At 73.0% G+C, this 55,226-nt stretch carries 55 protein-coding genes, 3 tRNA genes, 4 pseudogenes and 1 other annotated feature (1 of these 63 running past the window's edge); of the genes and pseudogenes, 25 read left to right on the top strand and 37 right to left on the bottom strand.

All coding sequences use genetic code 11. The annotated features are described in order from the left end of the window. The 3 genes from cysS to IFY26_RS16090 all read right to left on the bottom strand — a co-directional run. A protein-coding gene (gene cysS / locus IFY26_RS16100) for a cysteine--tRNA ligase (protein ID WP_416046588.1) crosses the window boundary here: on the bottom strand, window positions 1-640 show its 5' end (the start). The gene continues 806 nt to the left of window position 1, outside the view; the window shows 640 of its 1,446 coding nt (coding positions 1-640); its start codon is at window positions 638-640; its stop codon lies beyond the left edge, outside the window. Between the two features lie 164 nt (window positions 641-804). Further along, the gene (locus IFY26_RS16095; RefSeq protein WP_416046587.1) at window positions 805-2,184 is read right to left on the bottom strand and encodes a DUF4032 domain-containing protein; all 1,380 of its coding nucleotides are present in this window, start codon (window positions 2,182-2,184) and stop codon (window positions 805-807) included. Between the two features lie 109 nt (window positions 2,185-2,293). Continuing rightward, a complete protein-coding gene (locus tag IFY26_RS16090) occupies window positions 2,294-3,391 on the bottom strand; it encodes an ABC transporter ATP-binding protein (protein WP_232550017.1) in 1,098 nt (365 codons plus the stop codon). A gap of 187 nt (window positions 3,392-3,578) precedes the next feature. Between IFY26_RS16090 and IFY26_RS16085 the strand changes: the two genes are divergently transcribed. From IFY26_RS16085 to IFY26_RS16070, 4 genes and pseudogenes are all read left to right on the top strand, one after another. Continuing rightward, window positions 3,579-4,361 (top strand): DedA family protein, encoded by a 783-nt coding sequence (locus tag IFY26_RS16085; RefSeq protein WP_232550016.1) that lies wholly within the window; start codon window positions 3,579-3,581, stop codon window positions 4,359-4,361. Between the two features lie 89 nt (window positions 4,362-4,450). Then, window positions 4,451-5,725: a sensor histidine kinase gene (locus IFY26_RS16080; protein WP_232550015.1), complete on the top strand. Its 1,275-nt coding sequence runs from the start codon at window positions 4,451-4,453 to the stop codon at window positions 5,723-5,725. A gap of 21 nt (window positions 5,726-5,746) precedes the next feature. After that, window positions 5,747-6,409, top strand: coding sequence for a response regulator transcription factor (locus IFY26_RS16075; protein WP_232550014.1), 663 nt, complete (start codon window positions 5,747-5,749; stop codon window positions 6,407-6,409). Window positions 6,410-6,539: 130 nt separating this feature from the next. Continuing rightward, window positions 6,540-6,644, top strand: a pseudogene (locus IFY26_RS16070) (PQ-loop domain-containing transporter); the annotation flags it as partial. Window positions 6,645-7,132: 488 nt separating this feature from the next. Here IFY26_RS16070 and IFY26_RS16065 read toward each other — a convergent pair. The 5 genes from IFY26_RS16065 to manA all read right to left on the bottom strand — a co-directional run bounded on the left by IFY26_RS16065 (window position 7,133) and on the right by manA (window position 10,807). Beyond that, window positions 7,133-7,831 carry a class I SAM-dependent methyltransferase gene (locus tag IFY26_RS16065; protein WP_232550013.1) on the bottom strand — a complete coding sequence of 233 codons (699 nt, stop codon included), beginning with the start codon at window positions 7,829-7,831 and terminating at the stop codon, window positions 7,133-7,135. Between the two features lies 1 nt (window position 7,832). Beyond that, window positions 7,833-7,905 (bottom strand) — tRNA-Thr (locus tag IFY26_RS16060). After that, the gene (locus tag IFY26_RS16055) at window positions 7,896-8,456 is read right to left on the bottom strand and encodes a nucleoside/nucleotide kinase family protein (RefSeq protein WP_232550012.1); all 561 of its coding nucleotides are present in this window, start codon (window positions 8,454-8,456) and stop codon (window positions 7,896-7,898) included. The genes IFY26_RS16060 and IFY26_RS16055 overlap by 10 nt, the downstream gene beginning before the upstream one ends. Next, window positions 8,453-9,559, bottom strand: coding sequence for a DUF808 domain-containing protein (locus IFY26_RS16050; RefSeq protein ID WP_232550011.1), 1,107 nt, complete (start codon window positions 9,557-9,559; stop codon window positions 8,453-8,455). Before IFY26_RS16050 ends, IFY26_RS16055 begins: the two co-directional genes overlap by 4 nt. Window positions 9,560-9,601: 42 nt before the next feature. After that, window positions 9,602-10,807, bottom strand: coding sequence for a mannose-6-phosphate isomerase, class I (gene manA / locus IFY26_RS16045; protein WP_232550010.1), 1,206 nt, complete (start codon window positions 10,805-10,807; stop codon window positions 9,602-9,604). A gap of 167 nt (window positions 10,808-10,974) precedes the next feature. On the opposite strand from manA, the gene IFY26_RS16040 reads away from it, so the two are divergent. After that, entirely contained in the window at window positions 10,975-11,265 is a 291-nt protein-coding gene (locus tag IFY26_RS16040) for a DUF3263 domain-containing protein (protein ID WP_232550009.1), read from the top strand. Here IFY26_RS16040 and IFY26_RS16035 read toward each other — a convergent pair. Further along, window positions 11,243-11,710 carry a hypothetical protein gene (locus IFY26_RS16035; RefSeq protein ID WP_232550008.1) on the bottom strand — a complete coding sequence of 156 codons (468 nt, stop codon included), beginning with the start codon at window positions 11,708-11,710 and terminating at the stop codon, window positions 11,243-11,245. The genes IFY26_RS16040 and IFY26_RS16035 overlap by 23 nt on opposite strands. Before the next feature lie 199 nt (window positions 11,711-11,909). On the opposite strand from IFY26_RS16035, the gene groL reads away from it, so the two are divergent. Beyond that, window positions 11,910-13,538: a chaperonin GroEL gene (groL, locus tag IFY26_RS16030; RefSeq protein ID WP_232550007.1), complete on the top strand. Its 1,629-nt coding sequence runs from the start codon at window positions 11,910-11,912 to the stop codon at window positions 13,536-13,538. A gap of 409 nt (window positions 13,539-13,947) precedes the next feature. After that, complete coding sequence (locus tag IFY26_RS16025; protein WP_232550006.1) at window positions 13,948-14,649, top strand: copper homeostasis protein CutC; 702 nt, start codon at window positions 13,948-13,950, stop codon at window positions 14,647-14,649. Window positions 14,650-14,651: 2 nt separating this feature from the next. Here the strand turns inward: IFY26_RS16025 and IFY26_RS16020 are convergent, their stop codons facing one another. The 3 genes from IFY26_RS16020 to IFY26_RS16010 all read right to left on the bottom strand — a co-directional run bounded on the left by IFY26_RS16020 (window position 14,652) and on the right by IFY26_RS16010 (window position 17,204). Further along, window positions 14,652-15,614, bottom strand: a complete 963-nt coding sequence (locus IFY26_RS16020) for a cation diffusion facilitator family transporter (RefSeq protein WP_232550005.1) — start codon at window positions 15,612-15,614, stop codon at window positions 14,652-14,654. 79 nt (window positions 15,615-15,693) lie between these two features. Further along, window positions 15,694-16,257: an NUDIX hydrolase gene (locus IFY26_RS16015; RefSeq protein WP_332836210.1), complete on the bottom strand. Its 564-nt coding sequence runs from the start codon at window positions 16,255-16,257 to the stop codon at window positions 15,694-15,696. After that, complete coding sequence (locus IFY26_RS16010; protein WP_232550004.1) at window positions 16,254-17,204, bottom strand: hypothetical protein; 951 nt, start codon at window positions 17,202-17,204, stop codon at window positions 16,254-16,256. Before IFY26_RS16010 ends, IFY26_RS16015 begins: the two co-directional genes overlap by 4 nt. Window positions 17,205-17,265: 61 nt before the next feature. Between IFY26_RS16010 and IFY26_RS18025 the strand changes: the two genes are divergently transcribed. The 3 genes from IFY26_RS18025 to IFY26_RS15995 all read left to right on the top strand — a co-directional run bounded on the left by IFY26_RS18025 (window position 17,266) and on the right by IFY26_RS15995 (window position 20,021). Further along, the gene (locus IFY26_RS18025; RefSeq protein WP_269779653.1) at window positions 17,266-17,652 is read left to right on the top strand and encodes a cold-shock protein; all 387 of its coding nucleotides are present in this window, start codon (window positions 17,266-17,268) and stop codon (window positions 17,650-17,652) included. Window positions 17,653-17,655: 3 nt separating this feature from the next. Beyond that, window positions 17,656-18,429, top strand: coding sequence for a DUF3027 domain-containing protein (locus IFY26_RS16000; RefSeq protein ID WP_232550003.1), 774 nt, complete (start codon window positions 17,656-17,658; stop codon window positions 18,427-18,429). A 92-nt stretch (window positions 18,430-18,521) separates the two neighbouring features. Further along, window positions 18,522-20,021 carry an NCS2 family permease gene (locus IFY26_RS15995; RefSeq protein WP_232550002.1) on the top strand — a complete coding sequence of 500 codons (1,500 nt, stop codon included), beginning with the start codon at window positions 18,522-18,524 and terminating at the stop codon, window positions 20,019-20,021. Here the strand turns inward: IFY26_RS15995 and IFY26_RS15990 are convergent. Continuing rightward, a complete protein-coding gene (locus IFY26_RS15990; protein ID WP_232550001.1) occupies window positions 20,002-20,472 on the bottom strand; it encodes a hypothetical protein in 471 nt (156 codons plus the stop codon). The two genes, IFY26_RS15995 and IFY26_RS15990, sit on opposite strands and share 20 nt — an antisense overlap. A gap of 177 nt (window positions 20,473-20,649) precedes the next feature. Between IFY26_RS15990 and IFY26_RS15985 the strand changes: the two genes are divergently transcribed. From IFY26_RS15985 to treS, 5 genes are all read left to right on the top strand, one after another. After that, entirely contained in the window at window positions 20,650-21,636 is a 987-nt protein-coding gene (locus IFY26_RS15985) for a hypothetical protein (RefSeq protein ID WP_232550000.1), read from the top strand. An 86-nt stretch (window positions 21,637-21,722) separates the two neighbouring features. Further along, entirely contained in the window at window positions 21,723-22,403 is a 681-nt protein-coding gene (locus IFY26_RS15980; RefSeq protein ID WP_332836209.1) for a metal-dependent transcriptional regulator, read from the top strand. Further along, window positions 22,403-23,209: a class I SAM-dependent methyltransferase gene (locus tag IFY26_RS15975; protein ID WP_232549999.1), complete on the top strand. Its 807-nt coding sequence runs from the start codon at window positions 22,403-22,405 to the stop codon at window positions 23,207-23,209. Before IFY26_RS15980 ends, IFY26_RS15975 begins: the two co-directional genes overlap by 1 nt. A gap of 79 nt (window positions 23,210-23,288) precedes the next feature. Further along, window positions 23,289-23,666, top strand: coding sequence for a thioredoxin (gene trxA, locus IFY26_RS15970; protein ID WP_232549998.1), 378 nt, complete (start codon window positions 23,289-23,291; stop codon window positions 23,664-23,666). A 475-nt stretch (window positions 23,667-24,141) separates the two neighbouring features. Beyond that, entirely contained in the window at window positions 24,142-26,388 is a 2,247-nt protein-coding gene (gene treS, locus IFY26_RS15965) for a maltose alpha-D-glucosyltransferase (protein ID WP_232549997.1), read from the top strand. Window positions 26,389-26,392: 4 nt separating this feature from the next. Here the strand turns inward: treS and IFY26_RS15960 are convergent, their stop codons facing one another. Next, entirely contained in the window at window positions 26,393-27,220 is an 828-nt protein-coding gene (locus IFY26_RS15960; RefSeq protein WP_232549996.1) for an HAD family hydrolase, read from the bottom strand. Window positions 27,221-27,321: 101 nt separating this feature from the next. Between IFY26_RS15960 and IFY26_RS15955 the strand changes: the two genes are divergently transcribed. Genes IFY26_RS15955 through moaA form a run of 3 tightly spaced genes read left to right on the top strand, consistent with a single transcriptional unit; the run spans window position 27,322 to window position 29,284 of the window. Next, window positions 27,322-27,816: a MogA/MoaB family molybdenum cofactor biosynthesis protein gene (locus tag IFY26_RS15955; RefSeq protein WP_232549995.1), complete on the top strand. Its 495-nt coding sequence runs from the start codon at window positions 27,322-27,324 to the stop codon at window positions 27,814-27,816. Further along, window positions 27,816-28,262, top strand: a complete 447-nt coding sequence (locus IFY26_RS15950; protein WP_232549994.1) for a molybdenum cofactor biosynthesis protein MoaE — start codon at window positions 27,816-27,818, stop codon at window positions 28,260-28,262. Before IFY26_RS15955 ends, IFY26_RS15950 begins: the two co-directional genes overlap by 1 nt. Continuing rightward, window positions 28,259-29,284, top strand: coding sequence for a GTP 3',8-cyclase MoaA (gene moaA / locus IFY26_RS15945; protein ID WP_332836208.1), 1,026 nt, complete (start codon window positions 28,259-28,261; stop codon window positions 29,282-29,284). Before IFY26_RS15950 ends, moaA begins: the two co-directional genes overlap by 4 nt. A 25-nt stretch (window positions 29,285-29,309) precedes the next feature. Here moaA and IFY26_RS15940 read toward each other — a convergent pair whose 3' ends face one another. The 10 genes from IFY26_RS15940 to IFY26_RS15895 form a co-directional block, all read right to left on the bottom strand. Then, complete coding sequence (locus IFY26_RS15940; RefSeq protein ID WP_232549993.1) at window positions 29,310-30,443, bottom strand: TOBE-like domain-containing protein; 1,134 nt, start codon at window positions 30,441-30,443, stop codon at window positions 29,310-29,312. Then, window positions 30,440-31,225 carry an ABC transporter permease gene (locus tag IFY26_RS15935; protein ID WP_232549992.1) on the bottom strand — a complete coding sequence of 262 codons (786 nt, stop codon included), beginning with the start codon at window positions 31,223-31,225 and terminating at the stop codon, window positions 30,440-30,442. Before IFY26_RS15935 ends, IFY26_RS15940 begins: the two co-directional genes overlap by 4 nt. Continuing rightward, window positions 31,222-32,001, bottom strand: coding sequence for a molybdate ABC transporter substrate-binding protein (gene modA / locus IFY26_RS15930; protein WP_232549991.1), 780 nt, complete (start codon window positions 31,999-32,001; stop codon window positions 31,222-31,224). Before modA ends, IFY26_RS15935 begins: the two co-directional genes overlap by 4 nt. Then, window positions 31,998-32,237 carry a MoaD/ThiS family protein gene (locus tag IFY26_RS15925; RefSeq protein ID WP_232549990.1) on the bottom strand — a complete coding sequence of 80 codons (240 nt, stop codon included), beginning with the start codon at window positions 32,235-32,237 and terminating at the stop codon, window positions 31,998-32,000. Before IFY26_RS15925 ends, modA begins: the two co-directional genes overlap by 4 nt. Further along, the gene (locus tag IFY26_RS15920) at window positions 32,237-33,067 is read right to left on the bottom strand and encodes an NTP transferase domain-containing protein (protein WP_232549989.1); all 831 of its coding nucleotides are present in this window, start codon (window positions 33,065-33,067) and stop codon (window positions 32,237-32,239) included. The genes IFY26_RS15925 and IFY26_RS15920 overlap by 1 nt, the downstream gene beginning before the upstream one ends. Then, on the bottom strand, window positions 33,064-33,546 hold the full coding sequence (moaC, locus tag IFY26_RS15915) for a cyclic pyranopterin monophosphate synthase MoaC (protein ID WP_332836207.1): 483 nt from the start codon (window positions 33,544-33,546) through the stop codon (window positions 33,064-33,066). Before moaC ends, IFY26_RS15920 begins: the two co-directional genes overlap by 4 nt. After that, on the bottom strand, window positions 33,543-34,772 hold the full coding sequence (locus tag IFY26_RS15910) for a molybdopterin molybdotransferase MoeA (protein ID WP_232549988.1): 1,230 nt from the start codon (window positions 34,770-34,772) through the stop codon (window positions 33,543-33,545). The genes moaC and IFY26_RS15910 overlap by 4 nt, the downstream gene beginning before the upstream one ends. A 34-nt stretch (window positions 34,773-34,806) precedes the next feature. After that, the gene (locus tag IFY26_RS15905) at window positions 34,807-35,937 is read right to left on the bottom strand and encodes a ThiF family adenylyltransferase (RefSeq protein ID WP_269779658.1); all 1,131 of its coding nucleotides are present in this window, start codon (window positions 35,935-35,937) and stop codon (window positions 34,807-34,809) included. A gap of 95 nt (window positions 35,938-36,032) precedes the next feature. After that, complete coding sequence (locus IFY26_RS15900; RefSeq protein ID WP_232549986.1) at window positions 36,033-36,293, bottom strand: DUF6457 domain-containing protein; 261 nt, start codon at window positions 36,291-36,293, stop codon at window positions 36,033-36,035. Window positions 36,294-36,376: 83 nt separating this feature from the next. Next, window positions 36,377-36,452 (bottom strand) — tRNA-Arg (locus tag IFY26_RS15895). Window positions 36,453-36,796: 344 nt separating this feature from the next. Between IFY26_RS15895 and IFY26_RS15890 the strand changes: the two genes are divergently transcribed. After that, complete coding sequence (locus IFY26_RS15890; RefSeq protein ID WP_232549985.1) at window positions 36,797-38,173, top strand: UTP--glucose-1-phosphate uridylyltransferase; 1,377 nt, start codon at window positions 36,797-36,799, stop codon at window positions 38,171-38,173. 4 nt (window positions 38,174-38,177) lie between these two features. Beyond that, window positions 38,178-38,528: a hypothetical protein gene (locus IFY26_RS15885; RefSeq protein ID WP_232549984.1), complete on the top strand. Its 351-nt coding sequence runs from the start codon at window positions 38,178-38,180 to the stop codon at window positions 38,526-38,528. A gap of 645 nt (window positions 38,529-39,173) precedes the next feature. On the opposite strand, the gene mscL is transcribed toward IFY26_RS15885, so the two are convergent. From mscL to IFY26_RS15865, 4 genes are all read right to left on the bottom strand, one after another. Next, window positions 39,174-39,554 (bottom strand): large conductance mechanosensitive channel protein MscL, encoded by a 381-nt coding sequence (mscL, locus tag IFY26_RS15880; protein ID WP_232549983.1) that lies wholly within the window; start codon window positions 39,552-39,554, stop codon window positions 39,174-39,176. A 200-nt stretch (window positions 39,555-39,754) separates the two neighbouring features. Beyond that, on the bottom strand, window positions 39,755-40,378 hold the full coding sequence (locus IFY26_RS15875; RefSeq protein ID WP_232549982.1) for an SAF domain-containing protein: 624 nt from the start codon (window positions 40,376-40,378) through the stop codon (window positions 39,755-39,757). Between the two features lie 74 nt (window positions 40,379-40,452). Further along, window positions 40,453-40,827, bottom strand: a complete 375-nt coding sequence (locus IFY26_RS15870) for an FmdB family zinc ribbon protein (RefSeq protein WP_232549981.1) — start codon at window positions 40,825-40,827, stop codon at window positions 40,453-40,455. An 88-nt stretch (window positions 40,828-40,915) separates the two neighbouring features. Next, complete coding sequence (locus IFY26_RS15865) at window positions 40,916-41,554, bottom strand: 5-formyltetrahydrofolate cyclo-ligase (protein WP_232549980.1); 639 nt, start codon at window positions 41,552-41,554, stop codon at window positions 40,916-40,918. 122 nt (window positions 41,555-41,676) lie between these two features. On the opposite strand from IFY26_RS15865, the gene IFY26_RS15860 reads away from it, so the two are divergent. The 3 genes from IFY26_RS15860 (at window position 41,677) to IFY26_RS15850 (ending at window position 44,466) form a co-directional block, all read left to right on the top strand. Beyond that, window positions 41,677-42,996 (top strand): molybdopterin molybdotransferase MoeA, encoded by a 1,320-nt coding sequence (locus IFY26_RS15860; RefSeq protein ID WP_232549979.1) that lies wholly within the window; start codon window positions 41,677-41,679, stop codon window positions 42,994-42,996. Next, complete coding sequence (locus IFY26_RS15855; protein WP_232549978.1) at window positions 42,993-43,613, top strand: GNAT family N-acetyltransferase; 621 nt, start codon at window positions 42,993-42,995, stop codon at window positions 43,611-43,613. The genes IFY26_RS15860 and IFY26_RS15855 overlap by 4 nt, the downstream gene beginning before the upstream one ends. A gap of 103 nt (window positions 43,614-43,716) precedes the next feature. Continuing rightward, window positions 43,717-44,466, top strand: coding sequence for a GumC domain-containing protein (locus tag IFY26_RS15850; protein ID WP_232549977.1), 750 nt, complete (start codon window positions 43,717-43,719; stop codon window positions 44,464-44,466). Between the two features lie 10 nt (window positions 44,467-44,476). Here the strand turns inward: IFY26_RS15850 and IFY26_RS15845 are convergent, their stop codons facing one another. Genes IFY26_RS15845 through IFY26_RS15830 form a run of 4 tightly spaced genes read right to left on the bottom strand, consistent with a single transcriptional unit; the run spans window position 44,477 to window position 49,507 of the window. Beyond that, window positions 44,477-46,897 (bottom strand): CHAT domain-containing protein, encoded by a 2,421-nt coding sequence (locus tag IFY26_RS15845; protein WP_232549976.1) that lies wholly within the window; start codon window positions 46,895-46,897, stop codon window positions 44,477-44,479. A gap of 4 nt (window positions 46,898-46,901) precedes the next feature. After that, a complete protein-coding gene (locus IFY26_RS15840) occupies window positions 46,902-48,431 on the bottom strand; it encodes a S8 family peptidase (protein ID WP_232549975.1) in 1,530 nt (509 codons plus the stop codon). A gap of 6 nt (window positions 48,432-48,437) precedes the next feature. Further along, on the bottom strand, window positions 48,438-48,926 hold the full coding sequence (locus IFY26_RS15835) for a hypothetical protein (protein ID WP_232549974.1): 489 nt from the start codon (window positions 48,924-48,926) through the stop codon (window positions 48,438-48,440). Then, window positions 48,923-49,507 (bottom strand): RNA polymerase sigma factor, encoded by a 585-nt coding sequence (locus tag IFY26_RS15830; protein WP_232549973.1) that lies wholly within the window; start codon window positions 49,505-49,507, stop codon window positions 48,923-48,925. Before IFY26_RS15830 ends, IFY26_RS15835 begins: the two co-directional genes overlap by 4 nt. 147 nt (window positions 49,508-49,654) lie before the next feature. Here IFY26_RS15830 and IFY26_RS15825 point away from each other — a divergent pair. Beyond that, a tRNA-Ala gene (locus IFY26_RS15825) sits at window positions 49,655-49,727 on the top strand. Window positions 49,728-50,322: 595 nt separating this feature from the next. On the opposite strand, the pseudogene IFY26_RS18420 reads toward IFY26_RS15825, so the two are convergent. Next, window positions 50,323-51,360, bottom strand: a pseudogene (locus tag IFY26_RS18420) (recombinase family protein); the annotation flags it as partial. A 379-nt stretch (window positions 51,361-51,739) separates the two neighbouring features. Between IFY26_RS18420 and IFY26_RS15815 the strand changes: the two are divergent. Beyond that, window positions 51,740-52,378 carry a hypothetical protein gene (locus IFY26_RS15815; RefSeq protein WP_232549971.1) on the top strand — a complete coding sequence of 213 codons (639 nt, stop codon included), beginning with the start codon at window positions 51,740-51,742 and terminating at the stop codon, window positions 52,376-52,378. Here IFY26_RS15815 and IFY26_RS15810 read toward each other — a convergent pair. The 4 genes and pseudogenes from IFY26_RS15810 to IFY26_RS18415 all read right to left on the bottom strand — a co-directional run. Beyond that, window positions 52,318-52,641 (bottom strand): annotated as a pseudogene (locus IFY26_RS15810) (integrase core domain-containing protein); the annotation flags it as partial. The gene IFY26_RS15815 and the pseudogene IFY26_RS15810 overlap by 61 nt on opposite strands. A gap of 7 nt (window positions 52,642-52,648) precedes the next feature. Next, window positions 52,649-54,000 (bottom strand): annotated as a pseudogene (locus IFY26_RS15805) (IS30 family transposase). Continuing rightward, window positions 53,940-54,788, bottom strand: coding sequence for an IS3 family transposase (locus tag IFY26_RS15800; protein WP_232549970.1), 849 nt, complete (start codon window positions 54,786-54,788; stop codon window positions 53,940-53,942). The pseudogene IFY26_RS15805 and the gene IFY26_RS15800 overlap by 61 nt, the downstream one beginning before the upstream one ends. Then, window positions 54,699-54,826 (bottom strand) — a sequence feature (AL1L pseudoknot). (Overlaps the previous gene by 90 nt.) Next, the gene (locus IFY26_RS18415; protein WP_416046586.1) at window positions 54,721-55,116 is read right to left on the bottom strand and encodes a transposase; all 396 of its coding nucleotides are present in this window, start codon (window positions 55,114-55,116) and stop codon (window positions 54,721-54,723) included. Its footprint overlaps the feature before it by 106 nt. Before IFY26_RS18415 ends, IFY26_RS15800 begins: the two co-directional genes overlap by 68 nt. Window positions 55,117-55,226 lie beyond the last annotated feature (110 nt).

Raw genomic sequence — 55,226 nt, 5'->3', positions numbered from 1 at the left:
ACTCGATGTGCCAGCCCGGACGCCCCCGCCCCCACGGCGCGTCCCAGATCGCGGTCTCGGGCTCGCCGGGCTTGGCGCCCTTCCAGAGCGCGAAGTCGCGCGGATCCCTCTTGCCGCGGACGTCCACGTCGGCGTCCGGCTCCATCTCGGACGCCTTCTGACCCGACAGCGAGCCGTACGCCGGCCAGCTCGCCACGTCGAAGTAGACGTCGCCGGAACCGTCGGCGGGCGCGTAGGCGTGGCCCGCCTCGATGAGCTCGCCGATGAGGGCGATCATCTCGGGGATGTGCCCGGTGGCGCGCGGCTGGTAGGTGGCCGGGGCGTTGCCGAGCGCGGCCATCGCGGCGTGGAACTCGGCCTCGACGCGGTGCCCCAGCGCCCACCAGGGCTCACCGGCCTCCTCGGCGACGGCCAGGATCTTGTCGTCGATGTCGGTGACGTTCGCGACGAACGTCACGGCGTAGCCGGACGCCGTCAACCACCGGCGCAGGACGTCAAAGTTGACCTCCTTGCGCACGTGACCGAGGTGGGGGGCCTTCTGCACGGTCGGGCCACACGCGTAGATCGAGACCTCGCCCGGCACCAGGGGCCGGAACTCCGTCTTCGTCCGCGTGCGACTGTCGTACAGGTGGAAGCTCACGGCCCCATCGTATCGGTGCCCCGGAGACCCGTGTTTCACCCCACCACCGACCCCCCGCCGCGCATTTGGACCCGAGGAAATGGCGCCATGGCGCCATTTCCTCGGGTCCAAATGCCAGTCAGGGGGCGCCGCCGCCAGCCGTCGCGCCCCACGGGCGGGTGGGATCAGCCCTTCAGTTTGCGCAGCGCGTCGATGTCGAACACGGCGGGCAGGCTCTCGAAGTCCGGGTCGGACGCCGCGGCCTCCCACGGGTCGAACGGGGCCTCCTCCTCCTCCTCGTCGTCGGCGAACCCCTGGGACGGGTCGTAGGGGTTGAGCAGCGTCCGGGAGCCCGCGCCGACGAACTCGTTCGAGATCACCTCGTCGGGCAACACGGCGAGCACGTCGTGGATGTAGCCGTGCACCGCCTCCGTGAGCGGCACCTCACGCTGGGCGCGCTGGCTGGCGTACCACCGGTAGTCCAGCACCTCGTGGAAGATCTGGGCCTGCTCCCGCTTGCCCGTCAGCTCGGGCGGCACGGCGTGGACGACCGGCTGGAACGACTCGGTGAGCCAGCGGTGGGCGACGACCGACTCCTCGACGTGCCCCAGGCCGTAGCGCGCCCGATAGGTGTCCAGGTCGTTGAGCAGCCGCTGGGCCTGGTGCTCCTCGGTGTCGAGGCCGGTGAGCCGCAGCAGGCGTCGGCTGTGGTGGCCCGCGTCCACCACCTTGGGCTGGATCGTCACGCTCGAGCCGTCGCGGGCCGTGCGGATGTCCAGCTCCGCCACATCGAAGCCCAGCTGGTTGAGCCGGCGCACGCGCGACTCGATGCGAAACAACTCGTCGCCGGAGAACTCCTCGACACCCGTCAGCTCCCGCCACAGGGCGTGGTAGCGGCTCTCGATCTGCTGCACCAGCTCCAGCGGGTCGAGGCTCTCGTCGAGCAGCTTGCCGGCCTCCAGGTCGGAGAACTCGCCGAACAGGTTCACGATGGCGATGTCGAGGTCGTGGGCGCGCTGGCCGGTGGTGAGGACGTCGTGCATCTCTGCCGTTTCGGCGTCCACGAGGTAGGCGGCGAACTCACCCGCGTCGCGCCGGAACAAGATGTTGGACAGCGACACGTCCCCCCACAGGAAGCCGATCAGGTGCAGCCGGGCCAGGAGCACCACCATCGCGTCCAGCAGGCGCGACACCGTCTCGGGGCGGACCCCTGTGGAGAACAGCGACCGGTAGGGGAGCGAGAACTGCAGGTGCCGGGTGAGCAGGATCGGGTCGAGCGGCTGGCCGTCCGGACCCACCCGGTCCGTCACCACCGCCACGGGTTCGACGGCCGGCGCGCCCACCCGGTGCAGCTCCTGCAGGGTGCGGTACTCGTGCACCGCAGGGCTCTCCAGCACCTCCTTGGCGGCCAGCACACCGTCCCCCACCTGGATGAACCGCACCACGTGCCGCGAGATGCCGCGCGGCAGGGCGACGAGGTGCTCGGTCGGCCACGCCGCCAGGGGCACACTCCACGGCAGGGGGATGAGGCGGGCGTCCGGCTGGGCCGACAGGAAGCGAGGCACCTCCCCATTGTCGCACCGTGACCCGCGGCGAGGCATCAGCCTCAGGTGGCCACAACGAGCGGGGCCCGCGGCATGCGCCGCGGGCCCCGACCCGGTCAACGGGAGCGACTCAGGTGAGGCGATCGCCGGTGGCGTTGCTGAACACGTGCATCCGGTCGTAGTCCGGCTGCAGGCGCACGGTGTCGCGCTTGGTCAGCGGGTGGCGCGACTCCAGACGGGCGACGATCTGCGTCGCGATGAGCTTCTCGTCCTCCGCCAGGCCGGCGAGCGTGCCGTACAGGTACGAGTCCGCACCCAGCTCCTCGACCACGGCGACGTCGACGCCGATGCCCTGGCCGTCCTCACCGGTGGTGAAGTGCTCTGGGCGGATGCCGAGGGTCAGGTCGGTCTCCCCCTTGGCCTTGGCCAGCACCTCGCGGCGCACGGGCACCACGTAGTCGCCCACCTGGACGCCGTCGGCGGTCGCCCGGCCCGTGATCAGGTTCATGGCCGGGGAGCCGATGAAGCCCGCCACGAACAGGTTGTTCGGCGAGTCGTACAGGTTCAGCGGGCTGTCGACCTGCTGCAGGACGCCGTCCTTCATGACCGCCACGCGGTCACCCATCGTCATGGCCTCGACCTGGTCGTGGGTCACGTAGACGGTGGTGACGCCGAGGCGGCTCTGGAGAGCCGCGATCTGCGTGCGGGTGGAGACGCGCAGCTTGGCGTCCAGGTTGGACAGCGGCTCGTCCATGAGGAACACCGAGGGGTGACGCACGATGGCGCGGCCCATGGCGACGCGCTGACGCTGACCACCCGAGAGGGCCTTCGGCTTGCGGGAGAGGAAGGACTCCAGACCCAGCAGCTTGGCGGCCTCCATGACGCGCTGCTCGCGCTCGGCCTTCGGCACGTTCTGCATCTTCAGGGCGAAGCCCATGTTGTCGGCCACCGTCATGTGCGGGTAGAGCGCGTAGTTCTGGAACACCATCGCGATGTCCCGGTCCTTCGGCGGCAGGTCCGTGACGTCACGGTCCCCGATGAAGATGTTGCCGGCGTTGACCTCCTCCAGGCCCGCGAGCATGCGGAGCGAGGTCGACTTGCCACAACCCGACGGGCCGACGAGCACCATGAACTCGCCGTCGCCGATCTCCAGGTTGAGCTTGTTGACGGCCGGATGCTCCGACCCCGGGTAGACGCGCGTGGCGTCCCGGAATGAAACTGTGGCCATAGGGGCCACCCCCCTTTCCACGGGCAGGTACGTGCCCGACGATCCGTAGTGGAAGGGCCGCAACCGTTGCGACCCGCTTCCATTGAACCACCCTGTGCCGATTTGCGCACTGCTTCGCCACGGGTTGTCCGCGCCGAACCCTCCTGGCGCGGCGGTCCCACGGTGGCCCGCAGGTAGGCTCGCGGCCGTGACCCAGCCCGATCCCGACCGCGTCGACCGCGACCGCGTCCCCCCCGACCTCGCCGCCCCCGGTGGCGGCCCGGGCGAGGGCGACGGCGACGGCGAGCAGGAGTGGTGGGCCGACCCGTCGATGCCGTGGCAGACCAAGCCGACCCGCGCCGACCTCGCCTGCCTCGTGGCGATGAGCGTGCTGGGGCTGTACTCCCTGGCGATGATTCCGCTGCGGCCCGTGCTGCTCACGTCCGCGCCCTTCCTGCTGGCCGGCCTCGGCTATGGCGCCGGGCTGGCCTACGTGGGAGCGCTGGCCGCGACGGGCAGCCCGTGGTGGCCGCTGGTCTGGGTCACGGGGACGCTCTTCTCGCTCGCGATCGCGTCGGTCTACTACTGGGCCGGGCGGCTGTGGGGCCGGCGCATCGTGGACGTGTGGTCATCAGCCAAGTCGCCGCGCACCCAGCGCCGGTGGGACAGGGCGTGGGACGTCACGCACCGGTTCGCCATCCCGGCCACCCTCGTGTCGTTCCTGCCGCTGCCCCTCCCCATGAACATCATCCTCGTCGCGGTCGGCGCGGCCGGCGTCCGGTTTCGGACGTTCGCGCCGGTGGCGGCCTTCGGCGCGCTGGCCGTGAAGGGAGGCTGGCTCGCGCTGGGGTACTGGATCGGTGAGCCCGCCGTCACCGTCGTCGAGACCTACGCCTGGGTGCTGTGGATCATCTCGGTGGTGCTGCTGGTCGCCATGCTCGTCAGCTACTTCTGGCGGCAGCGCACCCAGGGGGCCGGGCCGGCCTCCTGACCCGCGCACCACGCGTTCTCGACCAAAGTCGCGCCCGCCGCGACCTGCGGCGGCGGACGCCGGCGCCGCGGCTCCCTAGGCTGGTCGGCGTGACCCCCGCCGCCGCCCGCACGCCCGCCCGCCGGGCCCGCGCGACGTGGCTGGCGATGTTCGAGCCCGAGCGGTACCCGCCCCCGCGCCTGTCGGGGGCGTCGTTGGCGTGGCGGTACCTGCTCTGCCTGGCGTGGTTCGCGCTGACCGCGCTGGCCTACGCGCTCGCCCATCAGGTGGGCACGGGCACCGGGGATGCGGCCGCCCCGATCCCGGCCGAGGGTGAGCTGGCCGACCTGCGCCTCCCGGCGGTCGTCATGGCGCTCGACGGCGTCCTCGGCGTCGTCAGCCTGGCCATCATCCACCTGCGGCGCCGCTTCCCCCTCGCGATCTGCCTCGTCATCCACGGGTTCATGCTGATCTCCGCCACCAGCGCCCCGGTGGGCGGGTGGGCGCTCATCTCCCTCGCCTCACGGCGCCAACTGCCGCGCACGCTGATCGCCCTCGGCGTCGGACTGGCGGTCGCGTTGGGCTCGTACCTGTGGCCGTGGTCGGCCGCCCTCAGCGCGCCGGTGATCGTGGCGGCGTTCGTCGGTCAGGCCCTGTTCGCGCTGCTCGGCGCGTACCTCGGCGTCCGCCGCGACCGGCAGGCGTCCTTCCACGCACGGGTCGAACAGGCCGACCGCGACCGCGAGTTCGCCGTCCTCGCCGAGCGCAACCGCATCGCCCGCGAGATGCACGACGTGCTCGCCCACCGCATCTCGCTGGTCTCCATGCACGCGGGCGCCCTCGCCTACCGCACCGATCTGCCGCCCGAACAGACCCAGGAGATCGCCCGGGTCATCCAGGAGAACGCCCACGCCTCGCTCACCGAGCTGCGCAGCGTGCTCTCGACGCTGCGCGAGGGGCCGAGCCTGCCCGGCGACGCGGCCCAGCCGGTCGCCCCCCAGCCCACCCTGGGCGACCTGCCCGGCCTGCTGGCGGACGCCCGCGCCCTCGGCCAGGTCGTCGACCTGCGGGGCACGCTCGCTCCCGGCCTGCCGCTCGTGCAGCAGCGCCACCTGTTCCGCATCGCGCAGGAGGCGCTCACCAACGCCCGCAAGCACGCCCCCCGGGCGCGCGTCGCGATGCTGCTGGAGGGCGCCCCGGCCAGCGGCGTCCACCTCCGGGTCACCAACGACGTGACCCAGGTGGGCGGTGGCGTCCCGGGGGCCGCCCTGGGGCTCGTGGGCGTCACGGAGCGGGTGCAGATGCTGGGCGGACGCGTCGACGCCGGCGTCCACGAAGGACGGTTCGTGCTCGACGCATGGCTGCCCTGGGACCATCGACGCTGAGACACCACACCAGGAGGAACCGTGACCGACACCATCCGCATCGTGCTCGTCGACGACGACCCGCTCGTCCGCGCCGGGCTCCGGCTGATCCTGGGGGGCGCGCCGTCGCTCAGCGTCGTCGAGGAGGCCAGTGACGGCCAGGCAGCCCTGGAAGTGGTGGCCCGGCAGCGGCCCGACGTCGTCCTCATGGACATCCGGATGCCGCGTCTGGACGGCCTAGCCGCCACCGCCGAGATCCTCGCGCGCCCGGATGCGCCCCGCGTCATCGTGCTGACGACGTTCGACTCCGACGACATGGTGTTGCGGGCCCTGCAGGCCGGCGCGTCCGGGTTCCTGCTGAAGGACACTCCGCCGGACCAGATGGTCGCGGCCATCGTCGCGGTGGACGCCGGCGAGACGATCCTGTCGCCGAGCGTGGTCGCCCAGGTCGTCGCCGTCGCCACCCGGGCGGCGGGGGACACCCGGGGTGACGAGGCCCGCGCCCAGCTCGCCCAGCTGACCGAACGGGAGCGGGAGGTGGCCGTCGCGATCGGCCAGGGCAAGGCGAACGCCGACATCGCCGCCGAGCTGTACATGAGCGTGGCGACGGTGAAGGCGTACGTGACGCGCATCTTCTACAAGCTCGGTGTGGACAACCGCGTCCAGGTCGCGATCCGCGTCCACGACGCCGGCCTGGCCCAGTGAAGACCCACCGGTGAGGCCCCGCCCGGCACGGGTTTCCGTGGCAGCGGAAGGCAACCGGTTGGTGTGCACCGCGCGGGGGCCTCACACTGGGAGATGACCCCTCCCGCCCCTTCTTCGAAGCGAGTCACGCATGGACTGGACCCTCCTCGTCGGCTGGATCGCCACCGTCACCGGCGTGATCCTCGGCATCCCCCAGGCGTGGCGCATCGGGCGCACCCGCGAGGTGGAGGGCGTCTCGGTGTGGACGTGGCAGACCATCCTCGGCATCAACCTGGCGTGGGGCATCCACGGCCTCCGGACGGGTCAGGCGAACCTCATTGTGGTGAACGTCCTCAGCATCGCGGTCACGCTCACCATCCTGGTCCTGCTGGCCCGGGGCAACCGGCGCTCGGTCGCGGCGGTGCTGGCGCCCGGCCTGGCGATGGGTCTCGCGATGGTGGCCGTCGCCGTGCTGCTGGGCAGCGAGGCGTTCGGGCTGGTCGCGATCATCCCGGGCGTGTGGGGCCTGGTGACCCAGGGCATGGAGCTCGTGCGGGCCCCCAGCGTGGAGGGCGTCTCGGGGTTCTTCCTGGTGCTGGCCAGCGTCAACTTCGCCCTGTGGGGCACCTGGGGCTTCCTGGTCGGCGATCCGGCTCCCGTCATCACCAACGGTGTCGTGACGGTGGTCTCGCTGGTGAACCTGGCGCTCTACCTGAGCCGTGTGGTGCGTGAGCGCGGTGCGGCTCAGCCGGCGTCCGCCCCCGCGGGTGCGGTGGCCGGCGCCGACGCGGTCAGCACCGCCACGAGGAACTCCGACGAGGCCGAGAAGGGTCGCAGGTCCCACGTGGACCAGCGCTGCTCGACGGCGAGCCCCGCTGCCGCGGCGTCCGCCTCGAAGTCTGCCTGCGCGTAGCCCCGCGCGAGGCCGAAACCGACGACGGCGCGACCGCCCTCGGCCAGCCAGCCGGCGAAGCGGGCCAGCACCGGGCGGCGCGTGCCGGGGTGGAGGAACGTCAGGACGTTCCCCGCGCACAGGATGAGGTCGAACCGCTGCGGCCCCTCGGCCGGCAGCTCGACGGCGGCGAGGTCGCCCACCACGTAGGTCGGGCCGGGGTCGTCGGCCTCGGCGGCCTCGAGGAGGATCGGGTCGAGGTCGACGCCCACCACCGTGTGCCCCGCGCGGTGGAGGTGGCCGGCGTGACGGCCGGGTCCGCAGCCGGCGTCCAGGATGGTGGCCCCGCGCGGCGCCATGGCGTCGACGAGGCGGGCCTCGCCCACCAGGTCGGCGCCGGACGCCGCCAGCGCCCGGAAGCGCTCGACGTACCAGCGCGAGTGGTCGGGGTTGGCCGCGGTGGCGTCGGCCCAGCGGCTGCGCAGCCCGCCCGCGACGGCGGCGGCGGCGCGGACGCCGAGGGAGGTCGGGGCGATTGAGCGTGGATCCACGAGCCTCCGACAGGATTCGAACCCGCGACCATCCGCTTACAAGGCGGGCGCTCTACCAACTGAGCTACGGAGGCGTGACCCGGAAGGGTCCGCGGACCATTGTGTCACGGGTGCAGATCCAGTCCGCCAGCGCGCGGGGCCGGTGCTCGCGCCAGTGGGCGCGCTCCTGGGCGGCCCAGATCGCCCAGTGGGCCGCGAAGGTCTCGCCGTCCCGGCCGAGGGCGCGGGCGCGCCGCAGCGCCGGGGGCGCGCTGACCCACAGCCCGCCGGTGGCCAGCGCCCGGTTGGCCGGGGTGAGGGTGCCACAGCCCTCGACGATCAGGGCCTCCGCCGGGTCGAGGTCGACCCAGCCGGCAGCCCGGCCCCGCTCCCAGTCCCACCGCTCGAAGCCCGGACGCCGCGGGTGCAGGATGTCGCGCGCCACGGCGTCCGAGCCGGCGCGCAGACCCTCCCAGCCCGGGTAGATGTCGTCGAGACTGACGAGCCGTACCGGGCCGGGCCAGTCGTCGGCGAGCGCGCGGGCGAGGCTCGTCTTGCCGGCGCCCGAACCCCCGTCGATGAGCACGACCGGGCGCGCGGGCGCCGCAAGGGCGTCCCGGACGCGGGCCCAGCCGGCGGGTCTCACGGGTGCCCGGTACCGTCGGGATGCGCCGCGCCGTTGGGGTGGCCCGCGCCGTCGGCCAGGTCGGACGCCGTGGGGTGCGGGTCGGCGGCGTGCGTGCCGCCCCGGCGGGGGATGAGGTGCATCACGGCGACGATGACGGCACCCACCGCGAGGCCGGCGAGGAACGAGAAGAAGGTGTTGGTGAGCCAGCCGAGGAAGCCGCCCAGGGCGCCGGTCGCGTGCGCGACCTGCTCCTCGAGGTGGTGCACGAAGCCGTACGGGGCATGCCAGCCGAGCTCGTCGACGCCCACGAGCAGGATGTGACCGCCCACCCAGAGCATGGCGATCATGCCGATCCAGGACAGCGCGGTCAGCACGATCGGCATCCCCTTCACGAGGCCGTCACCGAGGCGTCGCCCGAAGCCACGGCCGTTCTCGATGAGGTGCAGGCCGATGTCGTCCATCTTCACGATGAGCGCCACGACGCCGTAGACGCCGATGGTGATCGCGATGCCGACGACGACGAGGATGATGAGTCGGGACCAGAAGGTCTCGTCGGCGACCTCGTTGAGGGCGATCACCATGATCTCGGCCGACAGGATGAAGTCGGTGCGGATGGCGGAGGCCACCATCGTCTTCTCGTGGTCGCCACCCTGGAGGGGGGCCGGCGTCACGGGGGCGTGCTTGTCGTGCCCGGAGACCTTCTCCCACAACTTCTCGGCGCCCTCGAAGCAGAGGTAGGTGCCACCCACCATGAGCAGCGGGGTGAGCACCCAGGGAGCCCACTGGCTGAGCGCGAGGGCGAGGGGGAGGATGAACAGCAGCTTGTTGCGCAGCGATCCTACGGCGATCTTCTGGATCATCGGCAGCTCGCGGGCGGGGTTGAAACCGGTCACGTAGCGCGGCGTCACGGCGGCGTCGTCGACCACCACTCCTGCGGCCTTGGCGCTGGCGCGGCCCGCTGCGGCGGCCACATCGTCCACGGACGCCGCGGCCAGGCGCGCCATCGCGGCGATGTCGTCCAGAAGGGCTGCCAGTCCGCCGGCCATCGGTGTCCCCGTTTCGTCCGTGCCCCCGCCGGGGCTCACTCCGCCGACGTCGTCGGCCCGCAGGTAGTCTGCCACGCCCGGCTCCGAGGGGCCGTGACCCACCCGGCGCCCGGGGCGTCAGCTCGCGGGACGCGCCGTGGCCAGACCGGGAGCGGAGAGGAACACCTGGGCGTCCCCGCGGAGCGTCACGTCGGCGTCCGCCGCGCCGAGGAAGGCCGCCTCGCCGCGGGCCAGGGTGAGGTCGCCGGCGGCGGAGGAGAGGTGGGCGTCCCCCCGCGTGACCAACGCGATGCGCGCGTGACCGTCGGCCGGGACGCGCAGCGAACGCCCGGAGGTCGCCTCGAGGCGCCACACGTCGAACTCGTCACAGTGCGTGGGGTAGTCGAAGACGCCGGGGGCGGTCTCGTCGCCGTGGAGCACCTCGGGGGTGCACCAGGCGAAGTCCACCACGCGCACGAGCTCGTCGACGGCGATGTGCTTGCTCGTGAGCCCGCCGCGCAAGACGTTGTCGGACGACGCCATGACCTCGATGCCCGTGCCGGCCAGGTGGGCGTGCATCACGCCGGCGGGCACGTACACCGCTTCGCCCGGTGCCAGGATCAGCCGGTTCATCAACAGGGCGGCGAGGATGCCGCGGTCGGTGCCGAAGACGGCCTCCAGCTCCACGGCGGTGCGGGCGAGATCACCCACGGGGCCCTCGTCGCGGGCGTGTTCGCGGGCGCAGGCCAGCACGTCGGTGACGATGCCCATGCGGTCACCCTCGATCGTGAGGACGTCGAGGAAGACCTCCTGCAGCGCCGCCTCGCCGCCGCGCGCGTTGAGCGGGCCGAGCAGCCGCAGGGTGTCGGCGCCGACGCCGAGCTGGTGGAACAGGTGCCAGGTGAGCAGCGGGCTGCGGAAGCCGAACAGGGTGTGGAACGGCTCCAGCGCCACGAGGATCTCCGGCTTGGGCCAGTCGTCGCGGTAGGTCCGGTGGGGGTCGTCCCGGGCGATGCCGGCGGCCTCCTCGGCGGCGAAGCCGCGCTCGGCCTCGTCGCGCGACGGGTGCGCCTGCAGCGAGAGGGCGTGGCGCGCCGAGAGGATCTTCATGAGGAACGGCAGCTGCGGTCCGAACGCGGCCTGCGAGGCCTCGCCGAGCGCGGACGGGTCGGCTGCCAGGGCGGCGTCCAACGTCGTGTCGCCCAGCCGCGCCGGAGCCGAGGGGTGGGCGCCGAGCCACAGCTCGGCCAGCGGCTGGCCGTCGGGCTCCTTCCCCAGGATGCCGGCGATGGCGTCGTAGGTGCCCCAGGGGTAGCGGATGAGCGTGCCCTCCAGGAACTGCATGCTGCCTCCGGCGTTGGATGGGGTGACGGACCCACCCATTGAACCTGCGGAGCCCCACGCGGGCAACCGCCCGCGCGGGTGACTCGGCGCCTTCGGTGAGGCGTCAACCGATCGATGGGGGAGAGCCAGTGAATGACAGCCGTGTGATTCGCCGGTACGCTGACGCCATGTCCGATGCCTTGCAGAGCAGCCCCACCGCTGGCGGCCTCACCAAGCTGGAGGCCGGCATCCTCGACTTCGAGGACGCCTGGTGGGCGGCCGACGGCACCAAGGACGCCGAGATCCACGCACGGTTCGGGCTCACCCCGCCGCGCTACTACCAGATCCTCAACGCGCTGCTCGATCGAGAGGACGCGCTGGCCCACAAGCCCCTGCTGGTGCGCCGCCTGGCCCGCCTGCGGGCGTCCCGGCAGCAGAGCCGCTCGGCGCGGCACCTCACGGTGCGCGTCGGCGGCTGAACTTCCGGGCGCGGACGCGTCCCGTCGGCTGGCCCGTGACCGGGTGGACGTAGCCGCCGGCCACCAGGCCCGCATGGCGCTCCAGCGGGTTGCGCAGCGCCGGGTTGCCTGTCCGCAGCCACGACCAGCCGGACGCCAGCGCGTAGGTCGGGAAGAACCAGACCCCGCCCACCGCGTACTGCCACGCGTGGCGTCCCTCGTGGCCCCACGTGCCGGGCACGCGCGCCTCCAGGGTCGCGATGTCGGACGCCGTGGCCACCACGTTGCCCACCGTGAAGGCCCCGGCCAGCGGGTACCGCAGCCGGTAGCCCTCGGCGACGATGATGCCCTCGGGCCCGCGACGCAGCCGGGCGCGGCCCGTGAGCGCCACCGCGAGCCCGAGCGGCGTGGTGAGGTTGAGCCAGTTCGCCGCGGCGCGGACGCGGTGGGTGGCGGTCATGGGCATGGGCCCATGGTGGGGGATGGGTCCGGATCGCTCAAGCAGCGGTCGGATCGTTTGCACTCGCCTGCATCGAGTGCTAAACATGGATTGGCACTCGACTGTGTTGAGTGCTACCCGTCCGGTGCGGTGAGACCTGCCGATCAGGTCGTCCGTCGCGGGCACCGATCCGGGCGAACCCAGACATCCGAAAGGATTGCCGACAGTGGCAAAGCTGATTGAATTCAACGTGGACGCGCGCCGCGGCCTCGAGCGGGGCATGAACACCCTCGCCGACGCGGTCAAGGTCACGCTCGGCCCCAAGGGCCGCAACGTCGTGCTTGAGAAGAAGTGGGGCGCCCCCACCATCACCAACGACGGCGTGTCGATCGCCAAGGAGATCGAGCTCGAGGATCCCTTCGAGAAGATCGGTGCCGAGCTCGTCAAGGAGGTCGCCAAGAAGACCGACGACGTCGCGGGCGACGGCACCACCACCGCCACGGTCATCGCCCAGGCGATGGTGCGTGAGGGTCTGCGCAACGTCACCGCCGGTGCCAACCCGATGAGCCTCAAGCGGGGCATCGAGAAGGCCGTCGCGGCGATTTCGGAGGAGCTCGCGCAGCAGAGCAAGCCGGTCGACACCAAGGACCAGATCGCGCAGACGGCGTCCATCAGCGCCGCCGACAGCAACGTGGGCGAGATCATCGCCGAGGCGATGGACAAGGTCGGCAAGGAGGGCGTGATCACGGTCGAGGAGTCCAACACCTTCGGCCTCGACCTCGAGCTGACCGAGGGCATGCGCTTCGACAAGGGCTACATCTCCCCGTACTTCGTCACCGACACCGAGCGCATGGAGGCCGTCCTCGACGACCCCTACATCCTCATCGTCAACAGCAAGGTCTCCTCGCTGAAGGACCTGCTGCCGGTGCTCGAGAAGGTCATGCAGGCGGGCAAGCCCCTGCTGGTCATCGCCGAGGACACCGACGGCGAGGCCCTCGCCGGCCTGATCGTGAACAAGATCCGGGGCACCTTCCGCTCCGTCGCCGTCAAGGCGCCGGGCTTCGGTGACCGCCGCAAGGCCATGCTGGGCGACATCGCGATCCTCACCGGCGGCCAGGTCATCTCCGAGGAGGTCGGCCTCAAGCTGGACGCCGTCACCCTCGAGCTGCTCGGCCGGGCGCGTTCCGTCCGCGTCACCAAGGACGAGACGACCATCGTTGACGGCGGGGGCGACTCCGACCAGATCGAGGGCCGCGTGGCCCAGATCCGTCGCGAGATCGAGAACTCCGACTCCGACTACGACCGCGAGAAGCTCCAGGAGCGCCTCGCCAAGCTGGCCGGCGGCGTGGCCGTCATCAAGGTCGGCGCGGCCACCGAGGTCGAGCTCAAGGAGCGCAAGCACCGCATCGAGGACGCCGTGCGCAACGCCAAGGCGGCCGTCGAGGAGGGCATCCTCGCCGGTGGCGGCGTCGCGCTGCTCCAGGCCGCTGCTGCGGCCAAGGGCAAGGTCGAGCTGACCGGTGACGAGGCCGTGGGTGCGCAGATCGTGTTCACCGCGTCCAGCGCTCCGCTGAAGCAGATCGCCGAGAACGCCGGCCTCGAGGGCGGCGTCGTGGCGGAGAAGGTCGCCGGTCTCGAGCCGGGCAAGGGCCTCAATGCCGCGTCCGGTGAGTACGTCGACATGCTCGAGGCGGGCATCCCCGACCCGACGAAGGTGACGCGCTCGGCGCTGCAGAACGCGGCGTCCATCGCGGCGCTGTTCCTCACCACCGAGGCCGTGATCGCCGACAAGCCGGAGAAGGCCCCGGCCATGCCGGCCGGTGGCGGCGACGAGATGGGCGGCATGGGCTTCTGAGCCCGAGGCACCGACAGCACCACACACCCCAGCCCGAGGGCGTCCCGCACACGCGGGGCGCCCTCGGTGCTGGGCGGGGCGCGTGCCCGGCAGCTGGTGGTGCGGGGAGGTGTTGGTGCGGGCGGCGGGCCCCCCGAAGTGGCTTTTGGACCCGAGGAAATGGCGCCATGGCGCCATTTCCTCGGGTCCAAACGCCCCCGGGGAGCGCTTGAGTCGCACGTGGCGCAGCTTGAACCCACGTGGCGCACGGGGACTCCACGTGGCGCAGCGCAGCTCACGTGGCGGCCCGCCGAAGGCCCGCCACGTGAGCTCCACTGAGCCACGTGATCGCTCGCCGCGCCAGGTGTCGCCGGAGTGCGCCACGTGTGCCGCGCACCCCCGGGCCGTGCCACCTGACATCATGGGGCCCATGAGCGGGCTGCTGGAGGTGCGGATCCTGGGCGCCCACGACGCCGCCCCGGCCGAGGCGGGCGGGGCCGACCGGCTGGAGCTGGTGACCCTCGACGGCGAGGAGGCACTATCGCCCGAGCCGCGCGAGATGGCCGCGGTGCGGTCGCGGACGACGCTGCCGGTGCGCCCCGTCCTCCGGCTGCGGGAGGGGTTCTCGACCGACGGCGGCGAGGCCGTCCGGCTGCGCGGGCTGATCTCCGCCTACCGGGACGCCGGCGCCGACGGCTTCGTGCTCGGCTTCGTCAACGGGCTCGGGGAGGTCGACGTCGAGGTGCTCGGCACCCTGCTCGAGGACACCCCGGGCCCCTGGACCTTCTCTCGCGCCGTCGACTCCTGCTTGTCCACCGACGACGCCTGGGACGTCCTGCGCCGCCTCCCCGGGCTCGACTCGGTGCGCACGGCGGGCTCGGCCCGCTCGCTGGAACACGGCTTGGACGACCTCGTCCGGCGCGCCTCGGCGGACGCCGCCGTGGCCGCCCTCGTCGTCGCCGACGGCGACCTCCACCCCGACCATGTGCCCTGGCTGGCGCGCGCGGGCGTCCGGCAGTTCCACGTGGACGACCAGGTGCGCCCCGGCGGTTCCCGCAAGGCGTGGGCCGACGAGGCGCTCGTCGGGTCTTGGCGTCGGCTCATCGACACCGAGGTCACCCACGCCCGCTGATCTCAGATGCTCGGGTGATCCGGATCGGTCGGCCCGGCTGCAGTCGGCAGGTCGGACGGCCCGGGTTCCAGGTGGACCACGGTGACCGTCTCGGGCAGGGCGCGGGCGACGGCCAGCTCGATCTCGTCGGCGAGGTCGTGGCTGCGCTGCACGGTCCAGTGACCGGGCACGACCGCGGTCACCTGCACGAAGCGCTGGCGTCCCGACTCGCGGGTGAGCAGCTCGGTGACGATGACGCGGGGGTCGTCGGCCATCGCCTCGTCGAGGCTGGTGCGGATGATCGCCACCTCCTCGGCGGGGAGGGCGGCGTCCAACAGCCCCACCGTGGAGCGACGCAGCAGGCGTGATCCGGTGAGCAGGATGTTGAGCCCGACGACGAGCGCGACGAGAGGATCCACCCAGTGCCAACCGGTCAGCAGCAGCAGCCCCATCCCCACGAGGACGCCGACCGACGTCCACACGTCGGTGAGCAGGTGGTGCCCGTCCGCCTCAAGGGTGAGGGAGCGATGGGCCTTGCCCTGGCGCACCAGCACGAGCCCCACCACGAGGTTCAGCACCGAGGCGCCCAGCGACAGCAGCAGGCCGATGCCGAGGGATTCCACCGGTTGGGGGTCGATGAAGCGGCCGATGGCGGTGGCGATGATGGCGGCCGCAGCGACGAAGATCAGCGCCCCCTCGACCAGAGCGCTCATGTATTCGGCCTTGCCGTGGCCGAAGTCGTGGTTGTGGTCGGCGGGTTTGTCCGAGAGCCGCAGCGCCCAGATGGCGACGGCCGCTGCGACCAGGTTCACCGTCGACTCCAGCGCATCGGACAGCAGGCCCACCGAGCCGGTCAGCAGCGCCGCCACGCCCTTGATGACCACGGTGGCGACCGCGGTGGCGAGCGACAGGTACAGGAACCGCAGCAGGAACGCCCCGCCCACCGGGGTCGCCGGGAGCGGTTGGGCGGACGCGGCGTGTGCCATGGGGAAGGTCCTTTCACTCGGGCCCGACAAGGGTACTCCGCCACTCCCGGCAGGATGGCCCGGACCAGGGGAGCCGGTTTCACACCGGGACGGTGGACTCCTCGACCTCGCCCATGTCCCACACCGGCATGTCGCCGACCCGGGTGGGGTCGGCCGCCCGTGCGATGAGCTCGGGAAGCACGGCGGGCCACACGGGGTCGGTCAGGTCGGCCAGCCCGGCCAGCGGCACCCAGGCGTGGCCGGCCAGGGTCAGTTGTTCGTCGGCGGTGTGCCCGGCCGTGTCGACCGTGAACCGGTCGGTGGTGAGGACGTAGAACGACTCGGTCTGCGCGCAGATCTGGTCGGAGTACCCGTGGACGGCCACGCGGCGCATCACCGGGCCGACGAGATCGTCGGCCCGCACGCCCAGGCCCGTCTCCTCGGCCAGCTCGCGGACGGCCGCGTCCCGCTCGGTCTCACCCGGGTCGAGCCCGCCCCCCGGCGTCGTCCACCAGCGCGAGCCGGGCAGCCCCGGGTCGGTGTCGGCGAACAGGAGCACCGCCTCGCCGTCGGTGACGACCACGCGGACACCTCGCCGCGTCCGACGCGGCCGGTCCTGGGGTGCGGTCGGGACGAACGTGCGGGTGCGGAAGGGCTCGCTCACCGCGGGTCTGGCCGCTCACCCCGGCGCAGGGCGTCGCCGACGGTCAACAGCGTGAACGCAACCATCACCCAGCACGCCAACCCGGCCCAGCCCAGGATCGCGTCGTACCAACGGAACGGGTCCCACGACCCGTAGGCCAGCAGGGTGCTGACGAGACCTGCGGCCAAGATCAGGAACACCCCGATGCTGAACGCCCGGGCGATGCGCTCCCGGCGGTGGTCGATGCGCTGAGCCAGCACCGACGCGACGACGTAGAGCGGCAGCGCCAGCACCGGCACCAGGCCGCCCACGACGAGGCAGATCAGGACGCCGGGGGTCACGGCCCGCGCCATGTCGGCCAGCGTCACCGGGCGCAGCGCCGGTGGGCCGGGTGGGGGCTCCCAGGGCGCCGGGGCGTGGGGCGGCAGCCACGTCGAGGACGGCCCGGGCAGGTGCTGGGTCGGCTGTGGCGCGGCGGCCGGGAAGGGCTGGTGCGGCGTCCGTACCGCCCCGGGGTGGGGACCCGTGGTGGACGCGTGTGCCGCACCCCACGCCGAGGGGGTCGGCGCGTGCGGCAGCCCCGGGGGCGGGCCGTCGACGGGTGCACCGGGTGGAAGGACACCGGGTGGAACAACACCGGGTGGAAGGGCACTGGGTGGGACGGCGCCGGGTGGAACACCATCGGGCGGGGCGGCATCGAACGACGTGGGGGGCGCCCAGGACGTCACGGGCGTGCTGACCACGTCGAACGGCTCGCGGGGGTCGCGCTTGGGCGGCGCGGGCGGGGCGAGGGACGCCAGGGCGACGCCTGCGGCGTCCGCGGTGAAACCGGGCGTCGGGCGCAGGTCGGGCTCGCTGGGAGACGCGGGGGGTGGGGGCTCGGTGGGGAGCGGGGCGGCGTCCGGCGCGACGAACACCTCGGGCCGCGCCAGGGGGGCGTACTCGGGTCCGTCGGTCCAGCTGGCCATGGTTCCCATGCTAACCCGGTAGGCTTGGGGCGCCATCGAGACCGATCCAGGAGTTCTGACCATGCCGACAGGCCGCGTGCGTTACTTCGACGCCGAGAAGGGCTTTGGCTTCCTCTCCAGCGACGAGGGGGGCGACGACGTCTACGTCCGCACCACCGCGCTGCCCGAGGGAGTGACCACCCTCAAGCGCGGCCAGAAGGTGGAGTTCGGGGTCGTGGACGGCAAGCGGGGCCCGCAGGCGCTCTCGGTGCGTCTGCTGGACGCGCCCGCGTCCCTGTCGAAGGCCACGCGCAAGAAGCCGGAGGACATGGCCGTCATCGTGGAGGACCTGATCAAGATGCTCGACGGCATCGGCAACGGCTACCGCCACGGCCGCCACCCCGACGCCCGGCACGCCGAGAAGACCGCCCAGGTGCTGCGCGCCGTCGCCGCCGAGCTGGAGCTCTGAGCCATGCCGGTACGTGCCCTGGAGCTGGACGCCGCCTGCGTCGAGGCCGTCGACCTGGCCCGCGAGGCCGCGATCGCCCAGGCGGGCGTCATCGCGGTGGGGGAGCACCTCGGCGTCCGCGCCGAGGATTCCCGCGTGGCCACCCACCTCTTCGCCTCCGAGCACCCCGGGTACACCGGGTGGCAGTGGGCCGTCACCGTGGTGCGCGCCGCCCGGGCGCGCGTGGTCACCGTGAGCGAGATCTGTCTCCTCCCCGGTGACGGCGCCCTGGTGGCCCCGGCGTGGGTGCCGTGGGCCGAGCGCGTCGAGGCGGGCGACGTCACGCCCGGCATCATGCGGCCGACCGCCGACGACGACCCGCGCCTGGAGGCCGGCTTCACCGGCGGTGACGCGGCCCGCGAGGCCGATCCGGCCGAGTGGCAGCAGACCCGCGCGGTGGTGGCGGAGCTGGGACTCGGCCGCGAGCGGGTGATGAGCGGGTACGGCCGCGACGAGGCCGCCGACCGGTGGATCGACGGCGACGGCGGCCCGCACAACCCGATGACCAAGCAGGCCCCGGGGCCGTGCCAGACCTGCGCCTACTTCGTGCGGCTCTCCGGCAGCCTCGGCCGCCAGTTCGGGGCGTGCGCCAACGGGTTCTCGCCGTCCGACGCCCAGGTCGTGTCCGTCGATCACGGCTGCGGCGCCCACAGCGACGCCGTCGAGCCCGAGCGCGGAGTCGACCTCCCGCGTCCGGTGTGGGACACGGTGACGACCGAGGAGCTCCTCTTCGACTGACGCCCGCAGGCACATCCGGCGTCCCGCGTGCGCGGCGTACGGTGGGTGGACACGGGCGGGTGCGCGACCGTGGCGGCCCTACAGTCCCGCCCATGTCGACCTCCACTGTCACGCCACCGTCCTCCGGGTTGGACCGGTGGTTCGAGATCTCCCACCGCGGTTCGACCGTCGCGCGCGAGGTGCGCGGTGGCCTCGTGACGTTCTTCACGATGGCCTACATCATTGCCCTCAACCCGCTGATCATCGGGACGACCGCTGACGTCAACGGCAACCTCATCACCGGTCAGCCGATGCTGGACGCCGCCGGCACCGTGATCGACGCCAACGTGGGCGCGTCGATCGGGGCGGTGGCGGCCGCGACGGCGCTGATCGCCGCCGTGATGACCGCGCTCATGGGCGTCGTGGCCCGCTTCCCGCTCGGTCTGGCCACCGGCCTGGGCCTGAACGCGATGCTCGCCTACGTGGTCGCCCCCCGCGTGACCTGGCCCCAGGCCATGGGGCTGATCGTGTGGGAGGGCCTGCTCATCACGATCCTGGTGTTCACCGGCTTCCGCGAGGCGGTGTTCCGCGCCGTGCCGCGCGCCCTGCGCATCGGCATCAGCGTCGGCATCGGCCTGTTCATCACCCTCGTCGGGCTGGCGGACGCCCGCGTGGTGACCGGGGGCGGCGGCACGCCGCTGCAGCTCGGCGCCACCGGCCAGCTCATGGGGTGGCCCGTCGCCGTCTTCGTGACCGGCCTGCTGCTGCTGATCGTGCTGTACGTCAACCGCGTGCGGGGCGCGATGCTGATCACGATCGTCGTCATGACGGTCGTGGCGGTGGTGATCGAGGCCCTCCGCACCGTGGGCTCGTCGGCGGTCGAGGGCAACACGTTCGGCTGGGCGCTGAACGTGCCGGCCGTGCCCGCCGAGGGGTTGTTCCGGCTGCCGGATCTGTCGCTGCTCGGCCGGGTCGACCTTCTCGGCGCCTTCGCCGGCGGCCCCACGGTGGTCATCGCCATGCTGATGACGGTGTTCGCGCTGCTGCTGGCCGACTTCTTCGACACGATGGGCACGATCGTCGCCGTCGGGGCCGAGGGGGGTCTGCTCGACGCGGACGGCAACCCGCCCCGCACGCGCGAGATCATGCTGGTCGACTCCCTCGGCGCCGTCGCGGGCGGACTCGGGTCGGTGTCGTCCAACACGTCCTACATCGAGTCGGCCGCCGGCGTCGGTGAGGGGGCCCGGACGGGGCTGGCGTCCGTCGTCACCGGCCTCGCCTTCCTGGTCGCCATGTTCCTGACGCCCCTGGTCAACATGGTGCCCTCCGAGGCGGCCGCGCCGGTGCTGGTGTTCGTCGGCTTCCTCATGATGAGCCAGGTCGTCCACGTCGACTGGGAGAACCCGGACGAGGGCATTCCCGCCTTCCTCACGCTGGTCCTGATGCCCTTCACCTACTCGATCACGGTGGGCATCGGCGCGGGCTTCATCGTGTACGTGCTCATCAAGGTCGTGCGCGGCCGGGCCTCCCAGGTGCACCCGCTGCTGTGGGTGGTCGCCGCCGCGTTCGTCCTCTACTTCGCCCAGGGGCTCGTCAACGCGGCGATCGGCTGAGCCGCCGGATCGTCAGGACGCCGTCGGCGTACCCAACCTGCTGACCCGCCAGCGGCGGCAGCGGCAGTTCCACCGGCTCGCCCAGCCCACCCCCCGGCCCGTCGTCGGCGTCCGTCGCCTCGCGCACGGCGTGGGCCGTGCCCACATGGTCCAGCCACAGCTCGACCAGCGCCCACGCGGCGCTGACGCGTCCGGGGGCGATCGGGCGGCGGTGGACGAGGTCGGTGACATCGCCGCGGGTCGGGACGCCCGGGCGGACGACGGGCGCGCCGCCCACGGGGTCGCGGCTGAACGGCCCGAGCCGGTCGAGGTTGCCGACGTGGGCCGGCTTCGGCGGTGGCGGCCACGCGGCCGCCGCGAGCCCGAGCAGGGTGGCGGCGACGGCGTCCGAGCCGGAGAACAGCGCGAGGACGTCGTCGAGATCCACCGACCAGGTCGTCACCGTCGCCACATCGCGAGCCTACGCGCAGCCGGCGCGACGACGCCCCCTCGCCCCGGACGCCGCCGCGCCGCGTAGGCTGGCGGGGTGAGGCAGCGCACCCGGAACGTCATCGTCACGTCCGCGCTGGTGGCGTTGCTCCTCATCGTGTGCATCGGCGCGTTGCTCCAGCAGCAGTAGGCTCACCCCGTGACCCGCGACCCCTCCCACCACGACCGCTGCCCCCGCCGCGCGCGACTCGCTGCGGCCGTCGCCGCGCTCGCGCTGGTGGGGCTGGCCGTGCCGGGCGCCACGCCGCCCGCCGCGGCGGAGCCGACGATCACCCTGACCGACGCCGACGCCCCCCTCGGCCTGGCGACCGACCACGCCCGCAACCGGTTCTGGGTGCTCTCCGAGGAGTCCGGCACGCTGCGCCTGCACGCGTTCACCGGCGACGGGCAGGCCGAGGGCACGATGAGCGCCCGCGACCGGTTGGTGGACGGCCAGGCCCTCGCGTTCGTCGACGGCGAGGCCTACGTCGGCGACATCGGCGGCAGCCGCGGGGAGGTGGTGGTCTACCGGGTCACCGAGCCCTGGCCCGGCACCGAGATCAACCACGCGGCCGCGCTCACCCTGGCCTACCCCGACGGCGCCCACGACGCCGCGGCCCTCTTCGTGGACGCGAACCACCGCATCGGCGTCGTCACCCAGGGTGACGCCCCCGGCGTCTATCTCGCCGACGAGGGCGCAGCCGCGGGCCAGACCGCCGGGCTCACGCGGGTGGCGGACGCCCCCGCCGACGTCACCGACGCCACGGCCCTCGTCGACGGCCGCGTCGTGCTTCGCACGGCGACCGAGCTGGTCGCCCTCGACCCGGCGTCCTGGACGGAACTGGGCCGGGCGGGCATCGAGGGGGAGCAGAGCGGTCACGCCGTGACCGAGACGGTCTCGTCCGGCCGCGTCCTCACCGGGCTGGCGGACGACACCGCCCTCGTCGCCACCGACGTCCCGGGCCCCGCGCCGGCCGATCCGACCGCCGAGCCCACCCGCGAGCCGCCCGCGCCCGCCGCGTCCACCGACGGGGAGACCGAGGCAGAGAGCACCCGCACCTTCGCCCAGACCGGCACCACCACGGCGATCGTGGCGGCCCTGGCCGTGAGCGCTGTGGCGGCCATGGTGGTGCTGCTGCGGCGGTGACCCCGGCACGACCGGCCGCCTGGGCGATCACGGGGGCGGGCTGGTTGGCCGTAGGCTGGGGCCCGACCGAGGGAAGGAGCGCCGGGGTGAGCGACCTGATCGACACGACCGAGATGTACCTGCGCACCGTGTACGAGCTCGAGGAGGAGGGCGTCCCGCCCCTGCGGGCGCGCATCGCCGAGCGGCTGTCGCAGAGTGGGCCCACCGTCTCGCAGACCGTGCAGCGCATGGAGCGCGACGGCCTGCTCGTCGTGGCAGAAGACCGCCACATCCAGCTCACCGAGCTCGGACGCCGGCGCGCGACCAGCGTGATGCGCAAGCACCGGCTCGCCGAGGTGCTGCTCACCCGCGTCATCGGGCTCGACTACGAACTCGTCCACGACGAGGCCTGCCGGTGGGAGCACGTCATCAGCGACGCGGTGGAGGATCGGCTGGTCGCGCTGCTGGACGACCCGGGGGAGTCCCCGTTCGGCAACCCCATCCCCGCCCGCCACGCCGTGGGGCTGCCCCCGGCGCCGGCCGAGGGCGGCGTGGTGCTGCTCGCCGACGTCCTGCCCCCGTCGGGGGCGGTGGAGGTCGTCGTGGCCCGCCTCACCGAGGCCGCGCAGGCCGACCCCGAGTTGATCGCCGTCCTGGCCGAGGCGGGCGTGCGCCCCGGCACCACCCTGGGGGTGGAGCGGACGCCCCAGCGGCTCCGGTTGACCGCGGCGGAGCGCGTGGCCGTTGACCCGGCGGTCGCGCACATGCTGTTCGTCCGCACCCCGTGATGCCCAAGCACCCGATCGACTGGGCCGCCTATCTCGCCGCCTTCCACGCCCACCGCCCCGGGATCACCGAGCGGGTGCTGGAGCGCACCCTGTCCGGCGGGCACACGCCCTACCGGTGGCTGGCCCGCGCCGTGTCGCCGCGGGCCCACCGCGTCGTCGACGTGGCGTGTGGCACCGGGGCGATGGGCCGCGAGCTGGCCCGGCCCGACCGGACGGTCATCGGCGTCAGCCTGTCCCCCGACGAGCTGCGCCTGGCCCGGCGGAAGACCCCTGGCCCCTGGCTGTGCGCCGACGCGCGGGCCCTGCCGCTGGCCGACGGCTCGGTGGACGCGGTCGTGAGCATGATGGGTGCCATCGTGGTCCAGCCCGTGGAGGAGTTCTTTGCCGAGGTGGGGCGGGTGCTGCGCCCCGGCGGGATGTTCGCGTTCATGGCGCCCACGGTCGTGCCGCTGCACCCCCGCGACCTCGCAACCTCGCTGGGGGTCGTGGCCCGGCTGCGCAGCCTGCCCCGGTTCCCGGGGCCGACCGAGATCACCGGTTACGTCCCCGCCCTGGTCGGCACCGGTCTGCGCAAGGTCGAGGACGCCCGCGAGCGCTACCACTTCGCGGTGCGCACCGCGCAGGATGCCGTCGACGTCGTCGATGCCCTCTACCTGCCGCTCACCACCGCCGAGCGCCGGGAGCGCGCCGTCGCCTGGCTGGTGGAGCGCACCGAGCGCGACGAGGACGTTCGCATCTCGATCGCCATGCGACGCTTCGTGGCGCTGAAACAGGGCACTTCGCCCGAGGCGACGCCTCCCGCGTGACCGGGACGCGACGCCGTGACGGAATACGGCAGGCGTCCGAGCCGTTGCACCGGTGACACCGATCGAGAGGAAACGGCGCATGGCCACCCTTGAACTGACCAGCGAGAACTTCGCCACCACCATCGAGAACAGCGACACCCTCGTCATCGACTTCTGGGCGGCCTGGTGCGGCCCGTGCCGCATGTTCGCCCCGGTGTTCGAGGCCACCAGCGAGAAGCACGGCGACGTGACGTTCGCCAAGCTCGACACGGAGGCGAACGGGGAGATCGCGGCGGCCCTGGAGATCTCGTCCATCCCGACGCTGATGGCCTTCCGCGGGGGCGTCCTGGTCTACCGCAACGCCGGCGCCATGAACGCCGCGGGGTTCGAGCAGCTCGTCAACGCCGTCAAGGAACTCGACATCGACGAGGTTCGCGCCCAGGCCGAGCAGGCCAAGGCGCAGCACGAGAGTGAATAGTTGAGCAAGTCCGACGGCCAAAAGACGGAAACCGTCTCGCGCGGACGTCCCCCGTGTGGGTAACATAGTTGATGCGGTCCCTGCCCATCCCCCCGGGCAGGGACCGCATTGCTGTTCCATCACCTCCCGAAAGCGGCGTCGTTCTGATGAGTTGCCGACCTGCGCGTCGCACGGGGTGCGCCCCGCGCTGACGTGGAGCGAGGTGGTGACGCCCCGCTTGGTGGTCTCGTCCATGATGATTTGGCGGCTGCCTGCCCGATGAGTTGGCGTCCAGCGGTGTGCCGCCGGTCGGACGCGGGTGGGGGCGCGGCCGCCCGGTGCGGCGGGCGCGGCATCGATGCCACCGCTACCGGCCGGACGCGGGGCCGGGGAGCGCGGGCCGCGAAGTCGTTCGGTGCCCGCCGCCGTCCGGCCGCAATTCGCCGTTGCGCGGGGGTGAGCGGAGGGAGGTCGGCTTTCGGTACGGTTGGTTGCCATGGCGACCAAGGACTCCGCGCAGGTGCCGCCCGACGAGGTCGATCGCGACCTCGAAGAGGTGATTCCCGAGATCAGCTACGACGCCCAACGCTACGAATCGCGTCCCGCCCGGCTGCGCCCGCGCGCGCGGCGTCGGCGGCTGGAGAAGGTCGTCCCCGCCCCGCCGTTCGCCGCCGACGGCCGCAACCCCGCCTACGTCACGTGGCTGGTCGAGCAGTCGATGTTGGGCGATGCGAAGATGATGGGCCGCCAGCTCACCGGCGACCACGCGATGTGGGCCAGCCCGTATGCGGCGCCCGACCCGCGTTCGGCCGTCGACACGGCGTCGGTCTGGTACACGGCCTACCCGCTGTCGCTCATGACGCGCCCCGGCCACTCGTTCCTCGCCGCGCTCGGGGCCGAGGATCTCTGGGCGGCCTTCGCCAAGATCGGGATCGAGGCCGTCCACACGGGCCCCGTGAAGCTCGCGGGGGGCATCTCGGAGTGGGAGCCCACCCCGAGCGTCGATGGTCACTTCGACCGCATCAGCATGGTCATCGACCCGCTGTTCGGCACCGAGGACGAGTTCCGCGCCATGTGCGAGGCCGCCGCGGCGCACGGCGGCACGATCATCGACGACATCGTCCCGGGTCACACCGGCAAGGGGGCGGACTTCCGCCTCGCCGAGATGAACTACCGCGACTACCCGGGCGTCTACCACATGGTGGCCATCCCCAAGGAGGGCTGGCACCTGCTGCCGGACGTGCCCGAGGGTCAGGACTCGGTGAACCTCGACAGCGAGGCGGAGCGGGCCCTGGCCGACGCCGGGTACATCATCGGCGCGCTGCAGCGCGTCATCTTCTACGAGCCGGGTGTCAAGGAGACCAACTGGTCGGCGACGCGTCCGGTGTACGGCACCGACGGCGTCGAGCGCCGCTGGGTGTACCTGCACTACTTCAAGGACGGCCAGCCGTCGATCAACTGGCTCGACCCGACGTTTGCCGGCATGCGCCTGGTGATGGGCGACGCGCTGCACTCCCTGCTCGACCTCGGGTCCGGCGGGCTGCGGCTGGACGCGAACGGCTTCCTGGGCGTCGAGAAGTCGGTCGGCGGCATGCTGCCCGCGTGGTCGGAGGGCCACCCGCTGTCGCAGGCGGCCAACCAGCTCATCGGCTCGATGGTGCGCAAGGTGGGTGGCTTCACGTTCCAGGAGCTCAACCTCACCGTCGACGACATCAAGAACACCGGCGCGGTGGGGCCGGACCTGTCCTATGACTTCATCACCCGCCCGGCGGCGCAGTACGCGCTGGCGACGGGGGATTCGGAGTTTTTGCGCCTGATGCTGAACGAGTCGCTGCTCGCGGGGGTCGACCAGGCGTCCCTGGTGCACGCGCTGCAGAACCACGACGAGCTCACCTATGAGCTGGTGCACTTCGAGACCCGGCACGCCGACGACACCTACAGCTTCGGCGGGCAGGAGTTGACGGGCCGCGAACTGGCCGAGCAGATCCGCCAGACGCTGCGCGACCGGCTCACCGGCGAGGCGGGCCCGTACAACGCGGTGTTCACGCAGAACGGCATCGCGTGCACCACGGCGTCCGTCATCACGGCGACGTTGGGCCTCACCGACCTCAGCGCGCTCACCGACGCCGACGTCGCGACGATCCGCGACATGCACCTGCTCATCAGCATGTACAACGCCTTCCAGCCCGGGGTGTTCGCGCTGTCGGGGTGGGATCTCGTGGGCGCCCTGCCACTCGATCGCTCGCAGGTGAAGCGGCTCATCAGCTCCGGCGACACGCGCTGGATCGAGCGGGGCTCCTATGACCTGATGGGGTGGGTGCCGGACGCCGACCAGTCGACCGCTGTCATGCCGCGGGCGACGGCGTTGTACGGGCCCCTGCCCGAGCAGTTGGAGGATCCGGACTCGTTCGCGTCGCGCCTGGCCAAGATCCTGCGGGTGCGCAAGCGCCACGGCCTAGCGACCGGTCGCCTCGTCGCGGTGCCCGAGGTGGGCCACAAGTCCCTGCTCGTGATGGTCAACGAGCTTGCCATCGGCGCCACGCAGGTGACGGTGTTGAACTTCTCCGGTGAGCGGCTGTCGGCGCGGGTGCAGAGCAACGCCATTCCCACCGGCCGGGTCATCGACCTCACCACGCGCCGCAAGGTCGACGTGGTGGACGACCTGGGGGGCTTCACCGTGACCCTGCCGCCCTACGGCGGCGCGGCGCTGATCGTGAAGGAGGACCTGCCGGCCTCCGAGTGACGGCTCAGCCCCGCGCGAGCAGGGCCTCGATGGCCACGGCGAGCCCGTCGTCGTCGTTGGTGCCCGTGACGGCGTCCGCGGCGTCCTTCACCTCGGGCAGCGCGTTGCCCATGGCGACGCTGTGCCCGGCCCACTGCAGCAGGTCGAGGTCGTTGAGGTGGTCGCCGAACGCGGCGACCTCGCTCGCGTCGATGCCGAGGCTGCTGCACAGCCGGGCCAGGCCGGAGGACTTCGTGACGCCAGCCGCCGCGACCTCCAGGAACGACGCCCCCGAGATGGTCGGCTGCGTGCCCGGGATCGCCAGGTCGAGCGCCAGGGCGAGCAGGTCTTCGGGCGGGAGCCCCGGCTGGCGGAGGATGAACTTGGTCGACGGCGTCCCCAGCACGGCGGCGAGGTCGTTCTCGGCGTCCGGCTGGTCGAGCGGACGCCCGTGGTCGCCCGGATCCATCATGCCGGTGTAGCCGCGCTCGGGGACGAACACGAACCCCGCCTCGCGCACCGACACGCAGCGGACGCCGGGGTACACCGCGCGGACGGCGTGCAGCAGCTCGGTCTGCGCCGCCACCGCCAGCAGCTCCTCGAACAGCACCTCCTGCCGGCCAAGGTGGTACCCCACGGCGCCGTTGGCGCAGATCGCCGGGCCGCTCAGCCCGGCCTGCGCGGCGATCGGGGCCAACACCGGCGCCTGCCGCCCGGAGATCAGCACCACCGGCACGCCCGCGTCCTGCGCGGCCGCCACGGCGGCGCGGGTGCGGTCGCTGACCGTGTGGTCGCTGCGCAGCAGCGTGCCGTCGATGTCGCTCGCGATGAGCCGGACCCGGGGGTGCGCCATGCGGCCGACCCTACTGCCTGCCGCAGCGGCTCGGTCGCCGCGGGCCCAGCCCGGTGGGCAACCGGTGGGGGGTGTCGGGGCGTGGGGAACAATGGGTCCCCATGAGCTCCCCAGACCCCCAGCAGCCGGCCCGGCGGCACGCCCACGTCGTGACCGTGTCAGACCGGTGCGCCGCGGGCGTGCGCGAGGACGCCTCGGGCCCGGCCGCCACGGCGGCCCTCGAGGCGGCGGGGTTCCGGGTCACCGGGTGCGTCGTCGGCGACGGTGAGGCCTCGGTGGCCACCGCCCTGGCGGAGGCGCTGGCGTCCGGCGCCCGGCTCGTGGTTACCTCGGGCGGCACGGGGGTCGGCCCGCGCGACCGGACGCCCGAGGGCACCGCCGGCCTGCTCGACCTGAGGATTCCCGGCATCCCTGAGCTGCTGCGCAGCGCGTCCGGCGCCCCGCACGCGTGGCTGAGCCGGGGGCTGGCGGGGGTCAGCGGTGCCGCGCTTGTGGTGAACCTGCCCGGCTCGCCCCGGGCCGTGACCGAGGGGCTCGGCGTCCTGCTGCCCCTGGTGCCGCACCTGCTGGACCAGATCGACGGGGGCGACCACTGATGCCGGCCGTGCACACCGCCGTCACCGCCGAGGTGCTGGACGCCGACGCCCACCACGCGTGGGTCGTCGGCCCCTCGGCCGGCGCCGTCGTGGCCTTCCACGGCGTGATCCGTGACCACGACCCCGAGGCCGCCGGCGTCGTCACGGGCATCGACTACACCGCCCACCCGGACGCCCCGGCGATCCTGGCGCGGCTGGTGGAGGAGGTGCTCGCCACCCACGATGCCGGGGGCGAGGCGCGGGTGGCCGTCTCGCACCGGGTGGGGCACCTGGGCGTCGGCGAGCTCGCCCTCGTGTGCTGCGTCGCCAGCGCCCACCGTGCCGAGGCGTTCGGGGTGTGCGGTGCGGTGGTCGAGGCCGTGAAGGCGGGCCTGCCCATCTGGAAGCACCAGACCGAGGCGACGGGGCGCCGCGTCTGGTCCGGCCTCGGGTTGGCGGAGTCGTGAGGAGCCTGCCGCTGCTCATGGACGGCCATGGGCGCGAGCACCGCGACCTGCGGATCTCGCTGACCGACCACTGCAACCTGCGCTGCACGTACTGCATGCCGGCCCAGGGCGTGCCGTGGCTGCCCAAGCCGACCCTGCTGACCCGCGCGGAGCTGTTCGTGCTGGCCGGCTGTGCGGTGCGCGCCGGCGTCACCGAGCTGCGATTGACCGGCGGGGAGCCGCTGCTGCGCACCGACATCGTCGCCGTGGTGGAGGGGCTGGCCGCCCTCGAGGGGCCGGCTGGGCGCCCCGAGGTGTCGATGACCACCAACGGCATCGGGCTGGAGCGGCTGGCGGCCGACCTGGCCGGTGCGGGTCTCGCCCGGGTCAACATCTCCCTCGACACGCTGCGCCGCGACCGGTTCGCCCAGCTGGCCCGCCGCGACCGGCTCGACGACACCCTGGCGGGCATCGAGGCCGCCCGGGCGGCCGGCCTGGGGCCGCTCAAGCTCAACGCCGTGCTGCTGCGGGAGGTGAACACCGACGAGGCCGTCGACCTGCTCGGCTTCGCCCTCGCGCGGGACGCGGAGATCCGCTTCATCGAGCAGATGCCGCTGGATGCGGGGCACACGTGGACGCGGGAAGGCATGGTCACCGCCGAGGAGACCCAGGCGCTGCTCGAGGCGGTCTACCACCTGACCCCGCTGCCGGGCCGGGGCGCCGCCCCGGCCGAGCGCTACGCGGTGCGGCCGCACGGGCGTCCGGACGCCGATCCGCTGGGGACGGTCGGCATCATCGCGTCGGTGACCCGCCCGTTCTGCGGCACCTGCGACCGGTTGCGGCTCACCGCGGACGGCCAGTTCCGCACCTGTCTGTTCGCCACGACCGAGACCGATCTGCGGACGCCGCTGCGCGCCGGGGCGTCCGAGGAGGAGCTGGCCGGGCTGATCCGCGCCGGGCTGGCCGCCAAGCTGCCGGGCCACGGCATCAACGACCCCGGCTTCCTGCAGCCGCCCCGGCCCATGAGCGCGATCGGGGGCTGATCGCAGGGGGTGGGCGGCAGGGCGCTCAGCGCGCGTAGAGCGTGACCTGGGCGGCCTTGACCACCAGCCACACCCGCCGGCCGGGGGCCAGCCCGCCCTCCGCGGCGGCGGCGAGGGTGAGGTCGGCGGCGACGGGGGAGCCGTCGGCCAGCACGCACCGCAACCGCACCAGCGCGCCGCGGGGCTCGACGGTGGCGACCGTGGCCGCCCAGTGGTTGCGGGGGCTGCCCCCGGGCGGGTCGGCGTGCACCGCCACCGCGGCGGGCGCGAAGCAGGCGAAGCCCGTCGCGCCAGGGGCCTGCGCGGCGTCCGGCGCGTTGCCCAGCTGGGAGCCCGGCCCTGGGCTCGGGTGGGGGCCCGGGTGGGGGCCCGGCCCGGACGCGAGCCCCGTCACGTGGTCGCCGCCCGGCAGGTCGAGCCGGTCGGGGGCACAAAGGCGGCCGGGCAGCAGGTTGACGTCCACGAGGTCGGCCACGAAGGAGCCCCGGGGCCGGGTCAGCCGGTCGACGACGGGGCCGGCGTCCACCACCCGGCCGTCCTCCACGAGGGCGAGCGCGTCGGCGAGGGCGAGGGCGTCGAGGGCGTCGTGGGTGACCAGCAGGGTGGTGCGGTGCTCGGCCCGCAGCCGCTCGCGCAGCAGGGAGCGCATCGCGGCCGCCACGGAGGCGTCCAAAGCGGCCAGGGGCTCGTCGAGCAGCACGACCTGGGGGTCGGTGGCCAAGGCGCGGGCGAGCGCGATGCGCTGGGCCTGCCCGCCGGAGACCTCCCAGGCGCGTCGCGCCGCGAGATCGCCGCACCCCACGGCGTCCAGCTCGGCCCGGGCGCGGCGCCGGGCCGCAGCAGGCCGGACGCCACGGGCGCGGGGCCCGAAGGCCACGTTGTCGAGCACGTCGAGGTGGTCGAAGAGCAGGGCGCGCTGCTCGAGCACCGCGACGCGGCGCCGGTGGGTGGGCACGTGGACGCCGGGGCCGGCCACCAGCGTGTCGCCGAGGCGCACCTCGCCCGCGCTGGGGCGCAGTTGCCCCGAGACGAGTTGGAGCAGGGTGGACTTGCCGGCGCCGTTCGGCCCGACCACCGCGGTGATCGAGCCCGGCTCGGCGCTGAAGTGGAGGTCGGCGGAGCGGTCGGCGACCTGCGCGGCCACCGTGACGGCGGTCACGCGACGCCCCGGCGCGGCGTCCGGCGGGAGAGCCAGGCGGTGAGCGCGACGGTGACGGCGGCGACGGCCACGAGCACGAGGGAGAGCGCGAGCGCCGACGCGGTGTCGAGCTCCCGCACCTGGTAGATCTCCAGCGGCAGCGTCCGGGTCACCCCCTGCAGCGCGCCGGCGAAGGTGATCGTGGCGCCGAACTCGCCGAGCGCGCGGGCGAACGTGAGCGCGGTGCCGGTGGCCAGGGCCGGCGCGGTCACGGGCACCGTGACGTGCAGCAGCGTGTGGGTGGGGGACGCCCCCAGGCTGGCCGCGACCCGCTCGCGGGCGAAACCGGCGGTGCGCACCGCCCCCTCGACCGACGTGATGAGGTACGGCATGGCGACGAACACCTGGGCCAGCACGACGGCCAGCGTGGTGAACCCGATCTCGATGCCGAGGGCCGACAGGGGCGCGCCCACGGTGCCGCGGCGTCCGAAGGTGATGAGCAGGGCGAGCCCGGCGACGACCGGGGGCAGCACCATCGGCAGCGTCACCAGGGTGCGCACCACCCCGGCCAGGGGGCCGTCGCTGCGCGCGAGCAGCAGCGCCAGCGGCAGCCCGAGCAGCACGCTCACGGCCGTCGCGGCGAGGCAGGTGACCAGGCTGAGACCCAGGGCGTCGAGGGCGGCGGGGGTGGTGAGCAGCGCCGGGAGGTCGGCCCACGCCACGCGCAGCGGGATGCCGAGCAGGGGCACGGTGAGGAACGCCAGCGCGGCGGCGGCGGGCAGGTACAGCCAGCGCGGCGTCACGGGAGCGTGAACCCGTGGGCGGCGAGGACGTCGCGCCCGTCCGGCCCGGTGACCAGGGCGACGAACGCGGCGGCGGCGTCCGGGTGGGGGGCGTCGTGGACGACCGCGATCGGGTAGGTCGTGGCCGCCTGCGCGGCGCCGGGGAGGGGGAGCGTCTCGACGGCGTCGCCGGCCGCCAGGGCGTCGGTGGCGAACACGATGCCGGCGTCGGCCTCGCCGGAGGCCACCTTGCCGCGCACGTCGGTGACCTTCTGTTCCTCCGACACCGGCCGCAGGGTGACGCCGGCGGCGTCCGCGATCGCGTGGGCGGTGGCGCCGCAGGGGACCGTGGGCGCGCACACCACGAGTCGCCGGCCCTCGAGCGAGGCGTCCAGGCCGGTCACGGCGCCGGGGTTGCCGCGCGGCACGATGAGCACGGCGGTGTTGGCGGCGAACGTGACGGGCTCGCCCGCCAGCAGCCCGGCGTCGCGGGCGCGGGTCATGGTGGTGACGTCGGCGGTGGCGAGCACGTCGGCGGGGGCACCCGCGGCCACCTGGTCGACCAGCGTGGGGGAGCCGTCGAAGCTCAGCGTGACGGCCAGGGCCGGGTCGAGCGCGGCGATCTCGGTGAACGCGGCCGTCAGCGACGCGGCGGCAAACACGGTCACGGGGGCGGGGGCGTCGGACGGGGCCGCGGGGTCGGCGGGGGAGGGGCCGGCCGCGCAGCCGGCCAGGGCGGTGGCCGTCGCCAGCGCCGCGACGAGGATGGCCCGGCGGGCCCGCTGGGGGCGGCTCATCCGCCGGCGAAGGGGGGCAGGACGTCAACCAGCGCGGCGTGCGTCAGCGGCGTCGTCGGATCCTCGGTGTGGACGCCGTCGACCAGCACCGAGCAGCGGGCCAGGACGCGCTCGAACCCGGCACCGTGGGCGGCGACCAGGGTCGCGCGCAGGGCGCCGAGCGTGGGTGCGTCGAGCGTCTCGGACGCCACCCCGGCGGCCTCGGCCGCGGCGGCGAAGTAGCGGACCTGGGGCATCAGGGCTCCTCGGGGATCGGGGCGGACGCCAGCGCGTCCGCCAGGCGGGCGGCGAGGGCGGACGGGTCGGCGTCCGGGTGGGTGGCCAGCGCGCTGCCCCACAGGTGGGCGGCCACGGGGGCCATCGGGCGGGCCCCAGCGTGGGCGACCCGACGCGTCAGGCGGAGCACCGCTCGCTCGTCGACGCGCGCCGCATCGAGCCCGAGGCGGGCGCAGAAGTCCTCGACGAAGGCCCGCCACGCGGCCGGCTCGGCCACCGACGCCTCCCAGCGGGCGAGCTGCTCGGGCGTGTCGACGTCCTCGGGGCGCGCGGCACCGGGCGCGACCGGCAGCAGGGTCAGCCCATCGAGCACGCTGCGCAGCGAGCGGCCGGTCGGGTCACCCGCGGCGGCGTAGGCGCGCCGCAGGGACGCGGTGCGGTAGAGGGCGGCCAGGTGCTGCGGGGTGCTGGTCGCGTCGGTGAGCACGAGCCCGTCGGCGTCCGGCGGCGCGGGGGGCAACGCCGCGCGCAGGCGGGCGGTGATCGCGACGGCGTCGGGGAGGTCGCAGGCCAGCACGAGCGTCCAGGGGGCGGGCTCGGCCACGGCGTCGAGCCCGGCGAGCAGGCCGGCGGCGGGCCCGCCGAGCGGGGGCCGTTCGCGGGTGAGCAGCACGCCGGGGGGCACCGCGACGTCGCCGACGACCACGGTCGTGGCCGCCCCGGACGCGGCGCGCAGCGCGAGGTCGAGCAGGCGCTCGCCCCCGATGCGGAGGTCGGCCTTGCTGACCCCGCCGAGCCGCGCGCCGCGGCCGCCGGCCAGGATGACGGCGTCGTGGGGTGGCGTCGTCATGCGTCCTCCCGGCGCCAGTGGCCCGAGCGGCCGCCCTGCTTCTCCAGGAGGCGGACGTCGGTGATGTGGGCGGACCGGTCGATGCCCTTCACCATGTCGACCACCGCGAGGGCGGCCACGGCGACGCTGGTCAGGGCCTCCATCTCGACGCCGGTGCGGTCGGCGGTCCGGACGGTGGCGGTGATGTCGACGCCGTGGTCGGCGATCGTGAGCGCGACCTCGCAGCCGTGGACGCCGATCACGTGGGCCAGGGGCAGCAGGTCGGGCGTCCGCTTGGCCGCCTGGATGCCGGCGATGCGGGCGACGGCGAGCACGTCGCCCTTGGGCACCTCGCCGGAGCGCAGCAGGGCCACCACCGCCGGAGCCACCCGCACGGTGCCGGCCGCCGTCGCCGCGCGGGCGGTGGGCTGCTTGGTCGTGACGTCGACCATCCGGGCGGCCCCGGCCTCGTCGAGATGGGTGAAGGGGTGCTGGGTCACGGGAGCCTCCTGATGGCGACGAGGTCGCCGACGGCGACGGCGGTGACGTCCTCGGCGACGGCGGCCAGGGCGTCCGCCGCCGCGAGCGAGGTGATCATGTGGGACGCCGACCCGTGCCGGTGGGCGGGCCGGACGAGCTGGCGTCCGGACGCGTCCACGTCGAGCAGCACAGGCACGAGCTGCCGGCGCCCCGCCGGGGACGACCACGCGGCGGCCGCGACGGCGGGCGTCCAGGCCGGGGTTGGGCGGCGGTGGAACCGGTCCAGCACCGGGGCGACGAAGGTCTCGTAGCTGACGGCGGCCGAGAGCGGGTTGCCGGGCAGGGCGATCACGGGCAGGCCGCGCGCCCCCCAGCGCGCCCAGCCCTGCGGCTTGCCCGGCTGCAGGCGCACGTGGCGGAACCGGGCCCCGGCGCGCTCGAGGACGATGCGGGTCACATCGGCGTCCCCGACGCTGACCCCGCCGGAGACGACGACGAGGTCGCAGGTGGCGGCCAGGTCGTCGAGCGCGCCGGCCAGCGCCGCGTCGGTGTCACGGACGGCCGGCAGCACGGTCGCCTCGCCGCCGTCGCGGGTGAGCGCGGCGGCCAGGAACGTGGCGTTGGATTCGAAGATCTGCCCCCGGCCCAGATCCCCGCCGGGTGGGACGAGCTCGTCACCGGTGGCGATCACGCCCACCCGCGGGCGCCGCACGACGCGCACGGTGGCGTGGCCCGCGCCGGCGGCGGCGGACAGGGTTCGGGCGCCCAGCCGGACGCCGGCGTCCAGCACCATGGCGCCTTGGCGGACGTCCTCGCCCGCGGCCCGCACGTGCTGGCCCGCCGCCACGGGGGCGTCGATGCGGACGCCCTGGGGCAGGAGGGTGGTCTGCTCGACCGGCACGACGGCGTCCGCCGCCGTGGGCAGCGGGGCACCCGTCATGATGCGGACGCAGGCGCCCGGGCCGAATGCGGGGTCGGCGGACGAGCCGGCCAGCACCTCGGCGTCGATGCGCAGCACGGTGGGTGGTGCAAGGTCGGCCGAACGGACGGCGAAGCCGTCCATCGCGGAGTTCGCAAACGCCGGGACGTCGCCGCGGGCCACGACGGGCGCGGCCAACGTGCGGCCGGCGGCCTCGCGGAGGGGCAGCTCGTCGACGTCGGCGGCGCCGAAGGGCTCGATCAGCGCGAGGACCTCGGCGAGGTACTCCTCGACCGTCAGCAGGGCCCGGGTGTTCGTCAGCGCCATGGGAGCGTGTGCCTTCCGCCGGGTGGACAGGTGTTCAGTATGCGGGTTGGGACGGGTCGACCTCGCGCACCCACGCGAGGATGCCGCCGGCGAGCACCCGGACGCGGGACGCCCCCGCCTGCGTCAGCGCGGCCGCGGCCGCCTCGGCGCGCGGCTGGACCTTGCAGTGCACGACCACGTCGGCGTCCGGGGCCAGGCCGATGGCGGTGGGGTCGGCGAGGACGTCGGCGAGGGGGACGCGCAGCGATCCCGGGATCGCGGCGATCGCCACCTCCGCGGGTTCGCGGACGTCGAGCACCACCGGCGGGGTTTCGGAGGTGAGCTCGGCGGCGAGGTCCGTGGGGGTGACGAGCGGGTGCTGGTGGGTGGGGGGCGTTGCGGGCGCGGCGGTGGCTTCCGGGGGTCCCGAACGGGGGCGGGAGTGGGAGCGGGGGCGGGGGGCGAGGGGCAGGTGGGTGACGGTGGCGTCCGCCAGGTCGACGAACGCCACGCGGCCCAGCAGAGGCGTGCCGATGCCGCAGATCAGCTTGACGGCCTCGCCGGCCATCATCGAGCCGACCTGGCCGGTCAGAGCGCCGAGGACGCCGGCGTCCCCGCAGGTGGGCACGGTGCCGGGGGCGGGCGGGGCGGGAAAGAGGTCGCGCAGGTCGGTGCCCCGGTGGGGGGCGGGCGGGTCGGCCCAGAAGACCGACACCTGGGCCTGCAGGCGGTACACCGACGCCCACACGCAGGGCAGGCCGAGCGCGGCGCAGGCGTCGTTGACGGCGTAGCGGGTCTCGAAGTTGTCCGAGCCGTCGAGGACGAGGTAGGCGCCGGCGAGGAGTTCGGCGGCGTTGCCCGGGGTGAGCCGGGCGCGGTGGGTGATGACGTCAACGTCGGGGTTCAGCGCGCGCACGGCCGCCGCCGCGGAGTCGACCTTGGGCTGGCCGACGGCGGCGTCGGGGTGGATCACCTGCCGCTGCAGGTTCGTGACGTCGACCACATCGTCGTCGATGATCGTGAGCCGCCCCACCCCGGCGGCGGCGAGGTAGAGCAGCGCCGGGGACCCGAGCCCACCGACGCCGATGACGGCCACGTGCGCCGCGCGGAGGCGGCGTTGGCCGAGCTCACCCACGGCGGGCAGCAACAGGTGCCGGGCGTACCGCTCAGTGGCCCCCCGATCCAGCGGGGGGCCGGGGTCGACGAGTGGGGGGAGTGGGGGGATTGGGGGGAGTGGAGCGTCGGGTGTCCCGGAGGTGGGTGTCGTGGGCTCGGTGGGCGTCACGGGCGTCCGCTCCGGTGGGCGGCGTCGAGGATCGCATCGTGCAGCGCGGCGGCGTCCACGCCGGGCATCCCGGCCCCGGCCAGGCCCCACAGGTGGGCGGCGACGGGAGCCAGCGGCCGAGTGGAGGCGTCCGCCACCTCGCCCGCCAACGACAGGATCGCGTCGACGTCCACGCGGGTGGGATCCAGCTCCAGCGCCGCGCAGACGTGGTCGAGCCACGGCTGCCAGAGCGCCTGGTCGACGGGTGGTCGGGTCACCCGGCCCACCCTAGTCACGCCCGGCCGGGTCGCCGGAGGCTCTCACCCCTCAGTTCGGCGTCACGAGGGGTGGGGAGTCTTGCTGGCGGCCCCGGGAGGATTCGAACCTCCGACACATAGTTTAGGAAACTACTGCTCTATCCCCTGAGCTACGAGGCCAGCGGTCTCGTGTTGACGATGAACAGTGTACGGCGAGCCCGAGGGCGGCCGGTCTGCGTGGTCCGGGACCCGACGGGAGAAGCAGGCGCCGAGGAAAAGTGAAGGGGCTACTCGTCCTAAAGTACGAGAAGTCACCCTTTTGGGGGACTGGTGCTCCGTGACGATAGGGCTATAGTTCTACCCACGAGAGCGACGCCAGGTTGTTGATGTCTCCTGGGGGTGGGTAGACGGCTTTTCAGCCCTTCGACCGGCGTCGCTCTCGCTCTGTGTTCTCAGCCCCCCTCGCCAGGCGAATCGTGGCAACCGGTGCGCCCGGGTGCGGCGTCCGGGCCTAGCCTTGAGTCATGACCAACGGACTCGACCGTGCACGCACCAAGATGCAGGACGCCGGCGCGTCCGGCGCCGCCATCGACGTGTTCAGCCACTACTACCGTCTCGTCGCGGAAGGGAGCGGGGGCTTCTACATCGAGGAGGACTCGATCGACCCCCTGCTCGAGCCGCCGCAGCTCGCGTCCGTGCAGGTGGACGCCGACGCCGCGCGTGAGGCACTCGAAAAGACCGTCATCATCAAGCTGAACGGTGGGCTGGGCACCTCGATGGGCCTGGACGGCCCCAAGACGCTGCTGCCCGTGCGCGGTGACATGACGTTCCTCGACGTGCTGGTCGAGCAGGTGTTGCGGGCCCGCCGGGAGACCGGTGCGCGGCTGCCGCTGTTGTTCATGAACAGCTTCCGCACCCGTGAGGCGACGTTGGCGCACCTGGAGCGCTACCCCGACCTGGCCGTGGACGGCCTGCCCGTCGACTTCCTGCAGGGCTTCGAGCCGAAGCTGACCGCGGACACCCTGGAGCCCGTGGAGTGGCCGGCCGACCCCGACCTGGAGTGGTGCCCGCCCGGCCATGGTGACATCTACACCTCGCTGGTCGGCACCGGGTTGTTGGACGCGCTGCTCGAGCGCGGTTTCCGCTACGTCAGCATCGCCAACGGGGACAACCTGGGCGCCGGTCCGAACGCCACGCTGGCCGGCTGGTTCGCGGCGTCCGGTGCGCCGTATGCCGCGGAGGTCTGCACGCGCACGGCGAACGACCGCAAGGGCGGGCATCTCGCGGTTCGCAAGGCGGACGGGCAGCTCATCCTGCGGGACACGGCGCAGACGCGCCCCGAGGAGATGGACTACTTCACCGACGAGCACCGCCACCCGTACTTCCACGCCAACAACCTGTGGGTCGACCTCGCGGCGCTGAAGAACCTGATGGAGGAGCGCAAGAACGTGCTCGGCCTGCCGCTCATCCGCAACGAAAAGACGGTCGACCCGAGCGACAAGGCGTCCACCCCGGTGATCCAGCTGGAGACCGCCATGGGCGCGGCGATCGAGGTGTTCCCGGGGGCGCAGGCGATCGCGGTGCCGCGCGACCGCTTCCTGCCGGTGAAGACGACCAACGAGTTGCTGCTGGTGCGTTCCGACGCCTTCGAGCTGGACGCCGACGCGCGCCTGGTCGCCGCGGTCGAGAAGCTGCCGACCGTGTCGCTCGACAAGCGGCACTACACGCTGCTGCCCGATTTCGACGCCCGGGTGCAGGTGGTGCCGTCGCTGGTCGGCGCGTCCTCGCTGACGGTGGAGGGTGACTGGACGTTCGCGTCCGAGGTCACTGTCGTCGGCGACGCGCATCTCGAGGACGCCGGCGCCCCGGCCACCGTCCCGGGCGGCGTCCTCGGGGACTGACCTCGTGACGGAACCCTGGCACCGCGCCATCGCGTATGCCCTGGTGGGGGAGGATCTGGAGCTGGGGCTCCAGGCGCGTCCCGATGTGCCGGCGCTGCTGAGGGAGTTGGCGTCGCGTGGCTGGACGGGCGGCCGGATCGCTGACTTGGCCCGTGGTGCTGCTGCGGCGGGGTGGCCGTTCGTCGTGCCGGACGCGCTGCGCCGCGGCCTCGGTGCCGCGCAGCTCCACGCCGCCATCGGCAGTGCCCGGACGGAGCTGGGATTGGACGTACTGGCCGTCCTGCCGCCCTCGCGGCGCACGACCCTCACGGCCGACGAGCGGCGCCTCCGCGCCGACGTACCGCCGCACTGGTGAGGGTGGCCCGGGTGGGCCGGGGCGATCTGGGTCACTCTGGCTGGCCGGGTTGTCTTGGCGGGCTTGGCCTCGGGGGTGAGGCGAGGCGTCCGAGGGGTTGGTGTCCCGGTGAGTCGGCGTCCGGGTGCTGTGAGGACACTGGGTCCGTACGTTGCGCACCGGGGACGCACGTGGCGCAGTGCACGCTCACGTGGCGCAGTGCACGCTCACGTGGCGCAGTGCAAGCTCACGTGGCGCAGTGCAAGCTCACGTGGCGCAGTGCAGCTCACGTGGAGGCCCTTGCACGGCCCGTGACGTGAGCCACGCTGCGCCAGGTGAAGCCACGCTGCGCCAGGTCAAGCAGAGCTGCGCCAGGTGGAGCCACGCTGCGCCAAGTCATGCAGAGCTGCGCCGGGTAAAGCTGGTCACGCGCGGTGTCGATCGGGTCGGCGTCCCACCGGGGGCCAGGAGGGAACCGCCGAGTCGGAGGGCGGCGCCGGGCCGGATTCGCACCGCGTCTCGGTGCTCAAACTCCACTTCATGGCTCAAACTCCGCCTCCGAACCCGGAGTTTGAGACCGAAGTGTGCGTGTCGCGGGGCAACCGGCGCAGCCGGGGCAGCGAGAACCCCGCCGCCCGGGGGGCGGCGGGGTTCGTGTGCGGTGGCTCAGAGTGCGCGGTTGGCCTTGAGCAGGTCGCGGATCTCGGCGAGGAGCTCGTCGGTGGTCGGGGCCGGGGCGACGGCGTCCGAGTCAGCCTTGAGGCGCGCGTCCGCGGCGGCCTTGACGGCCTGGTACGGCTTGATCACGAGGAAGTAGATCACGGCCGCGACGATCACGAACGAGATCACCGCGTTGAGGAAGATCCCCAGCGGCAGGCCGGCCGGCGCCCAGGCGCTGAAGTCCGGCACGCCGCCGAACATGCCGACGAAGCTCAGCAGGATGTTGGTGAACGTGGAGACGACCGTCGCGAACGACGTGCCGATGATGACGGCGGTGGCAAGCTCAATGAGGTTGCCCTGCATCAGGAAGTCCTTGAAACCCTTCATGGTTGTTTCACACCTCTCATGGTTGGGGGCAGTGCCTGGGTGAGGCGTGGGGCTGCCACACGAGAACAGTAGCGATCCGAGCGCAAAGGTTGCGAATTCAAGTAACATTGTTGCGCAACAGATTCACAGAGCTTGCAGTCGCGGTGGGGGCGCAACCGCCGCAGGACTAGCCCCTTAACACCGCAGGACCCTGTGACGCCTCAGCGCAGGGCGATGGCAACTCCGCCGGTCTGGGCGGCCACGGTGAGGCGGGCCGCCACGTCCGGCGTCACCTCGACCAGCGCTGCCCCCGCGCCGGACGCCCCGAACGCACCCGTCGCCGGAGCGGGCACCGCCACGACGCGGACGTTCTGGGCCAAGGACTCGGCATCACCGCCGGTGCTGAACAGGTCGACCCGGGTGCCCGGCTGGACGAGCGGTGCGATCGCGGCGTCCGCCAGGGGCAGGGCGGTCACGACGAAGCCGTCCCGGGCCAGCCGCTGGCCCTCGGCCAGAGCCGTCGCGGTGATCGGCGTCCGTGCCGAGGCGGGCCCGTTCAGCGTGCGCCCCACGGCGGTGGCGGGGTCGAGCAGCACGTCATCCGGAAAGGTGCCCGGCGCCACGGGCAGGGTGGTGAGGTCGGACGCGACCAGCACCGTTCCGCCCGGCAGGTCCCGGGCGGCGACCACCACGGACGTCAGCTCCGGTGGGCGTGGGGCCAGCACCGACAGGGTCGCCAGCACCGCGACGGCGGCCGCCAGCGCAGCCAGCGATCGGCGCCGCAGGTGCAGGAAGCGGCGCAGCGGCCAAGGAACCACCGCACGGGACATTCCGGGTCGTCTCACGCCCAGACATTAGGACGCCGGTGTCACACCTTGTCAGAGCGGAATGGCCCCCGCGAGGGTGCTTGGCCTGGAGGTCAGCGCGACCCGCTCCCGGACCCACTGCCCGAACCCGACGAGCCTGAACCCGACGACCCCGAACCCGACGCCGTGGCCTGGCCTGTGCCGGAGGGTGAGCTGGCCTTGTCCTTCGCCGACCCCGACGAGGCCGAAGACTCTGAGCCACCCGAGCCGCCCTCGGCCCCGGAACCCTTGGCGGTCTCGTTCTTGCCGCGGGTGCGGCTGTCGGTGGCGTAGAAGCCCGAGCCCTTGAACACCACACCGACGGCGCTGAACACCTTGCGGAGGTTCCCGTCGCACTGCGGGCACACGGTCAGGGCGTCGTCGGTGAAGGCCTGGACGGCCTCGAGCTCGGCGCCACAGTCGGCGCAGCGGTACTGGTACGTGGGCATGGGCGCTTCCTTCGCGGACGGAACAACCGCCGATGATAACGAAGCCGGGCGCCCCCGCCATTCCCGGTCCGCCCCGCCGGCAGGTGAGTCAGCGGCCCGCGGGTCGGGTCGGCACGAGCCCGTGTTCGGTGACGAGCACGTCGACCGTGACGTCCCACGGGTCACGGGGCAGAGTGTCAAGGACGGCCGCGGCGTCCAGCACCGCCGCCGTGACGCAGCCCGCGGCGGCGCTGGGCAGGGCGCGGTCGTACCAGCCGCCGCCGACCCCCAGCCGCACGCCCTCGACGGTCGCGGCCAGCGCCGACGTCACCACCAGCGACACCGACCCCAACGACACCGACCCCAACGACACCGGCTCCAGCGCCACCGGCCTCTCCGACGCCGGCCCCGCGAGCCCAGCCGACGCAGACGCGTCCGGCCCCGGCTCGGGAATCCCGCGCCACCCGGGCACCAGCGTCCCCGGGCCGGCGTACCACGCCCAGGCGGGCGTGCGGCGTCCGCGCAGCAGGGGCAACAGCACCCGCACCCCCCGGGCGTGGAGGGCGTCGACGAACACGGTGGTGTCGGGCTCCGGCGGCACGGAGAGATAGCACGCGACGGCACTGTGACCGCTGGCCAGCTGCAGCAAATGGGTCAGGCGCGCCCGGTCGCGCGCCGCCCGCTCGGCGGGTGTCGCGCGCTCACGAGCTGCGCGGAGCTCGGCCCGCAGGGCAGCCTTCGACGGCATGCCCACCGGCGTGGGCGCACCGGGGGCAGCACCCGGGGCAGGGTTGCCGATCGGGTTGCCATTTGCCCGGGCTCGCCGGGTCGCTCCGCTCGGCTGCCCAGTCACCCGTTTATCGTAGTTTCATGGCCCTTTTCGGACGCAAGAAGACCTCGGAGACCGACGCGGACGCCGCGCCGGCTGCCGAGACCCCTGCCGCACCTGTTCCCCAGATCACCCGTCGGTCGGTGACCGAGCAGCGCGCGTTCCTGCTCGACCAGGTCGGGGCGATCCGTCCGTTCGGCATGCAGATCTTTGACGTCCCCGGGCTCACGCTGTGTGAGGACATCCGCTCCGACCTCGACCTGCCGCTCGTCACGACGGCGCGCGTCGGCGGCTGGGCCGTCCGCGGCTCCGACCTCGTGGGGGCCACCCCGGAGGTGCCCAAGGAGCTCTACGTCGTCGACCAGATCGCCGCCGGCGAGGCGCCGGGCGCCCCGCTCGTCGCGGGCGCCGCGATTCGCATCGAAGAGGGCGGCATGATCCCCGAGGGGGTCGACGCGGTCGTGCCCGACGCGTACGGCGTCCTGGGTGAGGACGGCTACGTGCGCATCGGCACCGAGACCCGGCTGTACGACAACCTCCGCCGTGCCGGCTCCGAGCTGGCCGACGGGACGCCCCTGCTGGCGGCCGGCGACGTGCTGACGCCGCGGTCGGTGGCGGTGCTCGCCGAGGTGGGCCTCGACAAGGTGCTGGTGCGCCCGCGTCCGCGCATCGTGGTGTTCACGGTGGGCGACGGTCTCGTCGCGCCCGGCCAGGCGCTCACCCAGCCGCAGCAGCGTTACGACGCCGCCACCACGCTCATCACGGCGGCGGCCCGCGCGGACGGCGCCACGGTCTACCCGCTCGGCATCATCAGCAGCGACGCCCGCGAGATCCGCCAGACGATCGCCGACCAGCAGATCCGCGCCGACCTGATCGTCGCGGTCGGTGGCGGCGAGCTGATCCGCGAGGTCGCCGAGGGCATGGGCGAGCTCGATGAGGCCGTCGTGGCCCTCAACCGCGAATCGCGGTACGCGTTCGCCGCGCTGGGCAACGACCGGACGCCCATGGTGATCCTGCCCGCCGGGGTCGTCAGCGCCTATGTCGGTTACCACGCCTTCGTGCGTCCGGTGATCCACAAGCTCAACGAGTCCGACCCGCTCGCGGCCCCGCGCGTCGATGGCTTCGTCGCCGAGCGCCTCGAGGTGCCGGACGGCATCACGCAGTACATCCCGGCCGTCTGGTCGTCGGACCAGACGGTGCGCCCCGTGAGCGGCGTGGACTCCGAGCTGGCCTGGGACCTGGCGCGCGCCAACGTGCTGCTCGTCATTCCCGAGGGCTGGGCCGGGGCCGACGCGGGCTCCCAGGTGGAGTGCATCGTGCTCGACGACGCCGGCGCGCGGGGCGACGAAGCGGTCCGGTGACCCTCTTCGGGTCGCGCCGCTGGCCCGTCACGCTGCGGCACGGCCCGGTGCTGCTGCGCCCGCTGCGCCGCCGCGACGAGGCCGAGTACCACGCCGTCCGCGCGCTCAACACCGAGTGGACCCGGCCGTGGGACTCCACCCGACCGCCCGGGTCGTCCGGTCAAGGCATCACCTACGCCGAGATGGTGCGCAGCTTCGCCGCGGACGCCCGCGCCGGCCGTTCGCTGCCGTGGGCGATCATGTGGGCGCCGGAGGGGGAGCGCCCCCGCCTGGCGGGGCAGATGTCGATCACCGGCATCGTCCACGGCTCGGCGCGCTGGGGCATGGCCGGCTACTGGGTCGCCCAGGGGCTCGCGGGCCGCGGCATCGCCCCCACGGCGCTCGCCCTGGCCGCCGATCACATGTTCGAGGCCCTCGAGCTGCACCGCCTCGAGGTGGCCATCCGCCCCGAGAACACCAAGTCCATCCGGGTGGTGGAGAAGCTCGGGCTGCGGCTGGAGGGCATCCGGCCCGCCTTCATGCACGTGGACGGTGCCTGGCGCGACCACGCGGTCTACGTGCTGCACGCCGAGGAGGTCGAGCCCGAGGGGGTCATCGGACGCCTCGCCGGCCCCTGAGATCGCGCGCCAGCAGCGCCCCCGCTCTGACCTGCGTCCTGGATCGGACGGGACGCGGCGCGTCGCCCGGAGCGCCCGCCGAGCCGCCCCCTACCCTCGACGCATGGGTGTGGAGGGTCTGGTTTTCGGGTTCGTGGCGGCCTTCTGGCTGATCTACCTGATTCCGCTGTTCCTCAACCGCCGCGACAACGGGCTCATGGACGAGGTCGAGCCCGGCGACCCCTTCACCGGCACCGTCACGATCGTGCGTCGCGGCACCCCCTTGGACTCGGCGGAGGACGCCAACGCCGTCGTCTCGACGCCCCTCAACCGCCGGGCCGCGCTGCGTGAGCTGGCCGCCATCGACGCCGGCGCCGCCCGCCGCCGGCGCCGCGTCCTGACCTTCCTCGTGCTGGCCACGCTCACCGTGGTCGCGTTCGCCGCCTTCGGCCTCACCGCGTGGTGGGGGGTGCTGGTGCCGGTCGCCCTCGTGGTCGCGTTCCTGGGCGTGGCGCGCTTCTCGGTGCGCGCCATGCGGCGTGACCTCGACCGCCGTGCCCGCATCATCCGCGGCGCGGACGCCGAGGAGGACACGATCGCCCTCGTCCTCACCGACGAGGCCCCGGACGCCGACGATGCGTCGGTCGAGCTGTCGGTGCCCGTCGAATCCACCGGCTCGCTGTGGGATCCGGTGCCGATCACCGCCCCCACCTACGTCAGCCGCCCGCTGGCCCCCCGCACCGTGCGCACCATCGACCTCTCGATGCCGGCCCCCACCACGGCCGCCCTTCCCGTCACCGCGGACCTGCCCTCCGACGCTCCGGCGGAAGACACTCGCGAGGAAGCCGACCTGCGTCGCGCGGTCGGCGAATAGTCACCGGCCCTCACCACCCGGCCCCGAAGCACACCAGCGGCGGCGCGTCGGGCCCGAACGCCGCGACGCTCGCGGCGAGGGCGTCCGCCGGCGGACTGCCGGACGCCAACCGCGCGTGCAGGTCGGGCATGAGCCGCGCGGCGGCGTCGTCGGACAGGGCCACGGGGGAGGCCAGCACGGTGCGGACGCCCGCGTGCAGCAGGGCCGTCGCCAGCCCCAACGGGTCATCGCCGGCGCCGACCGCCCCCAGCTCGCAGGCCGACAGCACCACCGTGTCGGGCAGCGTCACCAGCCGGTCCAGCTCGTAGCCGAAGGCGGGGCCGTCGGCGAGGTCGACGTGGCTGAACAGCGGGTTGAGCGCATGGTGGTGGCCGTGGGCGGCGACGTGCACCACATCGCTGCGCAGTGTGGCCGTGCCCACCGCCTCCACGGTGGCGTCCGGGCCGGTGAGCACCTCCGGATCGCCCCAGTGGGTCGCGCAGGCGCCCACCTCATCGGCGGCCCGGCGCAGCGATGGCCCGGCCACGAGCAGGGGGCGGGTCAGGGCGCGCCGCGCCGGGGGCCGGGCCCAGGCGGTGGCGCTCCGCGGCACGGTGACCGCTCGGTCGCGCAGGCTCGGGAGCAGCGGCCACGGCACCAAGGAGAACAGACCGGGGGTGACCAGCACCACGCGGCGGGTGGTCACGCGGGCGAGGGCCGGGGCGAGCCAGGTGGCGTCCAGCTGGGCCAGCCGCTGGACGAGCCCGGCCCGGACGCGGGGCGCGAAGGGGGCGGGGAGGTCGGCCGCCGCCACGTCGAGATCGGCCCGCAGCCCCGCCAGTTCGGACGCCAGCCCGCCGAGCGGCCCGAGCCGCACCAGCGTCCCCCCACCCGCGCCGTCCACCACGACGGCGTCCAGCTCGGCGTCGCTGACGAACAGGCACACCGACGTGGCGTCTGCGGCCGCGAGCGCGGCGCCCAACTCGTCCCGCGTCGCGACGGGCTGCGTCGCGCCGGAGCCGCCCGCCTGCCAGGCCCGCTCCCGGATGCGGCGGCGCAGCTCGCGCTGCCGGGCGGGGTCGCCGCCGAAGGCGTGCAGGGCGCGGAGCTCGGTCAGGTCGTCGGCCTGCGCGGCGTCCGTCGGTGGCCGGACGCCCACCACGCGGGAGGACGCCGCCCGCGTCCGCTCGGACCACTCGAGCACCAGGTCGACGTCGGGTCGCGCCAGCGCCACCGACAACCCCAGCTGTCCGAGCCGGGTCAGCGCGCCGGAGAGTGAGGTCTGCAGTTCCAGGCTGCCCAGGGTCGAGGCGAGGGCTTGGACGCCGTCGAGCGTGGTGCGCAGCGTGCGCAGGGCGTCGGCGCGGCGTCCCAGGGCGATCTGGCGTTGCGCGGCCACCGCGGCGGCCCACGGCTCGTAACGCCGGGGCGTCGACGGGGGCAGCGGCACGCGCCGGGCCTCCGTCAACCGCCCCTGGGCGAGCAGCCAGCCGCACCAGGCGATCGCGAGGCGGCGGGCCTCATCGGCGAGCCCGCGGGCGCGGAGCTCGGCCAGGAGGCGCTCGACATCGGGCAGCCGGCGACGGCCTGCCGCGCACGCGCAGACCGCGGCGGCGGCGTCCGCCCGCAGCCGGGACAGATCGGCACCCATGGCGGCGAACCGGGACGCCGCGTGGCGCGCGAGCCGCAGCCCCTCGGCCGGATCGTCGGTGACCACCAACCGGGCCAGCAGCAGCTCGGCGGATGCCGCCGCGCGCCGTGCGCGGCCCGCGCGGAACTGGTCGATGGCACGCCGCAGGTCGGCGACGGCGTCGTCGCGGAGCCCCGCCGCAGCCAGCACCTCGGCCCGGTCCTGCAGCCAGACGGCGTGCAGGGCCGGGGCCTGGCCCGCGAAGAATGAGGCCACGGAGTCCATGGCCGTGAGCGCGCGGACGTGGTCGCCCAGCAGGAAGGCGGCGTAACCGGCGTTGTGGCGGGCCTTGGCCAGCAGGGACGCGTTGCCCGTCCGCTCGGCGTGCGCGGCGGCGCGCTCGAAGTCGACCAACGCCCGGCGGGCGTCCGCCGCCTCGAGGCGGAGGTTGCCGCGGTTCAGCAGGTTGCGGCCCAGTGCCTCGTCGTCGGCGGCCAGGGTGCGGATGGCGGAGCTGAACTCGGCCAGGGCGTCCGAGGGCAGGCCCAGCCGCAGCAGCACGACAGCGCGCTGGCCGTGCGCCGTGCCGCGGGTGTGGTCGTCGACGCCCGCGAGCGCGAGGGCGTCGCGGCACAGGCCGTCGGCCAGGTCGAGGTGGCCGAGCTCCGCCTCGGCGTAGGCGAGGGTGGTGAGCAGCAGGGCGCGTTCGACGGGGGTGGGGTGGCGCTCCAGCCCCTGGCGCGCCCACGAGCACGCCCGGGTGTGGTGGCCGGCGTTGGTCGCCGTCCGCGCCCGGGCGTGCAATTCAGCAGCGCCCAGCATGCTCCTAGGGTGACACCAGCCCCGTCACGCGCGCCACCGCTTCGCGGGCCCGGGCGACCGGATCCTCGGGCAGGCGCCGGCCGTCGAGCAGCTCGGCGGCAATCCTGCCCGCCAGCAGCGGCGCGGCGAACGACGTGCCGCTCCACACGCCGAAGCCGGCGCTGAAGTCGTCCGGGTCGACCGATGCCCGCTTCCGGCCGAACGCCATCGACTCCGCCTGCGCCTGCATGCCGCCCTGGAACGTGGTCGGCATGGTGCTCACCACCGCCGCCCCGGGCGCGTGGGTCCGCACCCACGGGCCCACGTTGCTGAAGAGCGCGTCGCAGGTTCCGTTCGGGTTGAGCGCGCCGACGCTGACCAGTGGGGCCCAAGATGCGTCCGAGGAGTCGTCCCACGGGATCGGCCCGCCGCCGCCCTCCCACGGCCCGAAGGCCGCGGGGAAGCGGGGCCGCGCCGTGGCGTCGTTGCCGGCGGCGCAGACGACGACCACGCCGAGCGCCAGCAACCGCGCGAGCGACGACCACAGCGGGCCGTCGAACAGCGGGTCGTCCGGCAGCTCGTGGTAGTACCCAACCGAGAGGCTGAGCACGTCGATGAGCAGTCCGTCCGGGGCTCCCTCCCGGCCCCGGCGAACCAGCTCGGCGAGGTCGTCGAGCGCGTCGATGAGGTCGGCCTCCACCAGGGCCCCCTCGGCGGGCAGGATGCGCCACGCGTGGATGTCGGCGTCCGGCGCCGCCTGGTGCACCAGCCCGGCGCTGAACGTGCCGTGCCCGGCGTAGGCGTCCAACCCGCCATCCAGGGGCCCGACCGTGTCGGGCAGCATCTCGGGGCCGTGGGCGGCGTCGAGGCCGATCGGCAGGCCGTCGATGGTCCGGTTGCAGGTGACCACGTCGTCCAGCCACGGGTGTCGGCCGCAACCCGAGTCCAGTAGGGCCACCACCGGACGCCGCCGCGTCAGCTTCGCGCGCCGGTGCGGCGGGCGGCCCACATAGGCGACCGGTTGGCGTCCGCCCCACCCCGGCGTGGCGTAGCCGCCCAGCGGCGAGGAGTGGGTGAACGGGCTCGATTCGGTGAAAGGACTGGACTCGGTGAACGGGCTGGAGTGGGTGAAGGGGCTGGATTCGGTGAACGGCGAGAGGGTGAGGATGTGGTTCAGCGACGCCCGCGCCGCCAGCTCGGGCTGGGTGAGGCGGACGTTCTGCAGGAGGTCCCAGGCGTCGGGGGCCTGGGCGGCCACGCCGGGGCGTGGCGCGATCTTCACCCGCTTGATGGAGCGCCACGGCCGTGGGTCGGGCTCGGCCTCGGGTTCGGGCTGCCAGGCGTGACCGATGGCCACGTCTCCCAGCGCGTCGATGCTGGCGGCGTCGTTGGCCGGGACGAGCAGGGTGTCGGGGATGTACGCGGTCGCGCGGACGTCCTGGCCGGCCAGGACGACGTCGCCCTGGGGGTCGAGGACCTTGCCGCGCAGGTCGTCCAGCAGCCCGCCGGGCAGGAGGGTGGGTTGACGGTCGAAGTCGTGCCAGGAGGTGGTCATGGTGCCTCAGATCTCGAAGAGGGTGGTGCGGAACTCGGCACCGGCGCTTTCGGGGGCGTCGGCGTCCGAGGTGGGGCTGACGACGAGCCGGGTGAGGCCGCGTCCGGAGCTGGGGACGTCGAAGCGGCCGTGGGCGTCGAGGGTGGCGGTGGTGGACGCCTCGCCCTGCACCACCGTGACCGTGCCGCCGGTGGCCGGGGTGACCCAGCCGTCGATCCGCTGCGCCCCGCCCTCGCTCGAGACCCGCACCAGCACGGCCAGCGACGCGGACCGGAACTCGATGAGGACGCGGCCCGCGTCGCCGGCCCCCGTGCGGGTACCGGCCAGGTGGTCATGGCGGTTGACGAGGGTGAGGAGTTCGTACTGGGCGTCCAGGTCCTCCATCGCGAGGGCCACGAGGATGGTCTCGGCCAGGTCGGGCGGGGGCGGATCCCACCGGTCCCACGCGCTGCGCAGGGTGGCGAAGAGGGGCTCGGGCGCGGGCGTGCCGGTCATGCGGAGGCCCCTTCCAGGAGAGAGCGGAGCTTGTCGAGGCAGCGGCGGCGCGTCGGGCCGATGCTGCCGATGGGCGTGCCGGTGGCCGCGGAGAAGGCCGCGTAGTCGGGCCGGTCGGCGAACGCGATGATGCGCAGCAGGCGTTGGCACCGGGCGTTCAGCGAGGACACCGCCTGCCAGAGCCGACGGGCCTCGAATCCGGCGATGGCGGCGTCCTCGGGGGTGGGTAGCTGGACAGGGGCCGTGGGGGCGAGTTCGTCGACGGGGATCTCGCGGGTCCGCGTCGAGCGCCACGCCAGGCGCCGGGCGGTGGTCATCATCCACCCGGTCACCGCTTGGGAGTCGCGCACCTGACCGGGGTCGCGCACCAGGCAGAGCCAGGCGTTCTGCAGGACGTCCTGCGCCGCCTCGGCCGAGAGCCCGTAGGAGCGGACGGTGTGCCACAGCACGGGGGTCAGGACGCGGACGAGCTCGTCGAGCGCCTGCCGTTCGCCGTTGGCCCAACGCGCATGGGCGGACGCCGCGGCGTCCCACGTGGTGGGGACGCCGCCTGCCCGGCTCGTGGGGGGCGCGTCCGACATGAGGTCATTGAACTCCACGTCGGTCAGGAGGCGACAGGGGTGGGCGCTGATACATGTGGTCGTGGGGGATGTCGGGCACGGGAGGCGGACGCGGCGGTTTTCGCCGCGCGGGGGCAGCTGGTAGGGTGGCACCCGCTCGATGAGCCGGGGGCTATGGCGCAGTTGGTAGCGCGTCTCGTTCGCAATGAGAAGGTCAGGGGTTCGAATCCCCTTAGCTCCACCCAAAGTGTCTTACGGGAACACGCGACATCGGAAGATGTTGGGTGTTCCCGTTTGGCTTCCTTGCCTCCGGTGAGCGTGCTCGCTTGGGTGACGATGGTGGCAAACGGCTCCGCCAAGCGTGGGCGTAGCTGCTCGTCGTCGGTGATCTCCAGTTGCGTGTAGAACGCCTGGTTTGCGAGCCTGCGGTTCCCGTCGTCGGAGTGCGCGTAGGCGCGGTGGGCGTCGGTGAGCAGCCGCAAGGAGTCGTGGAGGAACGCCCGCGCCCCGGAGTGGTGCTCGTCGTGCTGGGCGAGGCGTTGCTCGATATCGGCGAGGCCTGCGCGGATGCGGTCTTGGTGCCGCTTCAGCGTCGGCAAGTCGATGGCGTCGGAGAAGTGCGCCGCGAGCAGCTTGTCGCTCTCTGCTTCGAGGCGTGCTCGGTTGGCAGTGAGGTCGGCGAACTCCTGATCCCGCCCCGCGCTCTGCTCATCGAAGGCGGCGTCGACTTCGGCGGCGAGGTGTCGGTAGTCGTCCTCGCTGATCGTGATCTCGCGGTAGGAGTCCTCGACCAGGCGTTCGGCGACTTGTACGGGCATGGCACGGCGGGTGCAGGTGGTCTTCTTCGCGGCGCGGCCGGAGCAGATGAAGTAGGCGTAGGTGGTGCCGCGCGGGTTCGTCGCGAAGTCCAGCAGCATCCGCGACCCACACGACCCGCAGTGCAGCAGACCTTTCAAGTGGTGCGCGTGCTGGACGTGCCGCGTCATCTTCGCGTTGCGCGCCTTCAGTAGCGATTGCACCTGATCGAACAGCGCGGGCTCGATCAACGGTTCATGTGCACCGGGATGCAGGGCGCCCTTGTAGCGGATCACGCCTGCGTAGTACGGGTTCGTGAGCAGTTTGTAGAGCGTGTTCTTCCCCAAAGGCTTCGACGGCCGCTTCGGCGACGGCACGGTCGTCAGGCCGCGGGCCGTGAGGTCACGCAGGAGGCCGGTGACGGAGGCCCCGCCCTTGGCGTAGGTCTCGAACGCCCACCGAACGAGCGGCGCACGCTCGGGATCGACCTCGACGGTGCGAATCTCGCGGCTCTGCTCGTCGGTGCGGCGCACGTTGAGGTAACCGACCGGCGCGCGCATCGGCGTGCCGCCCTGCGCGAGCTTCTGCGTCAAGCCCTTCGTGACCTCGGTGGCGAGGTTGCGGCTGTAGAACTCCGCGATGGACGACATGATGCCGTGCACCAGCATCCCGGATGGCGTTTGGTCGATCGACTCCGTCGCCGACACCAGCGTGACACCGGCAGCAAGCAGAGCCTCGTGAATCTTCACATCGTCGGCACGGTTGCGAGCGAGACGGTCGAGCTTGTGCACGATGCAGAAGGTCACCCGGGAAGCGGTGATGAACGCGAGCATGTCCTTGAGCCCGTCACGATCCGCAGACCGTGCGGACTCTCCGGCGTCCACGAACTCGCGCACGACCTTGGCGCCCAGCTCAGCAGCCCTCCGCGTGTTGGCCTCCCGCTGCGCAGGGATCGAGAAGCCTTCCTCGGTGCCGCCGCGTTCGGCCTGTTCGCGCGTCGAGACGCGCAGGTAGGACACCGCGAGCAGTACCGGAGCATCCACCTCAGTGCTGGCGTCCGTGGTGACTGTGGTGCTCATGGTGGGTCTCCTTGTGGGAGTGATGCTTGACCTCGATTCTCTCGCGCACCCCTGACAAACCGAAGGGGCGAGGGCGACTCAGCGAGGCTGTCTGGCGGTGGAAGGTCGTAGGGGTCGGCCTCTCCAGCGACCCAGGCGCGGTGCCGAGCATCGGCGATGCCGAGCACCCACTTGACAAGCCTGGCCAGATCAGGCTCATCCCGCCGCGTCACCCGCAGCCGCAGATTCGCCGTCTCACTCGCCATGAAGGACAGGTGCACGCCCACCCGCACGATGCACGAAATCCTGCTCCAGGACCGTTCCTCACAGAGACAACACGCGTCTTGCAGATTGAGGATTCGCCACTTACGTCGGTGACGAAACAGGCGTACCGTGAAGCATGGCTCTCAAACGCTACGATCCCGACGAGGTGGAGTTCGATGCCCGCTACCAGCGATGGCTTGCCGCGCTCGAATCCGGTGACGAGACCGAGCTCCTCGAAGCCACGGCGGCGATCCCCACCCTGAATAGCCGGGTGCTCGATAGGTTCTTCGCCGCGCCGAGCGACGCGCTTGGGAGGCCTGGGCAGCGGGCGATGGAGCAACGCCTGATAGTGCTCCTCAGTGAGCTTCGCCCCCACGAAGCGGCCCGGCTCCGTGAACTGCATAAGGCCAGGCAACGGCGTCTCAACCGCACCACCCGCGTTTCGCGCACGGTTGAACTGCCGACGAAGTGTGCTCGTTGCGGTAGCAAGCTCAAGGATGTGAAGCAGACGGGCAGGCCGCGCATCTACTGCTCATCGGCCTGCCGCAAGGCTGCGTACGAAGACCGCCGAGCCCACCGCGACGGTGCAGTGCAGGTGCAAGTCGTGGAGCGCATCATCACCGAGGTCAGAGAGCGCCGCATCGAAGTGCCCCACCCGCGAAGCGAGTGCATCCGCGAGCTGTTCGCAAACGACGAATGTGAACCGCCCCGACTTCAGTGGAGGGTCAGACGGTGTTCCTCGACGGGTGTCGGGGACTCGTGGTGGGCAGCGTAGTAGATGTTCTCGTATTCGATGGGTGGGAGGTCGCCGCACCAGCTGTGTAGGCGGCGCTGGTTGTACCAATCCACCCATTTGAGCACCTCGAGCTCGACGTGTTCGAGGGTGCGCCAAGGCCCGAGCCGGTGGATGACCTCTGTCTTGAACAGCCGGTTGAGGGCCTCAGCGGCGGCATTGTCGTAGGAATCGCCCTTGCTGCCGACCGAGGCGGTGATGCCGAGTTCGTCGAGCCGCTCGGTGTAGCTGATGGACAGGTACTGGGCGAGCTCAACCGGTCGTTGCAACACTGGGTTGTTGAAGCGAGCGTAGCTGCTCTGCGAACACCTCGGCCGGGGTCTTCCAGTCGAGGCTCTTTGCGGGGCCGGTTGTTGAGCGCGAGGGCGACTGCTTCGAGGTCCTCGGCAGACCAGCGTGAGAGGTCCGTGCCCTTTGGGGAAGTACTGGCGCAGCAGCCCGTTAGTGTTCTCGTTGCTGGGCCGCTGCCAGGGGCTGTGCGGGTCGGCGAAGTACACCTTGGTGCCGGTGTCGAGCGCGAACTGTGCGTGGCCGGAGAGTTCCTTGCCACGGTCCCAGGTCAGGGTCCTGCGCAGTTGCTCGGGCAGGCGGGTCATCGACAGGGCCAGCGCGGCGTCCATCGCGGCGGCACCGTAGCCGCCGAGCGCGGGGCCGTTCTTCACCACGGGCTGCTCGCCCCACCCGTCCAACCGTGGTAGGTGAACCAGCAGCGTGGAGCGGCTGGAGCGTTCCACGAGGGTGCCGATCGCGGACCGGTCGGTGCCGATGATCAGGTCGCCTTCCCCGTGCCCGGGCACGGCCCGGTCGGCAGCCTCGGCGGGCCGCTCGGCGAGCACGACGTCGGCGGTCACGTGGCCTTGCGGCTTGTTCCGTGACCGTTCTCGAGGTTCCCGCAGCGCTCGTCCGGTGCGCAGGCAGGCGACCAGTTCGCGCTTGAGCGCACCGCGTCCCTGGATGAACAGCGACTGGTAGATCGCCTCGTGGCTGATCCGCATGGACTCATCATCGGGGAAGTCGAGCCGTAGCCGGTGGGAGATCTGTTCCGGGCTCCACGCCAGCGACCAGCGGCGATCCTGCCGGCGCGCCTTGTTCAGCCCTTTCCACGGCGGTGGCTTCGGTCCGCTGACGGTCGTGCCATCGGGTCGGCGGACACTCCCGGTGAGTCGTTCCTGCACGTACTCGCGAAGCTGCGGGTTCGACACCAGCTTGGCGGTCTTGGGCCGTTTCGCTGCCTGCTGCGCCTTCCACTGCGCCACCAGCGCCCGATACTCGCTCTTCCCACTCCGGGTCGCGGCGTTGCGACGCAACTCGCGCGAGATCGTGCCCAGGTCACGTCCGATCGCGCGGGCCATCTCGCGTACCCCGTGGCCCTGGGCCTTCAGCAGCGCGATCTGCTCCCGTTCGGCGAACGACAGGTAGCGGCCCGAGGGCTCGACCAAGCTCAGCGGCGGCATCCCGCCAGCGTGACGGAACCAACGGATCCCGACGGGCGACGACACACCCACAGCTTCCGACGCTTCGACCGTCGTGACACCGGTCGCGATCAGACGCCAGAAATCACGCTGCACCGCTCCAGACGGCTCCGGCCGCCCGGGCGAGCGCATCGGCGGCCGCAACGCGCGATCCGCACGCCACTGCCGCCGCGCACCCACCGGAACCTCCGGCCACGGCTTCCTCGAACTCGCCACCACTCACCTCCACGATCAAGGTGTTGCGACGACCAGTTGAATCCGCCCTGCACGCCTCGGTCGCTGTGATGGATGAGGCCACTCAGGTCGCGGCCTCCTTGCTGGCGGGTCCAGATGCCGTGTTCGAGAGCGTCCAGGGCCAGGCCGGTCCGCAAGGTCGAAGCGACCCGCCAGCCCACGATCCGGCGGGCGTACAGGTCGAGCACGAACGCGACGTACACGAACCCGCACCAGGTCGGCACATAGGTAATGTCAGCCACCCAGCGCTGGTTCGGGCGCTGTGCGGTGAAGTCCCGGTTCAGGGAATCCTCGGGGCGATGGTCACGCCCAGGGATCGTGGTCCGCGCCCGCTTGTGGTCGCCGGCGACCGCCCCGGTCAGGCCGAGTGCTTTCATCCGGCGGGCCACCGTGCAGCGGGCCACCCCCGGGTAGGGCTCGTCGGCCGGGTGGCCGTGCTCGTCGAGCCGGACTTGCCGGTTGAGCGCCTTCCACATCTTGCGGACCCCGTACACGCCGTAGTTCGCCTCGAACAAGTCGGTGATCCGTTCGTCGAGTTCGCCATCGGCTACCGCGCGCTTCGACGGCGGTCGGGCGACGGCGGCGTAATAGGTGCTCGGGGCGATCTTGGCGTTCGCGTCACTCAACACGGCGCAGATCGGCTCGACCCCGAACTCCTCCTTGTGGCTGTCGATGTAGGCGATCAACGAGTCGAGGGGCGGACAGCTCCGCCGCGAAGAAAGCCGACGCGCTCTTCAGGATCGCGTTCGCCCGACGCAGTTCCCGATTCTCGCGCTCTAGCTGAGCGATCCGACCCGCCGGGTCGTCGGTCACGGTCACCGCCAACGGCGCCCTGCCACCGGCCACGCCTTGTCGGATCCAGTTCCGGATCGTCCCCCCGGGGATCCCCAGCCGTTCACCGACTTGGGAGCAGGCGCGTTTGTGCGCCAGCCTGGGATCCTCCCTCAGGGCTTCCTCAACCATGCGCACGGCGCGCTCACGCAACTCATCGCTGTACTTCCTCGGTGCGGGCATGACTCCAGCCTTTCAAACTGGTCACGACCCTCCATCAAACCCGGCACGGTTCACTCGCGGTTTAGAACGACGTGGTGTGAGTCCCGTGGAGTGGTGGGTTTTGGAGGAGG

It is taken from the genome of Propioniciclava soli, assembly GCF_014858005.1.
Lineage (GTDB): Bacteria > Actinomycetota > Actinomycetes > Propionibacteriales > Propionibacteriaceae > Propioniciclava > Propioniciclava soli.
Note: the sequence above shows the minus strand (reverse complement) of the source record. Positions and strands in the feature narration are given on the sequence as shown.

Bases quoted from the DNA above. Each gene is read 5' to 3' on its own strand.
- IFY26_RS16090 (WP_232550017.1), bottom strand. From the start codon at position 3,391: ATGGCCACAGTTTCATTCCGGGACGCCACGCGCGTCTACCCGGGGTCG.
- manA (WP_232550010.1), bottom strand. From the start codon at position 10,807: ATGCAGTTCCTGGAGGGCACGCTCATCCGCTACCCCTGGGGCACCTAC.
- IFY26_RS16040 (WP_232550009.1), top strand. From the start codon at position 10,975: ATGTCCGATGCCTTGCAGAGCAGCCCCACCGCTGGCGGCCTCACCAAG.
- IFY26_RS16035 (WP_232550008.1), bottom strand. From the start codon at position 11,710: ATGCCCATGACCGCCACCCACCGCGTCCGCGCCGCGGCGAACTGGCTC.
- IFY26_RS16025 (WP_232550006.1), top strand. From the start codon at position 13,948: ATGAGCGGGCTGCTGGAGGTGCGGATCCTGGGCGCCCACGACGCCGCC.
- IFY26_RS16020 (WP_232550005.1), bottom strand. From the start codon at position 15,614: ATGGCACACGCCGCGTCCGCCCAACCGCTCCCGGCGACCCCGGTGGGC.
- IFY26_RS16010 (WP_232550004.1), bottom strand. From the start codon at position 17,204: ATGGCCAGCTGGACCGACGGACCCGAGTACGCCCCCCTGGCGCGGCCC.
- IFY26_RS18025 (WP_269779653.1), top strand. From the start codon at position 17,266: ATGCCGACAGGCCGCGTGCGTTACTTCGACGCCGAGAAGGGCTTTGGC.
- IFY26_RS16000 (WP_232550003.1), top strand. From the start codon at position 17,656: ATGCCGGTACGTGCCCTGGAGCTGGACGCCGCCTGCGTCGAGGCCGTC.
- IFY26_RS15995 (WP_232550002.1), top strand. From the start codon at position 18,522: ATGTCGACCTCCACTGTCACGCCACCGTCCTCCGGGTTGGACCGGTGG.
- IFY26_RS15975 (WP_232549999.1), top strand. From the start codon at position 22,403: ATGCCCAAGCACCCGATCGACTGGGCCGCCTATCTCGCCGCCTTCCAC.
- trxA (WP_232549998.1), top strand. From the start codon at position 23,289: ATGGCCACCCTTGAACTGACCAGCGAGAACTTCGCCACCACCATCGAG.
- treS (WP_232549997.1), top strand. From the start codon at position 24,142: ATGGCGACCAAGGACTCCGCGCAGGTGCCGCCCGACGAGGTCGATCGC.
- IFY26_RS15960 (WP_232549996.1), bottom strand. From the start codon at position 27,220: ATGGCGCACCCCCGGGTCCGGCTCATCGCGAGCGACATCGACGGCACG.
- IFY26_RS15955 (WP_232549995.1), top strand. From the start codon at position 27,322: ATGAGCTCCCCAGACCCCCAGCAGCCGGCCCGGCGGCACGCCCACGTC.
- IFY26_RS15950 (WP_232549994.1), top strand. From the start codon at position 27,816: ATGCCGGCCGTGCACACCGCCGTCACCGCCGAGGTGCTGGACGCCGAC.
- modA (WP_232549991.1), bottom strand. From the start codon at position 32,001: ATGAGCCGCCCCCAGCGGGCCCGCCGGGCCATCCTCGTCGCGGCGCTG.
- IFY26_RS15925 (WP_232549990.1), bottom strand. From the start codon at position 32,237: ATGCCCCAGGTCCGCTACTTCGCCGCCGCGGCCGAGGCCGCCGGGGTG.
- IFY26_RS15920 (WP_232549989.1), bottom strand. From the start codon at position 33,067: ATGACGACGCCACCCCACGACGCCGTCATCCTGGCCGGCGGCCGCGGC.
- IFY26_RS15910 (WP_232549988.1), bottom strand. From the start codon at position 34,772: ATGGCGCTGACGAACACCCGGGCCCTGCTGACGGTCGAGGAGTACCTC.
- IFY26_RS15890 (WP_232549985.1), top strand. From the start codon at position 36,797: ATGACCAACGGACTCGACCGTGCACGCACCAAGATGCAGGACGCCGGC.
- mscL (WP_232549983.1), bottom strand. From the start codon at position 39,554: ATGAAGGGTTTCAAGGACTTCCTGATGCAGGGCAACCTCATTGAGCTT.
- IFY26_RS15870 (WP_232549981.1), bottom strand. From the start codon at position 40,827: ATGCCCACGTACCAGTACCGCTGCGCCGACTGTGGCGCCGAGCTCGAG.
- IFY26_RS15865 (WP_232549980.1), bottom strand. From the start codon at position 41,554: ATGCCGTCGAAGGCTGCCCTGCGGGCCGAGCTCCGCGCAGCTCGTGAG.
- IFY26_RS15860 (WP_232549979.1), top strand. From the start codon at position 41,677: ATGGCCCTTTTCGGACGCAAGAAGACCTCGGAGACCGACGCGGACGCC.
- IFY26_RS15850 (WP_232549977.1), top strand. From the start codon at position 43,717: ATGGGTGTGGAGGGTCTGGTTTTCGGGTTCGTGGCGGCCTTCTGGCTG.
- IFY26_RS15845 (WP_232549976.1), bottom strand. From the start codon at position 46,897: ATGCTGGGCGCTGCTGAATTGCACGCCCGGGCGCGGACGGCGACCAAC.
- IFY26_RS15840 (WP_232549975.1), bottom strand. From the start codon at position 48,431: ATGACCACCTCCTGGCACGACTTCGACCGTCAACCCACCCTCCTGCCC.
- IFY26_RS15835 (WP_232549974.1), bottom strand. From the start codon at position 48,926: ATGACCGGCACGCCCGCGCCCGAGCCCCTCTTCGCCACCCTGCGCAGC.
- IFY26_RS15830 (WP_232549973.1), bottom strand. From the start codon at position 49,507: ATGTCGGACGCGCCCCCCACGAGCCGGGCAGGCGGCGTCCCCACCACG.
- IFY26_RS15815 (WP_232549971.1), top strand. From the start codon at position 51,740: ATGGCTCTCAAACGCTACGATCCCGACGAGGTGGAGTTCGATGCCCGC.
- IFY26_RS18415 (WP_416046586.1), bottom strand. From the start codon at position 55,116: ATGCCCGCACCGAGGAAGTACAGCGATGAGTTGCGTGAGCGCGCCGTG.